Below are 57,671 nucleotides of genomic sequence, written 5' to 3'. Positions count from 1 at the left end.
ATTGTATTCTGACATGACTTTTCCCTGCAAAATATAAAAACCGTTTTTCTGAAAGGGGTATTGACGCAGGCTGTCGGGGAAATGGATAGTATCGATAAACCGTCCTTCCCGGTCGAGGAAAGTGCCGAAACACATGGGCTCGCCTTTGGCGGTACGCATGGCTTTCGTAGTAACAAGGTATCCCAACGTGGTGATAACCTGGTGGAGATGTTGGGGAAACTCACGGGCAGGGATATACGCTGATTGATCGTGTGCCAGTACTTCAAAGGGAGAAGCCAGTGGAAACCCCAGCAGGTCTATCTCATCAAAAGCATCTTCATGCTGATGATAAGCCAGTTCCGGCAGCTGGCAATTCACCGGTGCGGCGGAAAATAATGGCAGGTTATGCACACCGGCGGTGCTTTGCCGGGTCAACAGGCTGCTTTTCCATAACAGCTGTTTTTTTGTTTGGCCGGTAAAATGAAAACAGCCGATACGAATCAGTAACTCCAGTTGTTCTGCACCGGGAGCGATCCGGCTACAGAAATCGTCCAGGTGCAGGTAGGGGCCGCACTGCCGGCGTTCCTCCAGGATTCTCTCCGCCAGCGCCTGTTCCAGCCCTTCTACATGGATCAGGCCTACATATACATCCTGCTCTTTGATATTGGTAGGATAGTCGCTGTTATTGATACAGGGGGGATGAATAGTGACCCCGGTTTTTTTCAGCTCCCGGAAATACAATTCCCGGTTGTAGAAACCGCCGAAGTTGTTGATCACCGCTACCATAAATTCCGCCGGGAAATAAGTTTTCAGGTAAAGGCTTTGATAACTTTCTACCGCGAAACTGGCGGAGTGGGCTTTGGAAAAGGAGAAATGGGCAAAGCTGGCAATCTGTCGCCATACTTCTGCCGATACCTCATGCGGACGGCCCAGTTGTGCGCAGTTGGTAAAAAAGCGTTCCTGTATTTTTTCAAAATCTTTTGTCCCCCGGTATTTACCGGCCATAGCGCGCCGCAGGGAATCTGCATCGGCCAGTTCCATGTTGGCATATTCGTGGGCTACCCTGATTACATCTTCCTGATATACCATAATACCAAAGGTGTCTCCCAGTAATTCCCGGATAATAGGATGTAAATAAACAACACTGGCAGGATTACGGTAACTATGGATGTACTGTTTCATCATCCCGGATTGCGCCACGCCCGGCCGGATGATGGAACTGGCGGCTACCAGTGTGTGGTAATTGTCGCATTCCAGTTTTTGCAGCAGCTGCCGCATTGCGGGAGATTCGATATAGAAACAGCCAATAGTATTCACTTTTTTCAGGTTCTCCCTGACTTTCTCATCCACCATAAAGGATTTTACATCATGTATGTCGATGTCTGTCTGTTTGTTTTTGCGGATGATGTCGATTGTATCGCGGATATGTCCCAGGCCACGCTGACTAAGGATATCAAACTTATACAGGCCGATGCGCTCTGCCTGCCACATATCCAGTTGCGCCGTGCTGAAACCTTTGGGCGGCAGATGGGTAGTGCAATACTGATGAATGGGCGCATCACTGATCAGGATGCCGCCGGCATGGATACTGAGGTGATTGGGGAAAGATTTTTCCTGGTCCATCAATTTGCTGAAACGCTGGATCTTGCGCTGGATATCATCTTCATTCAGTTGTATGTTGAAACCATTTTCCAGTATCCGGTCGATTTCTTTTTTAGGAAGACCATAGACTTTGCCCATTTCCCGGATGATGGCATTGGTTTGGAAAGTGGTGACAGTGCCCAGCAGTGCCGTGTGGCTGTCACCGTATTTATCGAATACATACCGGATGATTGCGTCCCGGTCGCGCCATGAAAAATCGATATCAAAATCCGGAGGAGTAGTGCGGTAGGGATTAAGAAAACGTTCAAAGAACAGGTTCAGTTCTATCGGGTCTACATCTGTGATCCTGAGGCAGTAAGCGATGATGGAATTGGCGCCGCTGCCGCGTCCTACATAGAAAAACTGCCGTTCCCGGGCATAACGAATGATATCCCAGGTAATCAGGAAATAGGCTTCAAATTCCAGCTGGGCCACGATCGCCAGTTCTTTTTCGATACGGCGGGCAGCTTCCGGATTGTCTTTTCCATAGCGGTATTCCATGCCTTCATAAGCCAGTTGCCGCAACAGTTGCCGGTCTTCTTCCACGCTACCTGAAAAACATTTCCGGTTACGGGGTGTTTCCAGTTCCATTTCCACTTCGCAGGTTTCCAGGATGCGGAGGGTATTTTCCACGATATGCGGGTATAGTTCAAAGTGTTCCACCATTTTAGCCGGATGGATAAACTGATCGTGGACAGTGCCGGTGGTATGCGGTTCCAGCCGGGAGATCAGGATATTCTGGTCGATGGCGCGCAATACGCGGTGCAGTTCAAAATGCTCCTTGTCCTGGAACGTTACCGGATGCATGATCACCAGTTGATGGCGGATGCTGACAGTATCTACCCGGAAGAGTTTATTAAGATCGCGGGGTTTGACGCCCAGTAGTTCATGGGCTTGCAGGCTGGCCGGAGGAACGGCGCCCCAGGCATAGATAGCCCAGGTACCGGGAAGGGCAGGGGCCCTGTCGGGAAATGGTTGATCGCGGCGCAGTTGATCGGAGAGAAAACGGTTGATATGGTACCAGCCTTCCTGGTTGCGGGCCAGCAGCAGGTATTTTAAATCTGACTGGTTACGGCATTCCACGCCCAGTACCGGTTTTATGAGATGTTTCCGGCATAGTTCCACAAATTGCCAGGCATCGGAAGTGATGTTGATATTGGTGAGGGCCAGTGTGGTGATGCCCAGCTGTGCGGCTTTCTGTACCAGCATTTCGGCTGGCATGGTGCCATAGCGCAGGCTGAAGAATGTTTTGCAGTTCAGGTACATGTTATCCTTTGTAATACGGCATGATATCTTTTTTCGGTGCGGACTGTTTGCGTTTGTCCGGCGGCACTACGTTGGTGCCTTTCAGGAGGGTGTCCCATCCGAAGCGGTTTTTGATCTGATCGATGGCCTGGTAGAGGGCAATCATTTCCTGGCTGTCATCGAACAGGCTGATCTGGTGGTTGCCTTGTACGAGATGGCTGAAACGCACGCCTATCAGGCGTACCAGCAGGCGGCGGTCGTACAGTTTTTTGAACAGGTCTTTTACTTTTTCCAGCAGTACATGATCGGAGCAGCTATAGGGGATCGTCATTTGTTTGGTGACCGTTTCAAAGTCGGAATACCGGATTTTAACGGTGATGCAGCCTGTCAGCTTATTTTGTTGCCGTAGTTCAAACGCGATTTTTTCGGTCATCCGTACCAGTTCCGCGTGCAGGAATGCCAGGTCGATGGTGTCTGCCGGGAAGGTACTTTCTGTGGAGATGGATTTTTGTTCATAGTAGGGTACTACCGGGGAGTCGTCGATGCCGTTGGCTTTCCGCCAGAGGGAGATACCGTTTTTTCCCATCCAGGCTTCCAGCAGGGAAGGGGGGACTTCGCTGAGTGTTTTCACGGTTTCCACCCCGCGGCGCCGTAGTTGGGCCGCTGTTTCCTTGCCTACCATCGGTATTTTCTCAACCGGCATCGGGGCGAGGAAATTTTTTTCATCTCCGAACAGAATTTCCAGTTGACCGTTGGGTTTCGCTTCATCGGTAGCTACTTTGGAGACGAGTTTGTTGGAGGCCAGTCCGAACGATATCGGCAGACCGGATTCTTTGATGATGGCTTTGCGTAGTTCTGTGGTCCATTTGAGGGAACCAAAGAATTTATCCATGCCGGAGAGGTCGAGGTAAAACTCATCGATAGAGGATTTCTCATACAGCGGGGCTTTATCAGCGATGATGCTGGTTACTTCCCGGGATTTTTCGCTGTAGCGGTCCATATCGCCGCTGCGGACGATAGCATGGGGGCATAGGCGCAGGGCGGTTTTCATAGGCATAGCGGAGTGGATGCCGAAGCGTCGTGCTTCGTAGCTGCAGGCGGCTACCACGGCGCGGTCGCTGCTGCCGCCTATCAGTAAGGGTTTGCCTTTCAGCTGGCTATCCTGCAGGCATTCCACGGACACAAAAAAACAATCCAGGTCAAAATGAGCGATAGCCCGCTGTTGTAACGTAATCATGCTGCGCTGTTTTAAAGTGTAGTGGATGACGGGCGAAAGCATATACCGCTCCCGGAAGCGTCCACTGCGTTCCGGAAGCGATAATCGGATGGCAGGCCGGGCGAAGGGTCGGCACGGATAGTGATCAGCAGGGCCTGCCAGCCGTCATCACTCGATCTGTTGCAAAAGTACTAAATTATTTAGTTTTGCTAAAATTATTAGTATTTATTTCTGCAAATATTTTATTCCCGGGTTCAATTTTCCTAACTTTGATACAACATATCTGAGGAGCCATCTGTAATATAAGAGAATGGAAATGAGAGAATAAGGAAAGAGTGAATGTTCATCTTTTAAACCATCTTCTCATGAAACAGGTACAAGCGTCGAAGGAGTTTTTAATCCTGGTGTTGTTACTCTTGCCCATGGCTTATCTGGCCATTATCTGGAACTCCCTGCCGACTGTTATCCCTACCGATCAGGACGTATCAGACCAGACAGGAAGCAGAAGTGCGTTTTTGTTGCTGATGATTTTCCTGTTTGTGACCAATGCGTTGATTTATGCCTTGTTCCGTTTTGTTCCCAAGGCGGAGGAGGGGCCTACTGTGGTAGGCGGGGACCAGAAGGAGTTTTACCGGAGCCGTTTCATTATACATATTTACCTGGCGTTGTTTACCTGTCTCATTATTTTTATGGTAAGCCTGGGGCAGCCGTTTGCGATGGAGCGCTGGGCTTTCGTGGGAGTGGGCTTGCTGATTGCCGGGATAGGCCTATATTTGTGGAAGCTGCAGCTGGAGCCTAATCACTATGTGGGCGTGCGTACACCCTGGACCCTGCAGAGTAAGGAGATTTGGAGAGAAACCCACCGGATGGCGGGTACCCTTTGGGTGAGCGCCGGCGTGGTGATGATCATCGCAGGTTTTTTCCTGTCGCTCGTTACCGGGGTGTTCCTGATCTTTTTCGCTTCCATGGTACTGGCAGCGTTGCCTTACATTTATTCGTTCCGGTTATACAACAAGGACAAAGGGTAAGTTTATTCATAGTGGTCAATCATAGAAAAAGAAAAAAGGCGACCTGATGGCCGCCTTTTTTCATGTAATGCATTTTGCTCTTAGTACCAGTTTGCACCCAGCGCCTGACGGAAAGGCCATGGAATAAGAGCCAGTATCAGGATAAATGCGATCCCGTAGAATATCAGGGCCAGCTTGTGTTTCTGGGCATCGGAAGTTGCTTTTTTAACTTTGGATTTGCCGATATGCACCAGGGCAATGGCAATCACAGCCATCAGGGTATGTTCTACCGTAAAAAAGCGGAGCGCAGAATTTTTCATGGCAGCACCCATATCAGCCAGTCCGGCTTTTGCTTTCTCACTGAAAACGAAATATAACAGCAGTCCAACCAGCAACTGAATATCACAGAAGATCATGAAAAACAGTCCTGCTTTATTGTCTGCTGCGGTAAACGGTGTTTTTCCGGACACGCCTTTAAACGCCCGGATAACAGCCCAAAGCCCGGCTAATACGATTGCCCATCTCAGAAGGGAATGTAGATGTACCATAACAAGTTGATTTTACCGGGCAAAAATAAGCGAAGCGTCTTGAATATATTTGGGATTTTATAAAATTATTTGCTAATTTTGTTAGCAAGGTACTAAATTATTTAGGTTATGTCCGTAGTATGCCAGAATTTAAAATATCTGCGTAAGCAAAAAGGCTGGACGCAACAGGAGTTTGCAGACAAGCTGGGGATTAAACGTTCCCTGCTGGGAGCTTATGAGGAAGAGCGTGCGGAACCTCGTACGGAAGTACTGGAACAGGTCAGTGACATGTTCCGGGTTTCTATAGATGACCTCCTTCGCCGCGACCTGGGTTCCCAGAAAGACAATTTCCTGGAGAAACGCCGTCAGCAGAAACTGGGCAATGCCCGCCAGGCTATCCAGTTTGTGCCGGTGAAAGCCGCTGCCGGTTACCTGGCCGGTTATAATGACGACGAGTTTATCGAGGAACTGAATACGTTTACCCTGCCTATGCTGGGCGCCGGCGATTACCGGGCTTTTGAAATAGCAGGGGATTCCATGTTGCCCGTTCCTTCCGGCTCCGTAATCGTATGCCATAAGGTAGATGGCTGGGAAGAGATCAAAAACAATGAAACCTATATTGTGGTGACTTCCAGGGAAGGTATTGTTTTCAAAAGAGTGCTGAAAAGCAATCGCTCCAAATCCAGGATTACCCTGTTGTCTGATAACCCCCAGTTTGAACCCTACCCGGTAGAAATGGAGGAGGTACTGGAACTGTGGCAGTCCGATGCCGTTATCAGCAAATCCAGCCAGCAAAGCCGCATGAGTGTGAACCATCTGGCGGATATGGTGAGCCACCTGCAAGACCAGGTGAGCCTGCTGAAGAAAAAAATCAAGGATTAATACAGGGGAGTTTGATACAGCGGGGTGAGCTACGCCATGAGCCGCAGTATTGCTTATTCCTGAAGTTTATCATTTCTGATCCGCGAACTACGCCTTGAGCCGCAGCATGGGCTGCGAAATAAAGGTGGTGGATTATTGGCTATATCTGGTAGCTGACGATGGTGGCCGGCTGCCTGGGGGACCTGACTATATGCCTGCTGTAGCTGCTGCCGGACCGCTATGATTTATAACGGCTGCCGCCGTTATGCGGGAAGATAATCTATCTTCGGTGTCCTTAAACCCTATCTGGCACCGGAAAGAAAAAACAAAACCAATTACAGGATGGTTTTTTGTTTTTATGAAATGTTATCTTATCTTTGCATTCCTAAAAAATAAAAAATAAGAGGCAAAAATTATGTTGATCATTGATTCTAAAGATTGCGAAAACATAGACAAGGCGCTTAAAAAATATAAAAAGAAATTTGAGAAGGCACGTATCCTGCTGCAACTCAGATCACGCCAGTCTTTTACCAAACCATCCGTAAAACGCCGTACACAGGTGTTGAAAGCTGTTTATAAACAACAGCTGGCCAGTGGTAAATTAGATGCTTAATTTGTTGTAGCCGTCACAGGCTAACGCAATTCAAAATATTTGATGATTGTAAGGTTATTTAATAACTTTACAGTCATCAATCTTTTTGCGTTGAACGAAGTACTATATTCCTTAGCCGAGCGATTTCTCTCCTACATTCAGCTCGAAAAGCGATACTCAGAGCACACCTGCACCGCTTATCGCAACGATCTCCTTCAATTTTTTGACTATACTACGGCTGCCTACGGCGCAGTGACCGTGGCAGACATTACGCATGTAATGGTGCGCAGCTGGCTGGCAGGCCTGATGGAAAACGCCATGACCGCCAAAAGCGTCAACCGTAAGATCTCCACCCTGAAATCCTTTTTTAAATTCTGTATACGTCAGGACCTGTTAAAACAGACGCCTATGACCAAAGTCGTAGCGCCTAAGATCAGTCGCCGCCTGCCGGGATTTATTGACGAAAAAGGCATGAAAGCCCTGGAAGATAACCGAAGTCCGGTATCTGTTACCACCCCCTTTATTTTTACGGATGATTTTGAGGGAGAAACCCACCGGTTGATCTTTGAGATCTTTTACCAGACAGGTATCCGTTTGTCGGAACTGATTTCCTTACAGGAATTCCGGGTAGATAAGGGTAATCTGTCTATCAAAGTAATGGGTAAAGGAGGGAAGGAGCGTATTATACCTATCAGTCCCCGGTTGTGTGAACAGATCTCAGCCTATATGGCACAGAAGCGCCGGGAGCTGGAAGAATTTGAAACAGGGGTATTGCTGGTGCATCCGCATAGCGGTCAGCGCTTATATCCCAAATATGTATACCTGATGATACGCAAGTATCTGACGGAGCATGAAATTACTACCTACAAGAAAAAAAGCCCGCACCTGCTGCGGCATACTTTCGCTACACATTTAACCAATAACGGGGCCGACCTGAAGGCGGTGAAGGACTTGTTAGGCCATGCCAGTCTTGCTTCTACGCAGGTTTATACCCATACTACGATTGAGCAGTTAAAGAAGGTGTACCAACAGGCGCATCCCAAGGCTTAGCGCATTATTTTTTCATTTTAACAAAATATTACGCGGCGGAATAGCATTGCATTACAAAAGTGAGTATATTTAATATAGAAGTTCTTTCACAACCAAGAGAATGCCTATGACCATGGTTTACGCAATAGAACCTAGATTGTTAAATATTTAAAAAATTAGTGCTATGAACGTTCAAATTCAAACTGTGCATTTTGATGCTGATTCAAAACTGATTGATCACGTGAATAAGAAATTGCAGAAACTGAACACTTTTTACGACCGGATTATCAGTGTGGATGTGTTTTTAAAATTGGATAATTTAGCGCATCAGGTTAAAGATAAAATTGCCGAAATAAGAGTACGAATACCCCGCCAGGATCTCTTTGTAAAGCATGAATCGAAATCCTTTGAAGAGTCCTTTGATCTTGCCTTTGATTCCTTAGTCAACCAGGTTAAACGCCAGAAGGAAAAGAAATTTCAATAATTTTTTAAAATAATTTTGGAAATATTAATCTCTTTGCTACCTTTGCCATCCCGATTCAAAAAGAGGGTCGGTAAAGGTAGCAAAGTTCTTTATGGTAGGGCGTTTACAGGGAGACAGATAAATTTTTAAATATCTGTAACAAACTGAAAAAAAGATTTTGAGATTTGAAAAAATCGATTAATTTTGCGCTCTCTTTCAACGAGTTACTTTTTTGAAAGAATGTTTTTTGAAAGATGCCAGCATAGCTCAGTTGGCCAGAGCTACTGATTTGTAATCAGTGGGTCGGGGGTTCGAATCCCTCTGCTGGCTCATCAAATTTTGATATTTAGCTATTTTAAAATTTTTAAATTTCAAAATAGCCAAATATCGAAATTTCAAAAAGGGCAGGTTCCAGAGCGGCCAAATGGGGCGGACTGTAAATCCGCTGTCTTTCGACTTCATAGGTTCGAATCCTATCCTGCCCACCAAAACGGCTTGTTCCGCTTTTGCGCCTAGCAGAGGCGGAACAATGTTGTTTGAGTGGAAGGTGAGAAAAATTCTCGGTGGTTGATCGGCAAATGTTTTCCCGGTGCCTGTGATACAACAGCCTTTATGTTCTTTAATTTATTCAGGATAGTTTATTCAGCGTTATTACCTTGCTGTATGGAACCATCCGGTATGCGGGAGTAGCTCAGTTGGTAGAGCGACAGCCTTCCAAGCTGTAGGTCGCGGGTTCGAACCTCGTCTCCCGCTCGCATATAATTTCAAGCTGTTGTAGCTCAGGGGTAGAGCACTTCCTTGGTAAGGAAGAGGTCGAGAGTTCAATTCTCTTCAACAGCTCTTTTGAATTTTAGAAGAGAAGCATCGCGCGGTTGCAGTGAAATCACTTCGCCACCCAATACACTCCATAAAATTCGGATTTCGGATTCGAATTTGTAATTCTCACTCCGAAATAAACTTAGCGTTGTAGCTCAATGGAAGAGCATCCCACATTTTTTATTTTTACCGGGAAGGACATGAGTTCAATTCTCATCAGCGGTACAAGTTTGTAAAAAGCCGTTTTTTTAAAACAACTATCAATACAATCTTTACAAACCATCTAAAAAGAAAATACAATGGCAAAAGAAACCTTTAAGCGGGATAAACCCCACGTAAACATTGGTACCATCGGCCACGTGGACCACGGTAAAACTACCTTGACTGCTGCCATTACCACAATTTTGGCAAACAAGGGTCTGGCAGAGAAAAGAGGCTATGATGAGATCGATGCTGCTCCTGAAGAAAAAGAAAGAGGTATCACTATCAATACAGCTCACGTTGAGTATCAGACAGCTAACCGTCACTATGCTCACGTTGACTGCCCTGGTCACGCTGACTATGTGAAAAACATGATCACCGGTGCTGCCCAGATGGACGGTGCTATCCTGGTGGTTGCCGCTACAGACGGTCCTATGCCACAAACAAGAGAGCACATCCTGCTGGCTCGCCAGGTAGGTGTACCTCGTATCGTAGTTTTCATGAACAAAGTTGACCTGGTTGACGATCCTGAGCTGCTGGAACTGGTAGAAATCGAGATCCGTGACCTGCTGTCTTCCAACGGTTTCGACGGTGACAACGTTCCTGTTATCCAGGGTTCTGCTACCGGCGCACTGGCTGGCGACGCTAAATGGGTTGGCGCTATCGACCAACTGATGGAAGCGGTTGACTCTTACATTCCGCTGCCTCCTCGTCCGGTTGATCAGGACTTCCTGATGTCTGTAGAAGACGTATTCTCTATCACCGGTCGTGGTACCGTTGCTACAGGTCGTATCGAACGCGGTCGTATCAAAGTTGGTGAGAACGTTGAAATCGTAGGTCTGCAGGAAGAACCCCTGAAATCTACTTGTACAGGTGTTGAAATGTTCAAAAAACTCCTGGACGAAGGTGAAGCTGGTGACAACGCTGGTCTGTTGCTGCGTGGTATTGAGAAAAACCAGATCCGTCGTGGTATGGTTATCTGCAAACCAGGTTCCATCACTCCGCACACTGAATTCAAATGCGAAGTTTACGTACTGAGCAAAGAAGAAGGTGGCCGTCACACTCCGTTCTTCAACAAATACCGTCCTCAGTTCTACTTCCGTACAACTGACGTAACCGGTGAAGTTGAACTGCCTGCAGGTGTTGAAATGGTAATGCCTGGTGATAACGTGACACTGACTGTAAAACTGATCCAGCCTATCGCTATGGATAAAGGTCTGAAATTCGCTATCCGCGAAGGTGGCCGTACAGTAGGTGCCGGTCAGGTTACTGAAATTCTGAAATAAGTATTTCCAAAATACTAAAAGCCATTAGCTTCGGCTATTAAATGTCAGGATTTATTATTATATTTGCTGACTGCTGAAAGCTCAAAGCTAATGGCTTATACACGGGTATGGTGCAACGGTAGCATACGGGTCTCCAAAACCTTTGATCTGGGTTCGAATCCTAGTACCCGTGCCAAGGTTAATTAAATGGTTGAATTGTTATTATTGAAATAATAGAACAATTCAACCATTTTTAGGCTTTAAACAATTGACCATAAATTATTAACTTTACAGAATGAATAAGATCAGAAACTACTTCCGCGAGTCTTATCATGAGTTGGTTTACAAAGTGTCCTGGCCTACCTGGCAGGAACTGCAGTCCTCCACCATGGTCGTGCTGATAGCAACCATCTTTGTTACAGCAATGGTTTGGGGAATGGATGCCGCTTCCAATTTTGTGTTGGCACACTATTACGAAATATTCAAAAAATAAATAAATGGATGCAACCAATATTCCTGCGCAGGAAACAAAGTGGTATGTACTCCGCGTTGTTAGTGGCAAGGAAAAAAAAGTGAAGGAGTACCTGGATATTGAAGTGCGCCGATCTGATTGGGGTAACGTTATCACGCAGGTATTTCTCCCGGTGGAGAAAGTATATAAAGTGCAGGCCGGTAAAAAAGTAATGCGTGAGAAAAACTTCTATCCCGGTTATGTGATGATTGAAGCCATTGATGGTAAAATGACCGATGAAGTGATTCAAGCCATCCGTAACGTATCCGGCGTTATTCACTTCCTGGGCAAGGAAAAACCCATTGCACTCCGTAAAGCTGAAGTCAACAAAATGCTGGGTAAAGTAGACGAACTGAGCGATCAGGGACTCACCATGAGCGAACCTTTCATCGTTGGCGAAACCATCAAGATCATCGACGGCCCGTTCAACGATTTCAACGGCGTCATCGAAGAAGTGATCGAAGACAAAAAGAAACTGAAAGTAACCGTGAAAATCTTTGGCCGCGCCACCCCTGTAGAACTGAACTTCATGCAGGTGGAAAAATTAGCATAGTTACTGCACAAATAACTTTATTGAAAAAGCGTTCCGGACCCGGAGCGCTTTTTTAATTTAGCCATTTTGTTATTTGTTTATTCAGGGAGATGCTTTTTGTACAGTATTTATACTGTATAACAGTGTTACCCAAGAATACGTCACCTGTAGTATAAAGCCTACTATACCGAAACCCAATATCAAAATAATAAAATGAAAAGATTCCTTTTGGGTATTGCTGGCGCCCTGATAATACAGGCCGCCTCCGCTCAGCAACCCGCTAAGAAACCTGCTGCTGTACCTGTTACCCAACCGGCCTATGTCTCCATTCCTGATTCTGTAACCGGTAGTTCCGCTTCCATGGCCGCCTGGCTGGTGGCCCACTGCGAAAACAAAACTGCCATCCTGCGTGCACTGTACGCCTGGATGCCTACCCATATTAATTATGATGTGGTGAACACCTTTCAGCCCGGATATTATAAAGATACCGCTGACGCCATCAACAAAACCCTGCAAACCAGGGTAGCCGTGTGTGAAGGATATGCCTCATTATATATGGATGTTGCCCGTCGTGCGGGTATCCCGGCTGTACTGGTGTCCGGTTATCCGCTTATCAACGGCAGGCCGGATAATGCCAGTCACGCCTGGGTGGCCGTTCAACTGGACAATGAATGGAAGATGATTGATCCTACCTGGGGGGCCGGTTCTGTCAGCAATAATAAATACACGCCCCGGCTTACCTGGCGGCATTTCCTCGCCGAGCCGCATGAATACCTGAAAACACATGTGCCGTTTGATCCCTTATTCCAGTTCTCCGAGTACCCGTTGCGCCACGACGAAATCCGTGATGGCAGGTGGGGTGGGGGCACCGACCAACCGGTGTTTGTATTCCGGGATACCCTGGCAGCCTTTAATAAGATGTCAACCCTGGCCAAAGCAGAGAATATGGCGGCGAGGATCGCCCGTTTCGGGGTCACCAACCAGTTGACTTCCATTGAACTGACGTATCTGGTGAACCTGGTGACGGTAGAGCGGCAGAATGCCGGTATTATGGAGCAAAACCGGGTAGCCGACCAGATCAATGAGTGCAGTCGGTTGTATAACCGGTTGACCAACACCTTCAATGACTATGTGAATTTCCGCAACAAGCAGTTTGCACCTGCCAAGCCTGACCAGGAGATCCGGGAATGGGTAGATAAAATGGCGCAACAGTCGGACGATGTAGAGAAAAAGGCGAGAAAATTGTCGGTTACCGATCCGGCCAACCGCCGGGTATTACAGGAGGTGCTGGAGGCAAATACGCAATTGAAGCGGCGTATTGCGGATGAGCAGGCTTTCGTATCCAAATATATTAAGACCGGGAAGATGTTCCGGAAGTCTTTGTTTTATAAAGTGGCGTTTTAGCTGTATTTTTGCATTTCCCCGGATAATAAGGTTTTTTAGCGGGAATGCAATGGATTTGTAAAAAAAAGGCTTCTGTTAGCAAAAAGGATGCCCAAATTCAAATACTTTTTGGCATTTTCATATTATTATTTACCTTTGCATCCCCTTTAAAAGGTTATTTCAGTTCCTTTTAGTTTTGGGAGTTCTCTGTACAGCAGAGAGCGTTTTAACCAAATTAAACACAAAAGTAATGGCAAAAGAGATCGCAACGTACGTGAAATTGCAGGTTAAAGGCGGCCAGGCCAACCCTGCACCTCCGATTGGTCCTGCACTGGGTTCCAAAGGTGTGAACATCATGGAGTTCTGCAAACAGTTCAATGCCCGTACCCAGGATAAAATGGGTAAAGTATTGCCTGTAACGCTGACTGTTTACACTGACAAATCATTTGACTTTGTAATTAAAACGCCTCCGGCACCGGTACAGCTGCTGGAAGCTGCTAAAATTCAAGGTGGTTCTAAAGAGCCTAACCGTAACAAGGTGGGTAAAGTGACCTGGGCACAGGTTGAAGCAATTGCACAGGACAAAATGGCTGACCTGAACTGCTTCAAACTGGACAGCGCTATGAAAATGGTAGCTGGTACTGCTCGTAGCATGGGTATTACTGTTGAAGGTAAAGCTCCCTGGGAAAACTAATTGGTTCACCCTGTTAAGGCAGGAACTTTAAATCATTTTGACAATGGCAACTAAAAAAAGAAAAGTAGCGCAGGCTAAGGTAGATAAAAACAAGGCGTATACGCTGAAAGAAGCATCTGCTTTGGTGAAAGATATCAACTGTACTAAATTCGACAGTTCTGTCGATTTACATATCCGCTTAGGCGTTGATCCTAAGAAAGCAGACCAGGCTATCCGTGGTTCCGTAACGCTTCCCCACGGTACTGGTAAAACAAAGAGAGTTTTAGTGCTCTGCACACCTGACAAAGAAGCTGCCGCTAAAGAAGCTGGTGCTGATTTCGTTGGTTTGGATGAGTTTATCACCAAGATTGAAGGTGGTTGGACTGACATCGATGTAATCGTTGCTACTCCTGCTGTAATGCCTAAAATCGGTAAACTGGGTAAAATCCTGGGTCCCCGTAACCTGATGCCAAACCCGAAAACCGGTACTGTTACCAACGACGTAGCTGCTGCTGTGAACGAGGTGAAAGGCGGTAAAATTACCTTTAAGGTAGATAAAGCTGGTATCATCCACGCTTCTATCGGCCGTGTATCTTTTGCAACTGATAAAATTGAGCAGAACTCTCAGGAGCTGATCAATGCTATCATCAAGCTGAAACCAGCTACTGCGAAAGGCACTTACCTGAAAGGTCTGTCCATGGCCAGCACAATGAGCCCTGGTATTGCCATCGACACTAAATCTGTTCAAAACTAATTGATCACGCGTGTGTAGCCTATCTGTAAGGAGAGGCTTGCTACAAACGGTAAAATATGAATAAAGATCAAAAAAATGAGGTGATCGAACTGCTGAAAAGTAAGTTCTCTCAATATAGCAACTTCTACATCACTAACACCGAATCATTAACGGTAGCGCAGGTAAACGACCTGAGGAAGACTTGCTTTAACAAGCAGGTGGAAATGAAGGTGGCTAAAAACACCCTGATCCGTAAAGCACTGGAATCTCTGGATAGCGAGAAATACGCTGGTATCTTTGATTCCCTGCACGGTGTAACTGCCCTGATGTTCTCTGACAGCCCGAAAGAGCCGGCTCTGATCATCTCCAGCTTCCGTAAAGCGAACAACAAACTGGAAAAACCAGTACTGAAAGCGGCTTTCGTTGCTGACGAAATCTTCGTAGGCGACAACCAGCTGACTGCCCTCACCAACATCAAGACCAAAAACGAGCTCATCGGTGAAGTTATCGGTCTGTTGCAATCTCCTGCAAAACGCGTTATCGCTGCTTTGCTGGAAAAAGGCAAAAAAGAAGGTGCAGTGGAAGAAGCTCCGGCTGCAGAATAACCTGGAATTTAGTTATTTGAATATTTAAATATTTAAATGACAAAATTTCACCATAAACAATGGCTTCCAAGTCACAATATAATTAACAATCTTTACAAAACATTACATTAAAACATTATAAAATGGCAGACGTAAAAGCATTAGCCGAACAATTAGTAGGTTTAACTGTTAAGGAAGTACAAGAACTCGCAGACGTACTGAAAAATGAGTACGGCATTGAACCAGCAGCTGCTGCAGTAGTAGTTGCAGCTGGCGCAGGCGACGGCGGTGCTGCTGCAGAAGAAAAAACTGCATTCAACGTAGTACTGAAATCTGCAGGTGCATCCAAACTGAACGTTGTTAAGGTTGTAAAAGACCTGACCGGTCTGGGTCTGAAAGAAGCGAAAGAACTGGTTGACGGCGCTCCTAAATCTGTGAAAGAAGGCGTTAGCAAAGCAGAAGCAGAAGATCTGAAAGCTAAGCTGACTGAAGCAGGTGCTGAAGTTGAAATTCAGTAATTCTTTGCTTAGTATACATCTTTTAAAGGTCAAAAGTGCCCCTGGCACTTTTGGCCTTCTTCCCTTTGGGAAAGTGTCTTTTTCAGAGAGTCAAAACGGGGAAATCACCCAAGGTGACTTTGACCATGTGTAGAAGGCATATCTTACAATTAGGATGGATATTGGCAAAGAAATCTTAATTTCCCTAATTCTTACAAGTCATATAACTGCTAACTTCGAATATGTCTCTAAAAAAAGCCCAAACAAGCGAAAGAGTAAATTTTGGAAAGATCAAACAAGTTACTGAGACACCGGATCTGTTGGCTATCCAAATCCAATCTTTCAAGGATTTCTTCCAATTAGAAACCACACCAGACAAACGAAATAACGAAGGCCTTTTTAAAGTATTTAAAGAGAACTTCCCGATTACAGATACCCGCAATATCTTCAATCTGGAGTTCCTTGATTATTTCGTAGATCCTCCGCGCTATACCATTGAGGAGTGTATTGAACGTGGGCTTACCTATTCTGTACCGTTGAAGGCGAAACTGCGTCTCAGCTGTAATGATGAGGAGCATGTGGATTTCCAGACAATTGTGCAGGACGTGTTCTTAGGTAACATTCCCTACATGACCCCAAGAGGTACTTTCGTTATTAATGGCGCTGAGCGCGTAGTTGTTTCCCAACTGCACCGCTCTCCTGGTGTATTCTTTGGTCAATCTGTTCACCCGAACGGTACCAAGATCTACTCTGCAAGAGTGATCCCGTTCAAAGGGGCCTGGATGGAGTTTGCGACGGACATCAACAACGTGATGTACGCTTACATTGACCGTAAGAAGAAATTCCCTGTTACCACCCTGCTGCGTGCTATCGGTTATGAAACCGATAAGGACATCCTGCAGCTGTTTGGTATGGCTGATGAAGTAAAAGCAGACAAGAAAAGTCTTGATAAATATGCCGGCAAAAAGCTGGCTGCCCGTGTTTTAAGAAGCTGGGTGGAAGACTTTGTGGATGAGGACACCGGTGAAGTGGTAAGTATCGAGCGTAATGAAATCATGCTCGAGCGTGATAGCATTCTGGATGAAGCGAATATCGAGACCATCGTAGATATGGGCCTGAAAAGCGTGTTCGTACAGAAAGAAGAGGTGAGCGGCGATTTCTCCATCATCTACAACACATTAAATAAGGATACATCCAACTCCGAGCTGGAAGCCGTTCAGCACATCTACCGCCAACTGCGCGGTGCCGATGCGCCGGATGATGAAACGGCAAGGGGCATCATCGATAAATTATTCTTCTCCGACAAACGTTATGACCTCGGAGATGTAGGCCGTTACAAAATCAACCGGAAACTGGGTCTGTCTACTCCGCTCGACATGAAAGTGTTGACAAAGGACGACATCATTTCCATCATCAAATACCTGGTACAACTCACCAACGGTAAAGCAGAGATCGACGATATCGATCACCTGAGCAACCGCCGTGTACGTACCGTGGGCGAACAGCTGTATGCTCAGTTCGGCGTAGGTCTGGCCCGTATGGCCCGTACTATCCGCGAACGTATGAACGTACGTGACAACGAGGTGTTTACGCCGGTAGACCTGATCAATGCGAGGACCCTGTCTTCTGTGATCAACTCCTTCTTCGGTACTTCCCAGCTGTCACAGTTCCTCGACCAAACCAACCCCCTGTCAGAGATCACGCATAAACGCCGTATCTCCGCACTCGGTCCCGGTGGTTTGAGCCGTGAAAGAGCAGGCTTTGAGGTGCGTGACGTTCACTATAGCCACTATGGCCGTCTGTGTACGATCGAAACACCGGAAGGTCCAAACATCGGTCTGATTTCTACCCTTTGCGTTCACGCGAAGGTGAATGAAATGGGCTTCATCGAAACACCGTACCGTAAAGTAAATGCCGGTAAGGTAGATATGGTGAAAGTAGAGTTCCTGAGCGCTGAAGAAGAAGATACCGTGAAGATCGCACAGGCCAACGCTCCGCTCGATGATAAAGGCAACTTCATCAACGATAAAGTAAAATCCCGCGAAACCGGCGACTTCCCGATCCTGGACAGACAGGAAGTGGAGTTCATGGACGTAGCGCCTAACCAGATCGTAGGTCTGAGTGCTTCTTTGATTCCGTTCCTCGAACATGATGACGCCAACCGTGCGTTGATGGGATCAAACATGCAACGTCAGGCGGTGCCATTGCTGAACCCGGAAGTGCCCATCGTAGGTACGGGCCTGGAAGCAAAGGCTGCACGCGACTCCCGTCTGCAAATCACTTCAGAAGGAAAGGGCGTGATCGAATTCGTAGATGCCAAAGAAATCCATGTTCGTTACGAGCGTGACGAGCTGCAGAAACTGGTGAGCTTCGAAGACGACCTGGTAGTATATAACCTGACCAAATTCGTTAAAACCAACCAGAGCACCTGTATCAACCTCAGACCTTGCGTGAAGAAAGGTCAGCGCGTGGAACTGGGCGACTTCCTCACCGAAGGTTACGCTACCCGCGGTGGTGAACTGGCACTGGGCCGTAACATGAAAGTGGCCTTCATGCCATGGAAAGGTTACAACTTTGAGGATGCGATCGTAATATCTGAACGTGTAGCACGGGAAGACCTCTTTACCTCCATCCACATCGACGAATACGAACTGGAAGTACGTGATACCAAATTGGGTGAGGAAGAACTGACACCAGATATCCCGAACGTGAGCGAAGAGGCTACCAAAGACCTCGACCAGAACGGTATTATCCGTGTGGGCGCCCACATTAAAGAAGGTGATATCCTGATCGGTAAAATCACTCCACGTGGTGAATCTGATCCTTCTCCGGAAGAAAAACTCCTCAGAGCGATCTTCGGTGACAAGGCTTCCGATGCGAAAGACGCCTCCCTGAAAGCACCTCCGTCTACAGAAGGCGTGGTGATTGACAAGAAGCTGTTCAGCCGCGCTAAAAAAGATAAAAACTCCAAGACCCGTGAAAAAGCGGCGATCGAAAAACTGGAGAAAATACACCAGAAAAATACAGAGGACCTGCTGGAAGTGCTGATGAGCAAACTGCTGGTATTGCTGAAAGACAAAGTGTCTCAGGGCATTACCAACACTTACGGTGAAGTACTGATCTCCAAAGGTTCCAAGTTCTCTCAGAAGAACCTGGTGAATATTGATTTCATGAACGTGAACCCGCTGGGTTGGACTACCGACGAGGTAACCAACGACCAGATCAATACCCTGCTGCACAACTACAACATCAAGTACAACGAAGAGCTGGGCCGTTACAAACGTGAGAAATTCAACATCTCCATTGGTGACGAACTGCCTGCCGGCGTACTGAAACTGGCGAAGGTATACCTGGCCAGCAAACGTAAACTGAAAGTAGGGGATAAGATGGCGGGCCGCCACGGTAACAAGGGTATCGTAGCAAGGATTGTGCGTGACGAAGACATGCCGTTCCTGGCCGATGGTACACCACTGGACATCGTACTGAACCCGTTGGGCGTACCTTCCCGTATGAACCTCGGACAGATTTACGAAACCGTTCTGGGCTGGGCCGGTCTGAAACTGGGTATGCGTTTCGCTACTCCGATCTTTGACGGTGCTACTACTGAAGAAATAGCCAATTATATCAACGAGGCAGGACTGCCGAGCTTTGGCCACACTTACCTGTATGATGGTGAGACCGGCGATCGTTTCCACCAGAAAGCTACCGTGGGTGTGATCTACATGCTCAAACTGAGCCACATGGTGGACGACAAAATGCACGCCCGTTCTATCGGACCGTACAGCCTCATCACGCAACAGCCGCTGGGTGGTAAAGCCCAGTTCGGTGGTCAGCGTTTTGGTGAGATGGAGGTGTGGGCACTGGAAGCTTACGGTGCAGCCAACATTCTGCAGGAACTGCTTACTATCAAATCCGATGATATCGTTGGCCGTGCCAAAGCATATGAATCCATCGTTAAAGGTGACAACATCCCGAAAGCCGGTGTGCCTGAATCCTTCAACGTATTGATCCATGAATTGCGTGGTCTGGGTCTGGATCTGAAATTTGACTAAGAGCTTTTAGCTACCAGCCATTGGCCCTCCGGGCTGATGGCTGATAGCTTGGATATTTCGCAGGAATAAATTTTTTGTCGCTGGGTTTAACACCAACGGCTAACAGCTAAAAGCTAATAACAGATGGCTATCAAGAAAGAAAATCGTCCTAAATCAAATTTTAACAGCATTACCATCAGTCTGGCTTCTCCGGATGTTATTCTGGAGCGTTCATACGGTGAGGTGCTGAAACCTGAAACCATCAACTACCGTACTTACAAGCCGGAACGTGATGGTTTATTCTGCGAAAGAATATTCGGGCCTGTAAAGGATTACGAATGCTATTGCGGAAAATATAAGCGTATCCGTTATAAGGGTATTGTGTGCGACCGTTGTGGTGTGGAAGTAACGGAGAAAAAAGTACGTCGTGAAAGAATGGGTCACATCCGTCTGGTAGTGCCTGTTGTACATATATGGTATTTCAAATCCCTTCCTAACAAGATCGGCTACCTGCTGGGCATGTCCTCCAAAAAGCTGGAAACCATCGTTTACTACGAAAGATACGTGGTAATCCAGGCGGGTGCGAAACAGGAAAAAGGTATGAACTACGGTGACCTGCTCACAGAAGAAGAATACCTGGATATTCTGGATACCCTGCCTAAAGACAATCAGCTGTTGCCGGATGAAGATCCCAACAAGTTCATTGCCAAGATGGGGGCTGAAGCGGTGGAAATGATGCTGGCCCGTATTGATCTGGACAGCCTTTCTTACCAGCTGCGTAACCAGGCTGCTACTGAAACTTCCCAGCAACGTAAAGCGGAAGCGCTGAAACGTCTGAGCGTAGTGGAAGCTTTCCGTGAAGCCAATACCCGTGTAGAAAACCGTCCTGAATGGATGGTGATGCAATATATCCCTGTTGTACCGCCTGAACTGCGTCCGTTAGTGCCGCTGGATGGTGGCCGTTTTGCGTCTTCCGACCTGAACGACCTGTATCGCAGGGTGATCATTCGTAACAACCGTCTGAAACGTCTGATCGAAATTAAAGCGCCTGAAGTCATCCTGCGTAACGAAAAACGTATGCTGCAGGAAGCGGTGGATTCCCTGTTCGACAACTCCCGTAAATCCAATGCGGTTAAAGCGGAAGGTGGTCGTGCATTGAAATCTCTCTCCGACGTACTGAAAGGTAAACAAGGTCGTTTCCGTCAGAACCTCCTCGGTAAACGTGTGGACTACTCCGGTCGTTCCGTTATCGTGGTAGGCCCTGAGCTGAAACTGCACGAGTGCGGCCTGCCGAAAGACATGGCTGCCGAGCTGTTCAAACCATTTATTATCCGTAAACTGATCGAAAGAGGCATCGTGAAAACCGTGAAATCAGCGAAAAAGCTGGTAGACCGGAAAGAAGCGGTGGTTTGGGATATCCTGGAAAACGTGCTGAAAGGTCACCCGGTATTGTTAAACCGTGCTCCGACCCTGCACCGTCTGTCTATTCAGGCATTCCAGCCTAAACTGGTGGAAGGTAAAGCGATCCAGCTGCACCCGCTCGTGTGTTCTGCGTTCAACGCCGACTTCGATGGTGACCAGATGGCGGTACACGTGCCGTTGAGCAACGCTGCTATTCTGGAAGCCCAACTGCTGATGCTGTCTTCCCACAACATCCTCAACCCGCAGAACGGTACGCCGATCACCCTGCCTTCCCAGGACATGGTTCTCGGTCTGTATTACATCACCAAGGGTAAGAAAACCCAGGGCGATGTGGTGGTAAGAGGTGAGGGCAAGGCTTTCTACTCTGCTGAAGAAGTAATCATTGCACTGAACGAAGACAGGATCGACCTGCACGCTCACATCCGTGTAAAAACCACGGTGAGAACGGCTGAAGGCAACCTGGAAAACAAACTGATAGAAACGACTGTAGGTCGCGTACTGTTCAACCAGTTTGTACCGAAAGAAGCAGGTTATGTAAATGCCCTGTTGACGAAGAAATCACTGCGTGAGATCATCGGTGACATCATCAAATACACAGATATTCCAAAAACGGCCAAATTCCTGGACGACATCAAACAATTAGGTTTCCGCATGGCGTTCCGCGGTGGTCTGTCATTTAACATCAATGACCTGATCATTCCGGAAGTTAAGCAGGAGATGATTGATGCGGCTGCCGGTGAGGTGGACGAGGTTTGGGACAACTATAACATGGGTCTGATCACCAACAACGAACGTTACAACCAGATTATCGATATCTGGTCCCGCGTGGATACGAAGGTGACAGAAACGCTGATCCGTGAGCTGGCAACAGACAAACAGGGCTTCAACTCTGTGTACATGATGCTTGATTCCGGTGCGCGTGGTTCCAAACAGCAGATCAAACAGCTGGCGGGTATCAGGGGGCTGATGGCCAAGCCGCGTAAGAGTGGTTCTACCGGTTCTGAGATTATCGAAAACCCGGTATTGTCCAACTTTAAAGATGGTCTGAACGTATTGGAATACTTCATCTCTACCCACGGTGCCCGTAAGGGTCTTGCGGATACGGCGTTGAAAACGGCGGATGCGGGTTACCTGACCCGTCGTCTGGTAGACGTTGCGCAGGACGTGGTAATCAACGAAGAAGACTGTGGTACCCTGCGTGGTATTGCTACTTCAGCGCTGAAAGACAACGAAGAGGTGATCGAAACACTGTACGACCGTATCCTGGGCCGTACTTCCCTGCACGACGTGTTTGATCCTCACACAGAGGAGCTGCTGGTAGGTGCCGGTGAAGAAATTACCGAGGATATTGCTCATAAAATTGAATCCAGCGCGATCGAAACCGTAGAAATCCGTTCCGTACTGACTTGCGAAAGCCGTCGGGGTGTGTGCGTAAGATGCTATGGTAAGAACCTGGCTACCGGTTACACCGCACAGCGTGGTGATGCGGTAGGTATCATCGCTGCACAGTCCATCGGTGAGCCTGGTACACAGTTGACCCTGCGTACCTTCCACGTGGGTGGTGTCGCTGGTTCTACTTCCGTTGAATCCGGCCTGCAGGCTAAATTTGACGGTACTATCCAGTTCGATGGCTTACGTACTACCACCTACGAAAACAACGAAGGTGAAAAAGTACAGGTGGTTATCGGCCGTACCGGTGAGTTGCGTATCATGGACGTGAAAAATGACCGTCTGCTGGTAACGAACAACATTCCTTACGGTTCTACCCTGCTGGTGAAAGATGGACAGAAAGTGGTTAAAGGTGACCAGATTTGTACCTGGGATCCGTTCAACGCCGTTATCGTGTCTGAAATTCCGGGTAGCATTCGTTTCGATAGCATCATTGAAGGTATTACCTATCGTGAAGAAGCGGACGAACAAACCGGTCACCGCGAGAAAGTGGTTATCGAAACCAAGGATAAGAACAAGATCCCGTCTATTTATGTAGATGGTAACAAAGAAGTGAAATCTTACAACTTACCGGTTGGTTCCCACATTGTGATCTCCGAAGGGGATCAGGTGAGAGCTGGTCAGGTAATCGTAAAAATACCGCGTATTATCGGTAAACTGCGAGACATCACCGGTGGTCTGCCACGTGTAACCGAGCTGTTTGAAGCACGTAACCCGAGCAACCCTGCCATCGTTTCTGAAATCGACGGTGTGGTAGCCTTTGGTAACATCAAACGCGGTAACCGTGAGATCATCATCGAAAGCCGTGAAGGTCAGATCAAGAAATACCTGGTGCCTTTGACCCGTCACATCCTGGTTCAGGACGGTGACTTCGTGAAGGCCGGTACTTCCCTGTCTGACGGTTCTACTACTCCTGCAGACATCCTGGCTATTAAAGGTCCGTTTGCCGTACAGGAATACCTGGTAAATGAAATCCAGGAAGTATACCGTTTACAGGGTGTAAAGATCAACGACAAACACATCGAGGTGATTGTACGTCAGATGATGCGCAAGGTAAACATCGAAGATCCCGGAGATACCCGCTTCCTGGAAGGCGATACCGAAGACCGGTTCGACTTCTTTGAAGAGAACGATATGATCTTTGATAAGAAAGTGGTAACAGAAGCTGGTGAGTCCACCACCCTGAGAGCTGGTCAGATCGTGACTCTGCGTCAGGTACGTGAAGAAAACTCCCTGCTGCGCCGCGCCGATAAGAAACTGGTAGAATACCGTGATGCACAACCGGCTACATCCAGCCCGCTGCTCCAGGGTATTACCAAAGCGTCTCTCGGTACCCGTAGCTGGATCTCCGCCGCTTCCTTCCAGGAAACTACGAAAGTACTGTCTCAGGCAGCGATCAACGGTAAGATCGATGACATGACCGGTCTGAAAGAAAACATCGTTACAGGTCACCTGATCCCGGCTGGTACCGGTCTGCGTGAGTTTGAAAACATGATCGTAGGTTCTAAAGAAGAATACGACATCCTGGCATCTTCTAAAGAAGTGTTCCAGTTTGACGAAGAAGAATAGCTGTGATGGTCATGATTATTGCTGATTACGCTGATGGAGCGAAGATGGGCAATGTTTGACCGGCAGTTGAAATAAAAAGAGGAAGCCCTCATTGATGCAAATCGATGAGGGCTTCCTCTTTTTATTTAATAATAAACGGTGGGAGGAAGATGCGTTGATCATCTACCTAAACAATAACAGCAGTAGATCAGTTCATGCAGGTCATCTGCATTATAAACAACAAACGGAATCAGGCAGATCAGTTTATGTAGATCATCTACACAGTCAACAACAGGCGGAATCAGCGTCATCAGCAATAATCATGTCTATCACCGTTCTTTTTTCGTTACTTTACATCCGGTTTTATAAACGATCCGGAAATTCATGAAAAAACTGCTTTTTGTAGTAATGGGATGGCTGATAGTGATGACAGCCTGTAAGAAGGACAGCGACTCTGCCATTCCTGTGACCAGTTCCAACTTTATGTTTTTTAACGGCATACCGGATGCTGTATATGACGTTTTGCTGGACTCCATCAAAATAGCTCAAGGGGTGAAATTTGGCACCAATACACCTTACGCCACCCTGCGGGCGCAGATGTATACTATTTACCTGATAGAAGCGCACAGGCCGAAGGATACCATCCGTGCGGGCCAGATTAACCTGCGTAATAAACGTTCTTTCTCCGCCTATGTTGGAGTGGATTCGGCCAACAAAGTAAATGTCATTCGTACGCTGGAAGATGATCTGACACCGCCGCCGCCGGATTACATGAAGTTCCGGGTAGTGAGTTTCAGCCAGTCGTTCCGGGCCAACGGACAATCCCTGGCAATAGATTTGTTTTCCCGGTCTTCACCGTATTTCCGGGGAATTGGCTTTGCACAGGTAACACCGGTAGCCACTTTAATCGGGGACAGTACCTATAATTTTAATTTCCGGCGTAATGATGATACCACGGTTATTACCAGTACGCTTGACTTTAAGTCGCAACCAGGGAAGATCTACACGCTGGTGACAGTTGGAAATGCTTTGAGTTCCACGACTTTCAAGACCTTTACCATCACACATAATCAATAATAAAGGGTTATAACGTACGGGGCTATGCTAAAAAGCTTCGTTAAAAATGGGAATCCGGATTTGAAAATCCGGTAAAAGCCTTATTTTAGCCCTTCAATTTTTAAACCTAAATTCTAAGGAGTAAATCTATCTATTAACATGCGCATTTGTAAACAATTCGTGTCAAAAGGATTATTAGCGGCATTAGCAGCCGGTTTATTTATGGCCTGCAACGGCAACAAAGCTGGCAACAATGCGCCTGCAAGTACTCCCGCAGCGGGAACGAACGCTCCGGCAGCGAGTTTCAAAATTGCTTACGTAGATCTGGACTCCCTGGAAGCACATTTTGAGTATTTCAAACAAAAAAAATCTGAACTGGAGCAGAAACAGCAGGGTATGGAAAACCAGCTGAAAGCTAAAGGAAGAGCTTTACAGTCTGAATACCAGGACCTGCAGCGCAGAGCCTCCACGCTGACCCAGGAGCAGGGCGAAGCAGCCCAGCGCAGCCTGATGGCCAAACAACAGCAACTGGAACAGGAAGCACAGAATATGCGTGTAGACTATGCACAGAGCGAAACCAAGTTTAACGAAGAACTGCAGAAAAGACTGGACGATTTCCTGAAGACTTACAATGCTGACAAACGGTTTGCCTTTATTTTCTCTTACCGTGCCGGTCAGAGCAATATTCTGTATACCGACCCCAGCTATGATGTAACTGCTGATGTGATCAAAGGCATGAATGAAAAAGGCATCGGAGCACCTGCTGCCAAATAACGAAAATAACCGACAAACATTAAAAAATTTGTCTACCTTATAGTCCCGGTTTCGTAGGAGCCGGGACTTTTTAATTTCTACCGTTATATGGACATCAACCAAAACAACAATTCCTTTAAGCCCACGCTTGGCTTGCTAGACGCTACTATGATTGTATCCGGTTCCATGATAGGCTCCGGAATTTTTATTGTTACCGCTGAAATAGCCCGCAGTGTAGGCGGCGCCGGATGGGTGACCGCCATGTGGGTATTGGCAGGGTTGGTAACACTGATAGCCGCGCTGAGCTACGGCGAACTATCCGGCATGTTTCCCAAAGCCGGTGGACAGTATGTATACCTGCGCGAAGCCTACAATCCTTTCATCGCCTTTTTATTTGGCTGGACGCAGTTCGGCGTTATTCAGACCGGTACGATAGCCGCTGTGGCGGTGGCTTTCGCCAAGTTTACCGCTTATCTCATTCCATCTTTCAGTGAGAAAAATATTCTACTGTCGTTTAATGCCGGGTTAAAGCCGGTGTTCCAGATATCCGCCGCGCAGCTGGTAGCGATCGTTTCCATTGTGCTGCTCACGTTTATCAATACACGGGGCGTTAAGCACGGGAAGGTGATCCAGACAGTATTTACCCTTGCCAAACTGTTATCCCTGTTTGGTTTGATCGTTTTTGGCTTCCTGCTGGGCGCCAAAGCAGAGATCTGGAATGCCAACTGGCAGGACCCCTGGAATCATTTTTCGCTGGAAGCCGTGAATGGCGAAACCATGGTAAAATCTTTGTCGGGCCTGGCATTTTTCGGCGCTATAGCCGTATCCATGAAAGGATCTTTGTTTTCCAGTGACGCCTGGAATAATGTCACCTTCATTGCCGCCGAGATTAAGAATCCGGCTAAAAACATAGGCCGGTCGCTGTTTCTGGGCACGCTGATCGTTACCATCATTTACGTGAGCTGCAATTTGATGTACCTGGCGGTGTTGCCGTTGCATGACATCGCTTTTGCCGCCAATGACAGAGTAGGGGTAGCAGCCGCAGAGGCCATTTTTGGTGGTATTGGCTCCGGTATTATCGCAGTGATGATCATGATTTCCACCTTTGGTTGCAATAACGGGTTGATTTTGTCAGGCGCCCGTATTTATTACACCATGGCACAGGACGGGCTGTTTTTCCGTAAAGCTGGGCAGCTGAATAAAAACAGCGTACCTGCGAGGGGGTTATGGATACAATGTATCTGGGCATCGTTGCTGTGTTTAACCGGCCGTTATAACGACCTGCTGGCATTGGTGATATTTGGGGTGTTGATTTTTTATGTACTGACGATCCTGGGTATTTTTATCCTGCGGAAGAAGCGTCCTGAGCTGGAAAGACCTTATAAAGCTTTTGGGTACCCGGTGTTACCGTTGATCTATGTGATCGTGGCACTTTCCCTGGCTACACTGCTGTTAATTTTCGAAACCAGTTATACTTTGCCTGGTTTAGGTATCATTTTATTAGGTATTCCGCTCTATTTTTTAGCGATGAGAAGCAAGGGAACGCAGGCCCAGAGCTAAAGAGGACAATAAAAGAAGAAATTTAACACGAACGTTGTATGAAATTTCGGGGTCACTGCGGTTTGAATAGCAGTGACCCCTCTTAATTTGCATAAGACAAACGAACGGACTGTGTGGTTGGACCCTACTGAATTGCATAAAACCCTATTGCGTAGAGCTAAAAGTAAGCTGGCATTGCCACATCACAACGGAGTAAACGCTGCATGCAGCATCAGTTTAACAGAAGCTATGAAATGTATGCCCTGGAGTATTTGTTAGGTCAGTTGTATGTTAGTGTATGTATTTTATGGACCCTCAAAAAAAGTAAGCCATCGGAGTATTATATATATTTCTACATCTAAAAAAATTACCAGAAAAATATTTATTGCCAACAATGATGTTCTATGGACATCATCATCGTAGAGTATGAAAAATATCAGGCGATAAGAAGGTATCTCAACCCCAAGATAACCATTAAAAGCCTACACGATTTGCATTCTCGAACATTCACATGACAATCTTTTACAACAAGCGTATGGTTTCTACCATGCGCTTCTTTATTTGGGTATTTGATTATTTTGATATTTAATTATTAAGGAAAATGAGCTGTTTAAAATAATCAAATGATTAAATAATCAAATGATGGTTATTTTTGCAGCATGTTTACAACCACGTCCAACAGCATATTTGACCGGAGTATAGCCGATTATCACCGGTACAACGATGTACATCAGGCCATCGAAAACCCTTACGAAAAGAGCAGCATTGAGCATTTGCTTTATATGAAAAACTGGATTGACACGGTGCAGTGGCACCTGGAGGATATTATCCGCAATCCGCAGATAGATCCTGTAGAAGCGCTGCATATCAAACGATGGATTGACCGTTCCAACCAGGAACGTACCGATGTGGTCGAGTATATTGACAGTTATTTCCTGGACAAATACAAGAATGTGAATCCTGCGGCTGATGCAGAGATCAACACCGAAAGTCCGGCCTGGGCTATAGACCGTTTGTCTATCCTGGCGCTGAAGATATATCACATGCGTGAAGAAGCTACCCGTGCTGATGCTACACCGGAGCACCGGGAAGCTTGTCAGCGTAAGCTGGATATTCTGCTGGAGCAGCGTACTGACCTGAGTACTGCTATCGAAACGCTGCTGACGGACATTGCTGCGGGCAGGAAATACATGAAAGTGTATAAGCAGATGAAGATGTACAATGATCCATCATTGAACCCTGTGTTATACAAGGGGGAAAAGTAAAATTGTTTCCTTGGCAATTACCACTACTATACTGGTCACGCGTTTGTCCGCACTCGGCGACGTGGCGATGACCATACCGGTCATGAAGCAGGTGCTGGATGAAAATCCGGAAGTGCAGATTGTTTTTGTGACCAACAAAAACTGGGGCGCACTGTGTGCCGGCATTCCACGGCTGGTATTTTTTCCGGCCGATGTAAAGGGCGAGCACAAAGGCGTACCTGGTTTATATCGTTTATTCCGCAGTATCAGCCGTCAATACCGGATTAGCGCCGTAGCGGACCTGCACAATGTGCTGCGTTCGCGGATTGTGCGTACCTTTTTCCGGTTGACTGGCAAGCCTGTTGCCGTTATTGACAAGGGGCGGGCCGGTAAAAAGGCCCTTACCCGGAAAGAAAACAAGGTGCTGGCGCCGCAAACCAGTACCATAGAGCGTTACGCGCTTGTTTTCCGGCAGCTGGGACTGCGCTGCACCATGGGACGGCAGCCTGTATTTGCCCCGCAGCCGCTTCCGGAGCGGGTATCTGCTATTACCGGCGTCAAAGCTGCCCAACGGTGGATAGGATTGGCCCCCTTTGCCACCTACCGGGAGAAGATGTATCCATTAGCCAAAATGGAGGCCGTGCTGGCCGATTTAGTGAAAGAGGCTACTTACAGGGTGTTATTATTTGGCGGCGGCAAAAATGAGGTCGCCCTGCTCCAGGAGCTGGCTGCCCGTTATCCGCAGGCAGTGGTGGTGGCCGGCCGTTTTTCCCTGGAAGAAGAACTGGCGCTGATCAGTCAGCTGGACCTGATGATCAGCATGGATTCCGCCAATATGCACCTGGCCTCCCTGTACGGGGTACCGGTGGTTTCCGTATGGGGCGCCACCCATCCGTACGCCGGTTTTATGGGATATGGGCAATCGGAAGATAATGTTGTTCAGATCACGGACCTGAGCTGCCGGCCTTGCTCTGTTTTTGGTAATAAACCCTGTTTCCGGGGGGACCATGCCTGCATGGAATGGATCAAACCGGCACAGATAGTAGAAAAAGTAATACGTGCCATAGGCTGAAAGGCGCTGTTGGAAAGGGATTGAAGGGATATTTTAAAAATATTGCAAGTTTTTTTTGCAGAAATAAAAAAAGTTATACTTTTGCCATCCCAAACAACAAGGTGATTGCCCAATAGTATAAAGGTAGTACGACAGATTTTGGTTCTGTTTGTCTTGGTTCGAATCCAGGTTGGGCAACAAAAGCAGCTCATTTGATTATATCAAATGAGCTGTTTTCTTTTAGAGAGGTCGCAAAAGTATTCTTTCCTATATTCGCTTCATGCTCCGCTGTTAACTTCGCTCATCAGCGAAATCAGCATTAATCATGTATATCACAGTTACAGTTATATGAATTTCTACACACGCAAATGGGTAAAACCGGAAGATCTGAATGCCCATGGTACTTTATTTGGCGGCAGTTTGCTGCGTTGGATCGATGAAGAAGCGGCCATTTATTCCATTATTCAGTTGGGGACCAATCGTTGTGTGACCAAATACATGTCGGAAATCAATTTTATCAATTCTGCCCGGCAGGGGGATATTGTGGAATTGGGTATTAAGGCGGTGCATTTTGGGCGGACGTCTTTGACGCTGACCTGTGAGGTGCGGAATAAGATTACGCAGAAGAGCATTTTGACCATCGACAAGATTGTATTTGTGAGCGTAGATGAGAAAGGAACTCCGACGCCACATGGCAAAACGAAAATCACTTATACCGACGAGCGGTTACGTGAAGACGAGGAATAAGTAATGTTTTCATACATTAAAAATGCAGCAGCGGATGGACCACTGCTGCATTATCTTTTTAATACCGCCGGTAAAAAAGAGTGGGAAAACTAAAATGGATCAGGCCGGTTAATTATGCGTTTGTAGAGTTCAGCGTTCAGCCAGGAGGTTTTTCAATCAATATCCTTTTATGATCACTGTAAATGAACCCGATGATGCAAAAATACAGACCAGTGGCGGATCTCCGGTATTTTGGGCATCTACATGGCTACTACAGACTACATTTTTATCTATCTACAAAACCTCTACAAGTTGTATTTTTGGCGGATGAACCATATCCTAAAAATGAGGGTAATAATAGTGTTTGTGGCCCTGTTCACCCTACTGATGGCCAGTAGTTATGCACAGTCGGCGCAGGATTCCCTGAAGCGGGTGCTTCAGCAACCCGGATTAACACCGGAAGAACAGGTGATGACCCGGATCAGAATGGGCCGGGCGCTGGTAGATGGTAATAAGAAAGAAGCGATTGCCAGTACCCAGACCGCGCTGGAGATGAGCCGGAGTCTGAAAGACCGCAAGTATGAAGCATTAGCGCATTCCGCGCTGGTATCACTGGAGTATACTGCCGAAGATACCGCGGTGGCCATTCATCACCTGGACAGTGCCTTCCTGTTTGCCCGTGAATCGGGTGATCCGCTGACCATTGCCAGTGTATGGTACCGCAAAGGATGGCTGGAAAACCGTACCGGCAAACCGCATGAAGCCGTCAAGAGTTTCCAGGAATCGTTGAAACTGGGAAAGGGGTTGCCGGGCAACATCTACGAAACCAATGTGTATTATAACCTGGCCTCCATTTATGCCGACTGGAACGATACCGAAACCCAGTTCCGCTACGCGAAAGCTTGTCTGGCTTCCGCGTTGTCCCGTTCCGATCCTGATGATATCTGCAATGGTTACCAGGCGATGGCCACGAGTTTTGAATACCAGTTTAATGGTGACACCAGCAAACGTGCATTGCTGGATTCTTCCCTTTATTATAACCGTAAGGCCATTGCTATATACGAATCCAATGCACAGCGTATCAATTTCCATAGTGTAGTGGCCTTGCTGGCATTGAATACCGCCAACCTGTACGATCAGTATTTTCCACGCAATTACCGGGACAGTGCCCAGCATTACCTGGATATTGCGTTACGGATAGGTAAGGAAACCAATCAACAGGAAGTAGTTGCCAGCAGCTACGGCATGATGAGCGGTTTCGCCATGAATGACGGTAACTATAACCGTGCTTCCGAGTTGTTGCTGGCAGGACTGCTGGCGTTGAAAGCCTATCCGGCCCCGGATAACCGGTTGATGGCGCACCTGATGGAAGCCTTGTCTGATGTGGCAGAGAAAAAAGGGGATTTACCCAAAGCATTGGAATATGCCCGGGAATACAGCCACTATTACGCCAAAGCCTTTGACGCCGACCGTATGGCTATTGCCAAAAAGCTGGAGGCCCAGTACCAGGCCCGTCAGCGGGAGCAGGAGCTGGTGTCGTTACAGGAAAAAGCTGCCTTTAACCGTAAACTGAATATTGTCTACATCGGGTTGATTATCGCCTGTCTGGTAGCGTTGTTGTACCTGTTCCGTTCCTATCACTTCCGGCTGCAGGCCACCATTCAGCAACAAAAGTTGCTGGAGCAGGAAAAACAGGACGGTAAGTTGCTGATACGGCTGAAGGAAGAAGAAGCCATGCGTTTGCAGCTGGAGAAACAGGAAGCAGAGCTGCAAGCCCGTTTACAGACCGAAGAAGCAGCCAGGCTTCAGGCGGAGCAACTGCTGATCCAGGCACAGAAAGAGCAATTACAACAAGACCTGCTGGCCGGTACCTTACAGGTAGAGCAGAAAAACGAGTTGTTGGAAACGTTGCAGGAAAAACTCAAGGATAAAGCGGTACAACCGGACCTGGCCAAACAGATTACCCGGATGATTGAGAGTCATAAGCGGATGGATAAAAACTTTGAGACCACTCGTACAGAGTTTGAAAATATTCACCCCGAATTTTTCCGGAAGTTGCAGGAAAAAGCCAATAATGGCCTTACCAAGCTGGATTTAAAACATTGTTCCTATATATCCATCGGTTTATCTACCAAAGAAATTGCTTCTCACCTGGGTGTGGCGCCTAAAAGTATTCTGATGTCGCGGTACCGCATTAAACAAAAACTGGGACTGGGCAAAGAAGAAGGATTGGATGCCTACCTGATGGCCTGGAGAGAAAATAACCCGCTGAGTGAAGACGCAGCGGGTTAAAGAGATGGGGCTGGATGAGCGGGGCCTGGATGAAATTTTGAGGTTTGGATGAAACGGGGTCTGGATGAACCTTTGGGGTCTGGACGAAATATTGGGATTTGGATGAATTTTTGGGATCTGGATGAAATATTGGGGTTTGGATGAAATGTTTTTGGGGTGGATGAAAATGTTTGGGGTTAAAAAAAGTTGGGGTTTGGATGAAAGTTCGGGCAAGTTTACTGTTGCAGGAAAACAAACCGGTTTTCGAAAAATTTCCCGATCACTGGAATCGGTTTCTGCACACCGCTGTTGGCATTGATGATTCCAAATACCATAAATACCAGTGGCACCAGGCCCAGTACAGAAAAGATGGTGGACAGCGCAGGGATGATACTTAACAGGATGCCGGCTGCAATAGACCAGATCAGTCCTGCTACTGCCAGGCCCAGTGCCTGTTCCATGTGGTAGTTAACAAAAGCATCTTTGTTTTCCTTGCTCTTTACATAAGCGATAATCCATCCGATGATCGTGATGTAAGCGATAATAGCCCATTGTTTTGTCTTCATAAGTCGCGCTGTTGTTGATGGTTAAAAAATGATAAAAGGATAAAGTAGAATCCATCACAAAAGTAGGAGGGCGCCAAAACAATTCGGCTTTTGTAGATACTACAGTGGGTCTACAGGGGTGTAACAGGGGTATCTACAAAAGATCTACAAGTGATGTAAGTTGTTTGTAATCAATTTTTTATAAGTTTTAGTTTCAGTGTATAGATCCCCAATTTGACAATTGTGTACAATTGGGAACCGGTAATTTACCTACAGCTGTAAGGGTATATTGGTACAGAAAATCCGGTGAAACTAATCCTGCTTTCTTCAGGGAGGCGCAGTTTCAGCGCCGTATGTACCCAGTTTCCGGATAGGCATCGCTATATGGTTTCCGCCGTACCTGATGCGTTAATAGTCCGGGTGTTTCATCCGGTGAGTACTGTGCGAGTGGCATGGCAATCACGACACATAGTGTGGCTTATGCACCCTGGATGGGGATGGTCGGGGGGGGTATTGTTATAGTACGGGTGTGGCTGAGGGCCGCTCTCCGTGCGAGGGCATGTAGAAGGCCATGCATGGCACAATGATTGTGCCCCTGCCAGTATGAAAAAATCCATTTTTTCCACCCTGATGCGGGCCGTTGGCCTGGGAATCGTGTCCGGCATGCGTAGTTCCATGGGACCGGCTTTTGCAAGTCAATATGCTAATCGTTATCCTTCCCGGCAATTGAAAGGGACGCCGCTGGCATTTATGCAGCGGGAAGGCGTGATGCGCAGTCTTCAGACCATGGCTGCCGGGGAAATGGTGGTGGATAAAGTACACGGCATACCCGACCGTATTGTGCCGGGATCGCTGGCAGGGCGGGCGGCTGCCGGAGGGCTGGCCGGGGCAACCTTGTATCAGTCTGCCGGTGACAAAGCCTGGCGCGGCGCCCTGGTAGGGGCAGTAGCAGCGGTGGCAGCTTCCTATGTTTTCTTTTACCTGCGCCGCCATGCCGGTAAAAAGTTCCGCATGAAAGATGGTTTTACCGGTGGCGTGGAAGATATACTAGCCGTGGGAATAGGCGCCGGCGCTACCGCCGGGAAATGATATTTTCGTATAGGCAATAAAGTTGTATGTTATTTCAGGCAGATAGGAATCAGCCCTGCTACCCCTACGGTAGCAGGGCTTTTTGATTTAAATGTATATATTTGGAGCATTCCTGGCGTATACTAATTTGAACCAACTGAACCCATCGGAAAACTGCTCCTGGGAGCAACTGCAACGCGATCCGGCTGCTTTTGAGCGATTCTTTAAAAGCACTGCGGCTGCTTTGTGTGCCTATGCCCTGCGCATTGTAAAGGACAAACAGGCGGCAGAAGATATTGTACAGGATTTTTTTTCGCGGTTATGGCAGAAGCGCCAACAAATCAGCATGGGGGTACCACCCCAACGTTATGCCTACCGGGCTGTCCACAATACCTGCCTGAATTATTTAAGAGATAATACCCTCATATCAAACGATGCTTTACCCGAGAACATACCCGCAGAAGACGATGTGCTGGAACAGGAGCTTCGTTTACAGGACCGTGTACAGCAGTTGGAGCGGGTGATTGCCGGTTTACCGGCACAATGCAGGATTGTATTTGAAAAAGTGTGCCTGGAACAGAAAAAGTATAAAGCTGTAGCAGAAGAGCTGGGGATATCGGTATTTACCGTGAGGAACCAGGTAGCCAAGGCCTATGATATATTACGGAATAATATTCTTTTGGAGTTGACAGGCTTGCTGTTGCTGGATTTGCTGAGCCGGTTCTGAAAAAAATTAAAAAAACTTCTTTTCAAGCATAGTACATTTTCAGCCTATGCGTGTCATCACTATAACAGCCCTTTATTCATGGAACAGTCAGACATACATATATTATCCGGGATACTAAGCGGGGAACTTCAACAGGAAGATCCGGCGGTGCAGTCCTGGCTGCAGGAAGATCCTGCAAGGGCTGTGCTGTTACAGGAACCGGAAGAGTTACGCCGTGTGGTGGAAGCCTGGCGTATGCAACAATCTTTTGATACCGGCCGTATGTGGAGCCGCATCACGGCACCCGCTACACCGGCGGTAGTCCGCCGTCATCCGGGGCGTATTATCCGGAGAGCTGCGGCGGCCATACTGTTGCTGTTAGCCGCTGCCTGGTGGTTCCTGCGGCCTCAACACCCGGCAGGGGTATCTCCCGAAACACTCATAGCCGCCAAACAAAAGCCAGCCGGTAATTTTGCCGTATTGCAGGCAGGAGAGGAGACTGTATCGTTACAGGGAAAAGACAGCAGCTTTGTATTGGGCGGCAACCGGGTGGATGTACATAATGGTAACATGCAGGTAGCTACAGGGAAGTCCGTGAACTATACTTTGCGTACGCCGCGTGGCGCCAACTACCAGGTACAGCTGCCTGATGGCTCCAAAGCCTGGCTGAATGCGCAATCCAGCATTATATACCCTTCCGTTTTTGAAGGCAGCGAGCGGGTAGTAAAAGTAACCGGGGAAGTTTATTTTGAAGTAGCTGCCCAGGCCAGGCAACCATTTATGGTACATGCCGGTACCCAGCAGATCACCGTACTGGGTACTTCTTTTTGTATCCGTTCCTATGAAGGGGACCGGCAGGCGTTTACCACGCTGGTGAGCGGAAAAGTGAAAGTACAGGCAGGCGGTAAAGATCAGCTGTTGCAGCCCGGTGAACAGGCCATAGTATCCGGAAACCAGTTACAGGTTGCATCCGTAGATACCGGCGATTTTACTTCGTGGAAAGACGGCTGGATACGGTTTCGCAACAAACCGCTGCATGACATCCTGCAAACTATTTCCCGGTGGTATGATGTAGACATACAGGCAAATGAACAACAAATAGTCGCACAATATTTTACTTGTTATATTAATAAAGAACAGGGACTGGGAGAATGCATCCAGTCATTGAACAACAGCACCAACCAATTTTCGTTTTCGTTGCAAGGATCAACCATAACAGTAACAAAAAAATAGTCCGGGAGTACTTAGAACTCAGCCGATTTTTTATTAACCAAAATTAATAGTGATGAAACTAAAGGGGATACCTATGCCTTTTCGCAAGGGCTGGTCACTGCATTTTCGTGCCGTACTGCTATGTTCCTGCCTGACTGTTTTCACAGGGGCGATAACAGTCAGTGCCCAATCGTCCAAAGCTCCCATCACCTTGTCTGTGAAAGACCGGAGTGTAAAAGCGGTATTACAGGAAATACAGCGTAAGACTACCTACGAGTTTTTTTACAGTGATACAGAAGTGGATCTGAACCGGCATATTTCTGTAAATCTGCAGGGGGCGTCTTTACAGGAGGCGTTGCAGGTAGTATTGGGAAAACAATACAACTGGCGGATAGAAGGGAAAAATGTGTATATCAAAGCGTTGCAGCCTGCCAAAGGTAGCCACAATGCAACAGTACAGGAACAACAGACTGATAAACAGCTGGTGAGCGGTACTGTTAACACCGCATCCGGCGTGCCGCTGGTAGGTGTAACTATCAGGGTGAAGGGTGCTACCACCGGGGTGGTGACCGATGCCAACGGTCATTTTCAGTTGTATGCCGGCAAAGGGCAGCAGCTGGAATTTTCCTATATAGGTTATGACAGTCAGCGAATTAAAACCGATACCGTACAGGGACCGTTGCAGGTAGCGCTATCAGAAACGCCCCGTTCCCTGAACCAGGTAGTAGTAACCGGTTACAGCAATAAACGGATGGGTGAGCTGACAGGTGCAGTATCCCAGGTGAAATCCGAAGAATTACAAACGACTACCACACAGTCTATATTCGACAACCTGCAGGGTAAAGTGGCGGGGATGAATGTATCTATCGGTGGTGGTAATAGTGGTGGAAACTCACAGGCTACCATTGTTATCCGTGGCCGCGGTTCTATGGGCAATAACACCACACAGCCTTTGGTGGTTATTGATGGTATTATACAGGATTATGCTGCGACGACTGATCCCTTTAGTAATATTTCTCCATCAGATATCGCTTCTGTAACTGTATTGAGAGATGCTGCCTCCGCAGCGCTTTACGGCGCCAGGGCAGCCAACGGAGTACTGGTGATTACCACCAAACGCGGTGCTGCGGGCCGTACCAAAGTAGGCGCGAATGTTACCTATGGTGCTAACAAAGCTTCGCTCGGAAAATTCCGGATGATGGATAGTCAACAGCGTTTCGACCTGCAACAACAAATCTACCGTAATCAATACCTGGATGCCAATCCCGGCGCCACCGATGCTGCAGTGAATGATTATGTGCATAAGATGGTGCCGGACAGTGTCCTGAAATATAATACCAATTGGAACGATCTGATGTTGCGGACAGGCCAGACACAGGATTATAACGTATGGATGGCCGGCGGGGAGCAGCGTATTAAATACTATGCCTCCGGGGATTATTTCCGGGAGATAGCGCCATTGGTTACAGATAATTACCGGCGATACAATTTCCGTTTCAATGTGGACTTTCAGGCTACAGAGCGGATGTTTATCTCTTCTTCCGCCAATATTTCCTATTCCAGTTTGACGAATGGTGGTTTTTATACACCCTATAGTTCCGCCTTCAGTATGATGCCCTGGGATAGCCCCTACAATGCTGACGGTTCTAAAAGGATCGGCGGGCCGAAGGAAAAGGGATGGTATAGCGGCAGTAATTTTAATCCGCTGTATGGTAAAGATTATGATGATGGAACCATGAAATCGACCTCCGGAGGTTTTGACCTGAATCTGCGTTACCGGCTTACGGACTGGCTTACTTTTAATACGCGGAACCGCTACAGCTTCATCAATGGTGAAAGGCAGTTTTATATAGATCCCAGGGACCCTACCAGTTCTTATTATGCCCGCGGCGGATTATTGTCAATGGCGCCAGCGAACAACAGTAATATCATCACCACAGAAATGTTACAGGTAGATAAGGCATTCAACCGGCATCATATTGCCGGTCTGGCTGCATTTGAATACAACACAGTGACGCAAAAAAACACCTCCGTTTCTGTATATGGCTTAAAGCCTGGTATACGGTCTATCAACGCGGGTGATCCTACTACCATGAATTTCAGGAATACTTTTGCTCAAACCGCTTATCTCTCCCTGTTCTCCGAATTGAACTATAGCTATGATGACAAATATTTCGCTACTGCCAGTTTCAGGAGAGATGGTTCTTCCAAGTTTGGTCAAAACAATAAGTATGGTAATTTTTATGCTTTTAGTGCAGCATGGCAACTGAATAAGGAACGTTTTCTTCTTAATGCCAAAAATCTTGACTTGCTGAAACTCCGCTTCAGTTATGGCGTTTCCGGGAATGATCTGCCGCTGAGCGCCTATCAATATCTTTCTCTTTATGGTTTTGTTCCGGCCAGCGATCAGTATGACCGCCAGAGTGGTACTATTCAGGATGTACAGGGGAATCCAGATTTGCATTGGGAAATGCAGTATACTACCAACGTGGGGATCGATGCCGGTTTTTGGGACCGGTTAAACCTTTCTGTAGAGCTGTATAACAAAGTGAATAAAGGATTGTTGTTGCTCATTACACCGCCGGCTACCAATGGAGGTAATACCTATTACCAGAACATGGGCCGTATCCGTAACCAGGGCATTGAAGTAACGATAAATACCCGGCAGTTGAAAAATACGGCTGTAAAATGGTCTACCGACCTCACGTTTGCCTATAACAATAACAAAGTGCTGGAGCTACAACCGGGCACTAACCTGGTATACAATGGTCAATATAGTGGTACCGCCAGGATTGTCGGCAGCCCGATGAACAGCTATTACATGCCGGTATATGCAGGTGTGGACCCTGTCACCGGCGCATCACGTTTTGAAGTATTGGAGAAAGATGCCAATGGCAACTACACCGGCAAAGTAAACTATACGGACAACCCGGGTAACGCCACTTTACAGGTATTGGGCAATACCAACCCCAAATATATTGCCGGTATGACGAATAACGTCAGCTATAAAAACTTTAGCCTGAGCGTAATGCTCACGTATTTCGGAGGATTAAAAATGCTGAACCGTACCCGTGCTAATCTGGACCTGGACGGTTCTAATGTACAGGCCAATAATGCTGCGCCTGCATCCGGACAGATAAGATGGCAGCATCCGGGAGATAATGCTGATTTGCCAAAGGCAGGTACTAAGATAGATTCCTATTTCCCAACATCCAGGTATGTAGAGGATGGCAGTTTCCTACGGTTAAAAAATGTGCGGCTGGGTTATTCCTTCTCTGACAAGCTGGTAAAGAAATTAGGCGTGGGTAAAGTAAATGTATTTGTTTCCGGAGATAATATGGTTACCTGGACGAAGTTCACCGGCATGGACCCGGAAAATACCTATGCTGAGGAAAACGCAGGTAAAGTACCGTTTACCAAAAGATTCTTAGGAGGAATACAGGTAACATTCTAATCAAAAAAAGTAAAATCAATGGCTATGAATATAAAACGATTGGGCATTATCGGTGTAACATCACTGATGCTGATCTGTTCCTGCAAAAGTGCGTTGGACCTCAAGCCTAAAACAGAACTCGACGCGGGGACCGCGCTGGATGGTTACGAAAATCAAAAGGCTGCTTTATACGGGGCCTACTCGCTGGTCAACGACTTTAAAATGCTTCCCCGGTATATGAACCTGGTGGAGCTCAGTACAGATAATGTGGAGGTGCTGAAGGCGGGGAATAATACTGCCACTGCGGGGATAGAATGTTATTCCTTTAAAAGGACGGCTTCCATGATGGATATTGATGCGTGGAAGGCTATCTATAAAGCTGTTTATCATTTCAACATGGTGATCAATGCTATACCAGACAATGCAGCAGCCAACCAGTTACAGTTAAAAGCGGAAGCGCTTTTTTTCCGTGGTTGGTTGCATATGTTGCTGGTACAAGCTTTTGGAAAACCATATGTACAAAATGCAGGGGCTAATCCAGGCGTCCCTTATGTCACCTCCACCGATGCTACGTTATTGCCTTTTCGGAATACAGTGAAGGAAGTGTACAATTTGGCTGCGGCAGATTATGAAAAAGCAGCCGGGATGTTTACAGAGAACAAGTCCAATGCCTATGCCGGTAAAATGGCCTGCTGGGCGGCGCTGGCCGATCTGTATCTGAATGCCGGTGATAATGCGAAAGCCATCAGTTACGCGGAGAAAGTTATCAACAGTAATCAATATTCCCTGGTGACAGGTAGCAACTATCTCTCTTATTTTAGTACAGACCACAGTGGTGCTGCAGATAAAGAAACTATCCTTACCATTAAAAGTGTGGATGGGCAGGGTAAAGGGTTTTATGGACTGGGGTATAGCTACACTGAAACCAAATATGCCGCTGTTTCCACGCCTTTACTGAATCTGCTCGCTGAAGCAGCTGGGGATGTGAGACTGGCATTTTACAGCAAGCTATCCACCACCAACGGCGACCGGTATTTCACCAATAAATTTGTGCAGAACAACAATACCACCGTTAGTTCACCGGTCATCTACCGCCTGGCTGACATGTATTTGATACGGGCCGAAGCGAATGCAGCTGCTAATCCACAGGCAGCCCTCGACGATGTGAACCTGTTGCGTAAGCGTGCAGGCATTACCGGTAGTGGCCTGTATCAGTTGTCAGACCTTCATGGGAGAGCCAATGTGTTACAGGCAGTGCTGGATGAGGCCAGAATTGAATTTGCCTTTGAAAACGGGCGGCGGCGGACAGCCTTGTTGCGTAACGGTTTGCCGGTAATAAGGGATTATGCAGGCAGCACGGTACCCGGCAGTCATATTAACGTTCCTGCAACCGACAACAGCTCCATTTATCCGCTGCCGGCAACAGAGGTGGTCGTTAATCCCAATCTTACTCAAAATCCATTTTAATCCATCATATGAAAAAGATTACCAGCTCCATCATCGGGTGTATCACCCTTGTTACTGTCGCCAGTGCACAGGACAAAAAGCCTTTTGTGCTGAATGGCAAGCTCACCGGCCATTCCGACAATAAACTATATGTGATGTATGAAGACGTTGCCGGCGGCAGAATGGTAGATTCCATCGACGCAAAAGACGGCAGTTTCACCTGGAAAGGGGAGATCAGTTCTCTTGCCGTAGCATATATCCGTAACGGACTAAGAGATAATAATCCTGCTACAATCGTCTTACAGCCCGGCACACAGCAGATAACAGGCTCCCGGCTTCAGCTGAACCTCGCCAAGGTAACCGGTAACCCTCTTAATAAAGAGCTACAGGAACTGACGCGTGAAAAAATGTTGATACAACAAAAGTATAGGTCCAGGCTGGATTCCCTGCAAAATGAAAAGGACCACGACAAAGCCGCGGAGATACGGGAGCGTCTTGCACCGTTTTTTGAAGAAAACCAGCAGGCAGATTACCGGTATTTCAAACGGTATCCCACTTCGGTGGTGACGGCCTACCAGCTGCGTTTTCATACGGCAAACCTGTCGTTGAATGCGCTGCAGGATTATTACAATAAATTAGGCGCCTCCACACAAAATACCACTTTCGGTAAATATATTGCCCACGAAGTCGCCATGCTCCGTAGCGGCTCCCCCGGATCCACAGCGGCAGCTTTTACCGCAAAGGATATCAATGGTAATCCTTTGTCACTGAGCGATTATAAAGGTAAATATGTGCTGATCGATTTTTGGGCCAGCTGGTGTGTTCCGTGCCGCAAAGGCAATCCACATCTCCGGGAGTTGTACGCCAAATATCAACCTAAGGGCTGGGATATCATCGGTGTTGCAGATGATGACAGAAACGAAAATGCCTGGAAAGCCGCAGTAGCCAAAGATGAGCTACCATGGAAACATGTGCGCAGAGGCGCGGATATGTCCAGGTTGCAGGATAACCCGAATGATATTTCACTTAAATACGGTATCCATTCCCTGCCCACAAAAATCCTGATTAATCCCGAAGGTGTGATCATCGGGCGTTATGGCAGCGAAGGTGATGAACTGGATAAAAAACTCAAAGAGATCTACGGAGAATAAACAAGAACCAACTGTTAAAAAAAAGCTGACCGGCGCGTCCGGTCAGCTTTTTTTTAAGATTTTTTTTTGGTGTCTTGTTTTTTATAAAAAAATTTCTACTTTTGCGACCCGTTGATGATTGCCCAATAGTATAAAGGTAGTACGACAGATTTTGGTTCTGTTTGTCTTGGTTCGAATCCAGGTTGGGCAACAGGAACTGTGATGGACATGATTAGTGATGATTCGCTGATTAGCGGAAATAAAGAGGTCGCAGCCATCATTAGAGAATTAGTTTAAAAGCTCATTTGATTCCATGATCAAATGAGCTTTTTTCTTTTATAAACGTTTAGAGATGATCATATGTTTTCGTGTGGGGGCAGGTGGGTAAACCGTCTTTCCTTTTACGATAACAGGAATATATTTTTTTTTCGGCCATTTTCAAGCCCTAATCTTCGATATACTGACCCGCCAATACCGGGGATCACCTCTCCGGTATTATCTACCTCCGTATCTTTCGCAAAATAAAAGAATTCAAATTTATTGCTTACTCCCCTGTAGACTTAATTGGTGTTAACTAACAAAAGTGAAAAAAATGGTGATAAAGAATTTCTCTATCACCAAACAACGATATATTTTTTATTGAATTACCCCAACGGATTCAACATCTTTATCCTCGGCAAATGTTTTCGGATCATATCCACCAATTCCTTTCGTGTAAAAGGTTTTAGCAGGAAATCCGTCGCTCCTGCGGCTATAAATTCTTCCTGTTCCTGGACAAAGGTTTCGCCGGAAGCCACGATGACGGGAATATCGCTGGGTATCTGGCTATCCGCGCGAAGTGTCCGTAGAAACTTTTTCCCATCCATTACCGGCATTTTACCATCTGTGATGATCAGGTCTGGAATCATCATTTTCAGCATTTCCAGGGCTTCGGCGCCGTTTTCCGCGAAGTAGGGCGTGGCGCCCATGCTTTTAATGGCAGCGCGGAAGGAAGCCTGGTTCAGTTTATCATCTTCCAATACCAGCACGGTATAATCCTGGTACATTTCGTTGGTGGGTTCGGGTGAGTTAACGGTAACGGCACTACGACCTTCCTTCAACGGAATACTGAGCCTGAAAGTGGTAGTGGCGCCGGAAGCACCGGCAGTGATGGTGCCACCAATTTTTTCCACCAGTTGTTTGGTGATAGCCAATCCCAGTCCCGTGCTTTCTCCCATATATTCCTTGTTGGCATGTGATACAAAAGGAAGAAAAATATCATTCAGCTGGTTGGGTTTAAGGGTGCTGATGTTGTGCGTTTCCATGTGGATATAATCGCCCGCCTTCCCTACATTAAACCGGACCACTGAATTTTGTGAAGCATATTTCAGGGCGTTGGAAGCCAGGTTATTGATGATTTTACTGAGGATGGTGCTGTCGGAGAGAATATATACCGGCAGCTGGGCATCGTAGTGGAGGATGATATTGATTTTCCGGGAAGCAGCGATAGGGCGTTGCATCAGGATACATTCGTTGATGCATTCCCGTAGGCTGAAGCTTTCACTTTTGGCTTCGTTAAAAAGGTTTTCTTCTATTTTAGCGAGATCGAGCTGGTTGTTGATAATTTCCCTGATGAGGAGAGAGGCCACCTGCAGGTGCTCCGTTTCCTTACGGATAGCGGCAGACAGCGCACTGTCATTCAGGTGTGCTACTTTTTCGCTGAGGCCTTCGGCGATACCCATGATAGAAGTCAGCGGTGTCCTGATTTCGTGGTTTGTTTCCCGCAAGTACCTGGTTTTAGCTTCGGAAGCCTTTTTTACTTCAGCCATCATGTTGCGTACCTGTTTGATGTAGAAATAAAGCATGATACCATTCAGGGCGGTACCCGTGAGTACCACGATGAGCCGGATGGCCAGCATGCTGTTATTGCTGAGTGGTATGGGCCTGATCCAGTGATAGTAATAGTTGACTTCCAGCAGTACCACCATGGCGCCTACGAAGGTCCAGAAGAGGTTGCGTATTTTGCGGCGGGGCATCAGCAGGTCGGAGGCTCCCATGAGGAAGGCCGCCAGCAGGTGTATTTCAGATACCGGTCCCAGTGCGATGCCGTAAAAAAAGAGTGCGGCGTCCAATACGATGAAAAATATGAGGACTACGTTGTCTATGCCTATACGCCGATGCATCAACGGCAGACAAAAAAAGAGGATGCCGACAAAAAGCTCCAGGTAGAACGCCGGTGTGAAATCCATCAGGTAAAATACGGTCATCCCCAGGGTTAATGACAGGAACGCCAGTACAATACAAATCGTATTAAAGAAAGACACGGGTTTATCAGAATAGCTACCGTTTTTCATAGTCGTTTTTCATTATTCAGGGGATGCATGGATAATGACCCCGAAAATAGTGCTATTTTTGTTTAGATGCCTATATTATACACCGCGTGAATGTTTGTTTTTTGACATGATTTCAGAGACTACCATCAGTTATAGTTACCCAACACCGTCGGCGCTGATTGCCGGCAGTGAGCCCCGGCTATTGCTGGCCGGCTACAGCGAGATAGCAAAGCATCCCGCCCCCGCTTTTTTCCAGGGACACCTGACGCAGCCCTACACCACTGCCCGTTGCCTCATCGCCTTGTCCAATGTGGTAAGGGCTTCGTTTACCCTAGCACCGGCCCAGGCGGGCATGATGAAAGACCCGATTGTGACCGCTGGTGCCGAAAAATTGCGATTTGAAGGTTTTTCCCAGTGTGCCGGCGTATATGCGCGGGTAGATGTGCTGCCGGGAGGCCATAGTGGCACTTTCCCTGCCAATGGGACGGTCAATGTGGATTTTAATCAGCCGATGATCAATGCCCTGCATGCTATCAGCAGTAATGATACCATGCAGCTGACCGTGAATGCCGGGGAAATCAACCTGCAAAGCCAGCCGGAAGAAAGTATTACCGAAAAGAAAGTACCCCTGCCGGTGAAATGGATCAAGGGACTGACCACCGTGCAGCTTTTCCTGGCAGCATCGGAGCGGGTGCATACCTTCAATAAAATACAGCTGCGACAGCTGTTTCAGGGTATTCCTGCCGGCGCTGTAAAAGCGGATTATTACCTGACCGTGCGGGGCAATAAACCGGTGTTCTCCCCGGTAAAAGCCCCTAAAGCAATTTGTGTAGGCGGTATCCACCGGTTACGCCTATTGGAACCCTTGTTACCACTGGCAGATGAGTTGCAGGTGTTTGTTCATCCGGATATGCAGAGCACTACCTGGCAGTTGTATTTCGGTCATGTGCGATTCAGTCTCAGTCTGTCGCGTGAAGCCTGGCGTGGTTTTTCCGGGGAAGGCGCCGCACTGGATGCGTTGATCGCCGATGTGCCGGACCAGCTGATAGACGCCATGGATAAATACAGTCATGTGAACCAGGAATTTAACCCCACCTTACTGGCCGTAGAAGAACAAGCCGGTTTTGAGCAGATAGATCAGCTGACAGCCCGCCTTGCCGCCATGGGACTGTTGGGTTTTGACCTGGATGATAATCTCTATTTCTACCGTCGCCTGCCTTTTAAACTGAACCGGATCATGAGCCTGAATCCGCGCATGAAAGACGCGGAGCAGTTACTGGCAGAAGACAAAGTGGCCATCATCTCCCGGCAGCCCGATAAAGTGGAAGCACGGGTGGCCGGCAGCGGCGTTACCCATACAGTGGTGATAGCCGGAGAAGACGCCCGTTGCACCTGTACCTGGTTTGCCAAACACCAGGGAGACCGTGGCCCCTGCAAACATATTCTTGCTGTACGTAAAAAAATAAATTGATTTTAACCCAAACAAGATTGTATGACACACCTGGAAGAACTGGAACAATTGTTAACCACCGAACGGGAACCGGATATGATCCCTTTCCTGCAACGTTTGACCCCTGAAGAACGAAAAAAACTAACGCCGGGACTGAGTAAAGTAGTCACCTATTATTCAGAATTTATAGAGGTGGAGAAAAATGCCTGGGGCACCAGGTCTACCATGACGCAGTCCAAGATGCTGGCCGCCGCCGCTTTTGTTTGTTTCGAAAAAAATGCTTTTCAGCGAAGCAATTTTCATTTCACGCTTTTCCGGGAGGCGTTACTTGACGATATTCTTCCCTGGTATATGCCCTCCTGGTTTGATGAATGGATGCAGGATATGGTTGAAAAAGGCAGGCTTCCCGGTGATGTGGACTATTGGATGATGATGGACCTCCATCAGCGCGGGCTGTTGACGCTGACACCTGCATTGGTGGTGAGCCGGCTTCCGCAGGCAATCTATGGAAACCACCGGTTGTACGATCCCACAGCTATGTTTAAATATCCGCTTACCTTGTCAGAGCATTTCTGGTACCTGTTTGAATATCCATCCAGTATTAATTTCGCTGATAACTGGAGCAACAATGTAAAAACCGGCGAAGGACCCACGAACTGGAATGGCTTTATACAGCAGTATACCAGTGATGGTACGATTGACCGGATGCGGGTGCTGGGAGAATGCCTGAAAGCAGTAAACAGAAATTTTAACAAACTACAGGTAGGCTGGATGGTAGATTTGCTGACGGCGCTTAAGCCTACCCAGGCTGAGTTGGTACAGCTGCAACCATTGCTGTTGCAGGCATTGAGCTCACCACAGACCAAAGCGGTGAATACAGCTTTGACTTACCTGAAAGAGCTTTCCGCCGAAAAAGATTTTAATCATCAGGCGTTGCTCGATTATCTGCCGCAGGTGATTGCTGCCGATAAAAAAAATATCATTACCACTACGTTGCAAATACTGGAGAAAGCAGGTAAACAACATCCGGAAATTAAACAGCGGGCCTGCCTGGAGCTGTGTGGTGTTTTTCTTTCCAAAGATGAAGACCTGCAAGCTAAAACAGCGAAGCTGATATTGCAGTGGGCCGATAAAAATGATGTTGTTCTCCGGGAGCAACTTTCCCAATATGGCAGCAGTATGCTGGCCAATACACGCAATATATTACAGGACCTGCTGGTTGCAGGAGCCGGCGATATCCCGGCTGTGATGGAATCTGTGGCGGTGGAGCAGCAGCCTTTAATCGGAGAACATAACCGTATTGCCACCGAAGACCTGGTATTCTTCGCCAGCCAGGTGTTTGAAAACAATGCCAGCTGGCATTTTGACCAGTTGCCTGCTATGTTGTTGGCAGCACAGGATACCATGACGACAGATATCCTGTTGCAGCTGGAACCGGCTTTACAACGGGCGGCTACTATTTTCAAACGTCCGCCGGGAACCGCCGGCCTGTTGGATTTAACCCTGGCTGTATTTTTCCTCAATTACGGCAAATGGATGGCAGATAACGATGCCGCCTATATGGCAAAACTGAATGAGGTAAAACAATCCCAGCATTGGTGGCGTACCCGTCATGAGATGCCGGTGCTGGAACACTGGAAAACTTCCCGTACAGAGGAGGCGGTATATGCGCCCCATCGTAAGTTGCTGATACTGGCTTTAAAGAAGATACGCGAAAAAGATACGTTGCCTTTATTATCTACGCCCACGCATGAACCGGCATGGATAGATCCCGTGGTGCTGGTGCAGCGCATGGCCCTGTACCAGGCAGCCGGTGTGATACCGGATATGCTGGATCTTCAGGTCGCTATTGCGCGTTGTGCGTTGCAGGACACAGCCGCCGCGTTGTCGTTGGCGCAACAGTCGCTGACCGGAGAATACCAGCAGCTGCTGATGTTCCTGCTCGATGCGGACGCCTTGCCGCAGGCGAAGACAATCACCATGGAAGCCGCCTGGATGCAGGCAGGACTTACCAAATCGCCTAAAACAACCTATGAAGCGTTTGCTGATTTTTCGTATAACCGCTTGCCGATAGTACTGCTGAATGGTGATTTTGAATGGAAAACGGCAGCGGTACCTTACCTGGCTTATGGTAACTATGATCCCGAAAAGAAGGAATATAACCGGTATATGGATGAGGAGCTGTCAATGGAAATTACCTTTCCTGAAGCAGAGATCCTGAAAGGACCTTCACCGTTGCTGCAGGAATACCTGAATGGGGTAGGGAAATACCTGTCCATTTCGATTTCGGACGTTGCGCGGTTATTGTTGCTGACCCCCAATCATCCGGATGTATTGCTGGCGAGGATACTGAAATCCTGTCAACGTTCTTCCGGGTATTATGAGGTGAATGAAACCGGTATTGTCTTAAATACTGTACAAACGCTGCATAGCCTGGACATTCCGCCTTCTGAAATGATGTATCTCTCCATTGCGTTGTCTATGTTACATGCTGATAAAACCGTAAAAGGGTATGCGGCGGAATACTGGAGCAGCCGTGTTCCTGACCGTATCAGCAGTGAGAAGCTGGGACAGACCATCGGTTTACAACAGCGGGTAGCTTGGGCGCCGATGAAACGTTTTACAGACCTGATGGCTACCCAAACGCAGATCAGCCGGCAGCATAATGAAGCATTGGAAACATTGCTGACCGCCTGTCTGTCTGTCTTCACCGAAAAGCCGGTAAAAGACCTGAAAAAACTGCTGGAGGTATACGGGGAAGTATTGGCGCTGAATGACAGCAGTATCCGTCATCCGATGGTGATACAGTTGTTGCAGGCCTGGCAGGGTACCAGTACATTGAAGAAAACGGCGCAGCAGTTGTTGAAGCGGGCAGCGCTGGCATAGCCCGTTTTTTCTGCGTATTTTTGAAAAAACAGCCGATGTCTTCCCAAAAACTGATCGTTATCGTACCGATGGAAGGTACCGCCCTGCTGGATATTGCAGGCCCCTGCGATGTATTTTCGCGGGCCGATAAAATATTGCGCAGTGATCCGGAGTGGCAGGGAGCCGGCTATGAAATACTATTGGCATCGCCGGTAGCGGCGCATCACCTGAAAACGCAGAGCGGTGTAGAGGTGGTATGTCCCGTTACCGTGGAGGAGCTGGATCGTCCTATTGATACTTTACTGATTGCTGGTTTGGGCACTGAATTTCTCGCCAATAACCTGCATGGTTTTTACGAATGGCTACGTAATGTATATCCCCGGCTGCGCCGCATCGGTTCCGTGTGTATCGGCGCCTATGCGCTGGCGCGGGCGGGGATTCTCAGTGGCCGCAAGGCTACTACGCATTGGCAGTACAGCCAGGATTTCCAGGAAAAACATCCCGATGTGCAGGTGGATACCAATCCTTTTTATACCTGTGACGGCAACGTATATACGTCCGGCGGACTCGCTTCCGGTATCGACCTGGCCCTTGCCCTGCTGGAAGAGGATTATGGCCGGGAATTGGCCGCGCAGGTGGCCAAAAAGATGGTGATCTACCTCCGGCGGCCCGGTTACCAGTCGCAGTTCGGCGAACTGCTGGATTACCGGCATTTAACCAATACGCTGGCAGGTAAGCTGCATCCCTGGATGATACAGGTGTTACACGAGGACCTGAGTGTAGAACGGCTGGCCGCCCAGGTGAATATGAGTCCCCGGAATTTTGCCCGCGTTTTTCTCCGGGAGACCGGACTTACCCCCGCCAAATTTGTAGAGCGTTTAAGGGTGGAAACAGCCCGGAAATACCTGGAAGATAGTGACCTCAGTATAGAACAGATTGCTGAAAAATGCGGGCTGGGCGGTATGGTGTCCATGCGGCGTGTGTTTCTGCGGCATCTGTCCGTTTCCCCCAGCGATTACCGCCGGACCTTCCGCACCGCCTTACATGGTTGAGTTGGCAGAAATTGTATATTTTTCGTCATTTGAGACAGATGAACGGTTGGGTACTTTTGTACTGTAACCAAAATTATTCAAGCGATGAAAATAGCTATCAACGGATTCGGCCGCATAGGAAGAATGACCCTCAGAGCTTTACAGCATAAAGACAATGTAGAAGTAGTAGCCATCAATGACCTGATGGGAGCGGATATACTCGCCCATCTTTTCAAATACGACACGGCCCATGGAAAATTCCCCGGTACTGTCACCCATACGCCTCAACAGCTGATCGTGAATGGTAAAGTCATACAGCTGACCAGCGAAAAAGACCCGGCCCATCTGCCCTGGGCGCAACTGGGTGTTGATATTGTGATAGAATCTACCGGCCGTTTTACCCATAAAGACCAGGCCCAGGCGCATATCCGCGCAGGCGCCAAACGGGTATTGATCACAGCGCCGGCATCCGGCGGGGTAAAAACCATTGTAGCGGGGGTGAATGAAGATATTATTGATGTAACGGACGAGATCCTGTCCACCGCTTCCTGTACCACCAACTGTATTGCGCCGCCCTTGTTCCTGCTGGATAAGGTGTTCGGCATTGAGTCCGGTTATATGAGCACCATTCATGCATTTACCATGGACCAGATGTTGCAGGACGGTCCGCATAAGGATTTCAGAAGAGCCAGGGCAGCCACCCAGTCTATTATACCCACCACTACGGGAGCCGCCAAAGCTATCGGGGATGTATTACCGGCCCTGAAAGGTAAGCTGGACGGCTTTTCCTACCGGGTGCCTGTTATCGATGGTTCCATTGCAGAATTGTCCCTGGAGCTGAAACAGCCGGCTACTGCGGCAGAGATCAACGCACTGTTTAAACAGCAGGCTGCAACGGATCTGAAAGGTATCCTGGAATATACGGAGGAGCCTTTTGTATCGGCGGATATAGTGGGTAACACACATTCTTCCATTGTGGACGGTACCATGACGCGCGTTATTGGTAAGCTGGCCAAAGTAGTGGCCTGGTATGACAATGAAGCGGGTATTTCCAACCGGATAGCGGAGTTGGTAGCTTCTGAGATATACGCTACTGCCGACGCACAGCGATAGTAAAAAAATCACTGGCTATAAAAAAAGCACCCTTTACGAGGGTGCTTTTTTATGATTATTTTTTCTCTTCGTGATATTCCTGTTCCGTATTGATAGACCAGATATTGTCTTTGGTGACAATACCGGCAGCGATGTTATCCACAGCCACCATAGCGGTGAGCATGGAGTGGTCGGAGTTATTGTATTTATGCATACCGTTACGGCCAACGAGGAAGAGGTTGCCAAAAGAGTCGAGGTAGTGTCGTACTTCATCGAACCGGGTATAGGTACCGAAATAGGCCGGGTAGGTTTTCTCCATGCGTAACACGGTAGCGTCGAGTACATCTTCTTTTCTGGCCAGACCTATTTTGCAGAGTTCGTGTATCGCTGTTTCCCGGATTTGTTCATTTGTTTGTTCCCAGAAGTCATCGCCTTTGTTACAGAAATATTCCATTCCCACCCAGGTGGTATCGGGGTCTTTCACCATGTAAGGGCTCCAGTTGTTGAACAGTTGGAGGCGGCCTACTTTCACATCTTTTTCCTGTATGTAGATCCAGGTATCTTTGAGTGTGATAGGCTGATGGGTACGTGTTTTAGCATCTTCGAAGCTCAGGTTCTTCAGCAGGATACCGATGGTGATGAAGTCGCGGTATTGCAGGCCGGAGGCTACTTCGCGGACATTCGCCGGAACATCCGCCCGGAGGCCGGCCACCAGTTCCTGTACCGGCATGGTAGAGAAGAAGTAGTCGCCTTCGAGGATGGTTTTTTCGCCGGTGGTTCTGTCCAGTGCTTCAATGCCGGTGATCCGGTTACCTTCAGTAAGAATACCTACCACATCGTGTTGCATGAGAATGGTCGCCCCCTGGGAGGTTACCTGCCGGGCCACTTCTTCCCACAGCTGGCCGGGGCCATGTTTGGGATAGAGGAACTGTTCGATGAGGCTGGTTTCCACATTTTTTTGTTTGATATCTTTCGGCTTGCTGGCATTCCAGGCCGCTTTCGCCGCATGTGCGATAGCTTTACCGATGGAGATGCCTTTGATGCGTTGTGCGCCCCATTCTGCAGAAATTTCATGACAGGGAACACCCCATACTTTCTCGGTATAGTGTTTAAAAAAGAGGTTGTAGAGTGTAGTGCCGAACCGGTTGATCATAAAATCTTCCAGTGTATTCTCCGGTTTCCTGGGGAAAAGCTGGGCCTGTAGGTAAGAGATCATGATCCTGATAGTGGTGATGATACCCAGTTTACGCAGGGTATCGATCGATAGTTGAACCGGGTAGGTAAAGAATTTTTTGAGGAAATAGATACGGGAGAGGCGTTTTCTGACCAGCATAATCAGGTCGGGGTTTTCCGCTACGAGGGTATCTGATTCCGTATTTTTTTGTGGTGCTTTTATCTCTTTTGTTTTTTGCTGATAGCTGATGGTGAATATTTCAGCCGCTTCTTTATCGAGAGGCATGACGGTCATCCACCAATCCATCACGCGGTCGGATTTTGAGAAAAACCGGTGACCGCCGATATCGATACGGTTACCTTTATAGTTAACCGTTTTGGAAATGCCGCCAATATCTGTGCTTTTTTCCAGGATGATGGGCATTATATCTGTGCGTTGGAGCAGTTCATAGGCCGCAGTAAGGCCGGCAGGCCCTGCACCGATGATGATGGCTTTCTTTTGCATGAGATAACATCGATTGTGAGTGAATAGTTATTTGAGGGGGGTAGTAAGTAGAGCGTCTGGTTTTATACCAGCGTGGTGTGGGGTATCAGAAAACCCGGGGGAGCTCCCCGGACATGCAAACGAATAGTAGTAGAAACGTTAGCTGGCATACTATAATGGTTTGTCACAGACCAGCCCGTTGAGTGGGTGGTCCGGCTTTGAGGGTTTATTACAGGGGCGCGCAGCAGCGTTCAATTTCGCCGCGTATACAATTATAAACTACAATACTGAAGTGCTATTTCATTGACGGGAATGGTTGTTAGAATTTCCATTTGTAGAAGTAGACCGGAGCGTTTTCACCTTCACTGATGGTTACGTAACCATCATTACCGGGCGTGATGGTAATACCTTCTCCCTGTTTTTCTATCACATAGGGGAGTTGTTGTGCAGGTCGTGCCATGGCTTGTTCCACGGTTTCGTTGGCATTGCGGTGCCAATAGTAAATATCGGTGAGTGTTTTGATCACAATATGGTGGCCGTCTTTGGAGATATCGCCGGAAGTGACCCAGGTATAGGGAAGTGTAATGAGTTTCTCCAATTGAACTTTATCCCCATCTTTAAAAAGCAGGTTGTTTGTTTTATAGAGACTGACTTTTCTTTCTCTTTTACTGATGATATAAATTTTTTTGCCGATGGGATCGATGAGCAGGGATTCTGCATCGCGGGGACTATTGGGATATTGCAGTGTGAGTACGTCCGGACGGATGTGCAGTGTTTTTCCGGGAACCGTAGCAGGCTCCTCAAAACGATAGATACGGATATGTTTGCGCACGCCTTTATTATCGCCGATATCGCCCACATATACATAGTGTTTACCTTTTACGGGGCCCATTCCAACCGCAATATCTTCCATATCGCGGTTGGATACATCGTCCAGTTTTACGGTGCAGACCAGGTTGGCCTGATGGTCCAGCAGAAAGGCTTCCGCTTTGTTACCGCTGTCGTTGTGTGTCCAGTAATAACCGGGTAAGGTACTACTGGATGCGATGCCGGATGCTTCCGTAATTTTATCGGAAGACAGTTCACCTAATACAACAGGTTTAACAGTCGTGTTATCTTTTACCGCTTGTGCGGAAGTAGTGGTACATATACCGGCAAGCAGCAGGGCCGTCAACAGAACAGGTAATCGCATAGGGCAATTTACTAAAAAAATGATGTCGTTTTTCTAATCCTTTTTTAATGAAGATTTGTAGAAAGCGGGGGTACCTTCGGGCCACATATGAATATGAAATACCTGCAATACTGTTTGCTCCTCCTGGGAACCCTGATCGCCTTACCGGCTCTTGCCCAATCGGATTATATCAACCTGGGCAACAAACAATACCAGCTGCTGGACCGGCTGGATATCCTCACCCGGAACGATACCCTGTTAGGGTTCACGACGGTGAAACCGTATGACCGCCGTAAAGTAACGGAGCGGGTGTTGTACCTGGACTCGCTGGACAAAGCCGGTGCTTTACCTTTCCCGTTAACCGCCACCGACCGGTATAATATGCGTCATCTGGTAATGGATAACTGGGAATGGGCGCCTGCCTATGAAGATTCGTTTAAAGTGAAGCCGGTATTGAAACATTTTTATACCACGCCGGCTTCCTTGTATACCGTTCATACCAGCAATTTTAAATTATCTGTGAATCCATTGCTGAACCTGCAATACGGCGGTTCCAATGATGGCACCGGCAGCATTTTTGTCAACAGCCGAGGGTTGGTGCTGAGAGGGAATATTGCCGGTAAGTTGGGGTTCTACACGATCTTAACAGATAACCAGGAGCGGGACCCGGCTTATGTACGTGATTTTGTTAATCATCATGAAGCTGTACCTGGCGCCGGGTATTATAAATATTACAACCACAATGGCTACGATTATTTCGATGCCCGTGGTGGTATCTCACTGAATGCGGCCAAATATTTCGATATCCAGTTCGCCTATGACAAATTGTTTATCGGCAACGGTTTTCGTAGTCTTTTCCTCAGTGATTTCAGTAGTAACTACTTATATCTGCGTATCAGTACCCGTATCTGGAAATTTGATTATGAAAATATTTTTGCCCAGACCATTGCACCGTTTCCGCTTTACAACGACCGGCAGATGCGGCCCCGCAACTACATGATGATGCACCACCTGAGCCTGCAGGTTACCAAATGGCTGAACCTGGGTTTCTATGAAAACGTTATGGAAGACGGTAAAAACGGGCTGCAGTTGAGTTACCTCAACCCGGTTATCTTCTACAGATCCGTAGAACAACAACTGGGTGCCGCCGGTAAAGCCAATGTTGGCTTCGATTTTAAAGCGAATATTGCCCGGTCGGTGCAGTTGTACGGTCAGTTGTTGATTAATGAGTTTGTAACGAAAGAAGTGTTGCACTATAGCAGGGGTAATTTTGCCAACAAACAAGGGGTACAGCTGGGCGCCAAATATATCAATGCTTTCCAGGTTCGGAACCTGGACATACAGGCAGAAGCCAATTATATACGGCCCTATACCTATACCAATTTTGACAGTACGACCAACCTTGTTCACTATAATCAGCCGTTGGCGCATCCGTTGGGCGCCAATCTGAAAGAGTTTATCGGTATTGCCCGTTATCAGCCATTGCCCCGCCTGTATCTTACCGGTAAGCTGATGTATCATTTGCAGGGCCTCGATTCAGCCGGTGTTAACTTCGGCAGCGATGTTTTCCGTAGTTATAACACCCGACCACGGGATTATGGTTTCCATATCGGCAGCGGTATACCGGTGAAAAGTACTACAGCCGCCCTGAGTGCTTCCTGGGAGCTTTTTGAGAATATGTTCATCGATCTGAATGCTACCTATCGTACGTATAATGTGCAGGACCAGCCTAAATCCAATACCTTTTTCTATACTGTCGGTTTCCGTGTGAATATGCAGGCCAGGGAGTTCAATTTCTAGGTTCCCGGAAAAAAATTTGGGATTTAATGGAAATGTTATACCTTCGCGTTCCTGAATTGACGATGCCCGATAGTATAACGGTAGTACGACAGACTCTGACTCTGTTTGTCTTGGTTCGAATCCAGGTCGGGCAACAAAGCTGAAATTCTTCTTAGGTAAGGATTTCAGCTTTTTTTATGGGTTGATTTTTATCGTGAAATAATCGTGTTACCTCCAGGGCACTCCTACATCACTCCAGGAAAGGTTTCTCTTTTTGAATAAAAATGCGCTATTTTCAGTTGCCGATAGTTAGGATAAAAACATTGATTGAACCCGCTATGTTTCACTCAAAATCCACGTATGGATACAAGAAGCATCCTTTTCTCCCTGATCATTTTATGCATTGGTTGCAATAGACCTGTTGCCGACAAACAAATAGACATCATCGGACATGTCAAACATATCCCTCATGGGAAAGTGTATCTGACAAGTGCTTTTCACTGGGATGTTTTTCAGGATTCAGCAGTGGTTAGGAACGATTCATTTCATTTCAGGATAAAAGTACCTGCTTCTTTTGAACCATATTACGCCGGTATCAGCTACATTGATACGACCGGGAGAATCAGGGGTTTTCAATTCATAGACCCGGTACAAACTACCGAAAAACAGATCCATTCGCAGAACGCATTTGTGCTGGAGCCAGGCGTTACCACTATTACCGGAGAACTGGTCTGCCAGGGAGAGGGAGATAGCTACTATTGCAAAGGCCTGGAAATAAAATCTGGCAAAGAAACGGCATTGATGTATCAACTACAGACTACCAGTTTTGGGGCACTTGGCCGTCGGGATTCATCCAACCGGGTTGCCCTCATTAAAAAATACAGCCGTATTATCAGGGAGAACTCTACAGCCTATACATTGTTGCAAGGGATATATGAGGCCCGGGAACAATACACCAACAAGGAGCTGGAAGACCTGATCGTTTTGTTTGATAAAAATGTACAGCAAGCGGAAACAGCCCGTAAGTTGAAAAGTTTTATGGATACCAGGGCCAACTTCCGGAAGGACAAATCCGCTCTCGCAGCGACAGATACAGCCGGCAATACAAAAAACTGGATATCCCCCGCTGCCCGGTTTAACCTGCTGGTTTTTTGGGCAAGCTGGTGTGGCCCTTGCAGAAGTGAAATTCCTTCCCTGAAAAAAATCCGCGCAAGATTCAGCGATCAGGATGTTCACATGGTCAATATCTCCATTGATAAAAGCCGCGCTGCCTGGATAGATGCGCTTCAGTTTGAAGCGATGCCCTGGGAGCAGGTGAAGGTTGACAGTGCGGAGATTGCCCGCGTGAAAGCCGGTTTTAACTTTTCTGCTATCCCGTTGACGGTATTGACAGACCATACCGGCAAAGAGCTCAGGCGATACGCCGGTTTTGGTGAGAACACGGAAAAGGAACTGGTAGCGCTGCTGGAGCAACTATTGAAATGATGATATCTTTTGAAGCATTATGCAAACTCCAATTTTGATAATTCCATTCCCACTTCTTTAATTCCATCCAGGATTTTGTGTGCTTGTTTGGTGGATGGTTTTTTGATACCATTGGCATATTGTGAAAGTAATGATGGATTCATACCAATTCTTTCAGCAAGCCCTTTGACACTAATGACATTATAATACTCGAAAAATTGTTGCATATCCAGTCGAATTACAATATTCTCTTTGGTGGCCGGTTTGAGGTCAACAAGTTCCCTGTAGAGATTTGTTGCTTCCAGTATATTTTTGTTTAACTCCCGCATGTTTTTACCAGTAGTAGACACCGGTAATTTTGACATTTCCCGGGCATAAGCAGAATAGCCGGTACTGGTTCTTTCTACGATGAATATATACTTTGTCATGGCTAGATCTGATTTCGTTAAGTGTTCTGTGTGATCT

At 47.4% G+C, this 57,671-nt stretch carries 42 protein-coding genes and 9 tRNA genes (1 of these 51 running past the window's edge); 43 read left to right on the top strand and 8 right to left on the bottom strand.

Translation table 11 applies throughout. The features are described 5' to 3' along the window. Window positions 1–2,886, bottom strand: the 5' portion of a protein-coding gene (locus tag ICL07_RS29595; RefSeq protein WP_188091687.1) for a DNA polymerase III subunit alpha. 66 nt of this gene lie to the left of the window's left edge; 2,886 of the gene's 2,952 nt are visible here — the first part of the coding sequence; it begins with the start codon at window positions 2,884–2,886; its stop codon lies off the left edge, out of view. 1 nt (window position 2,887) lies between these two features. After that, window positions 2,888–4,102, bottom strand: coding sequence for a DNA polymerase IV (gene dinB / locus ICL07_RS29590; RefSeq protein WP_188091686.1), 1,215 nt, complete (start codon window positions 4,100–4,102; stop codon window positions 2,888–2,890). A 344-nt stretch (window positions 4,103–4,446) separates the two neighbouring features. Between dinB and ICL07_RS29585 the strand changes: the two genes are divergently transcribed. Beyond that, window positions 4,447–5,109 carry an SdpI family protein gene (locus tag ICL07_RS29585; RefSeq protein ID WP_188091685.1) on the top strand — a complete coding sequence of 221 codons (663 nt, stop codon included), beginning with the start codon at window positions 4,447–4,449 and terminating at the stop codon, window positions 5,107–5,109. A gap of 80 nt (window positions 5,110–5,189) precedes the next feature. Here ICL07_RS29585 and ICL07_RS29580 read toward each other — a convergent pair whose 3' ends face one another. Continuing rightward, window positions 5,190–5,636 (bottom strand): hypothetical protein, encoded by a 447-nt coding sequence (locus tag ICL07_RS29580; protein ID WP_188091684.1) that lies wholly within the window; start codon window positions 5,634–5,636, stop codon window positions 5,190–5,192. Window positions 5,637–5,744: 108 nt separating this feature from the next. Here ICL07_RS29580 and ICL07_RS29575 point away from each other — a divergent pair, with 108 nt between their 5' ends. From ICL07_RS29575 to ICL07_RS29440, 28 genes are all read left to right on the top strand, one after another. Continuing rightward, the gene (locus ICL07_RS29575; protein ID WP_188091683.1) at window positions 5,745–6,497 is read left to right on the top strand and encodes an XRE family transcriptional regulator; all 753 of its coding nucleotides are present in this window, start codon (window positions 5,745–5,747) and stop codon (window positions 6,495–6,497) included. Window positions 6,498–6,891: 394 nt separating this feature from the next. Continuing rightward, window positions 6,892–7,089, top strand: coding sequence for a 30S ribosomal protein S21 (gene rpsU, locus ICL07_RS29570; RefSeq protein ID WP_188091682.1), 198 nt, complete (start codon window positions 6,892–6,894; stop codon window positions 7,087–7,089). Between the two features lie 90 nt (window positions 7,090–7,179). Continuing rightward, entirely contained in the window at window positions 7,180–8,118 is a 939-nt protein-coding gene (locus ICL07_RS29565) for a tyrosine-type recombinase/integrase (RefSeq protein ID WP_246485205.1), read from the top strand. 163 nt (window positions 8,119–8,281) lie between these two features. Then, window positions 8,282–8,581: a ribosome hibernation-promoting factor, HPF/YfiA family gene (gene hpf / locus ICL07_RS29560; protein ID WP_188091680.1), complete on the top strand. Its 300-nt coding sequence runs from the start codon at window positions 8,282–8,284 to the stop codon at window positions 8,579–8,581. Between the two features lie 235 nt (window positions 8,582–8,816). Further along, a tRNA-Thr gene (locus ICL07_RS29555) sits at window positions 8,817–8,890 on the top strand. A 72-nt stretch (window positions 8,891–8,962) separates the two neighbouring features. Beyond that, window positions 8,963–9,048: transfer RNA gene (locus tag ICL07_RS29550), tRNA-Tyr, on the top strand. Between the two features lie 192 nt (window positions 9,049–9,240). After that, window positions 9,241–9,313 (top strand) — tRNA-Gly (locus ICL07_RS29545). Window positions 9,314–9,328: 15 nt separating this feature from the next. Further along, window positions 9,329–9,400, top strand: a tRNA-Thr gene (locus ICL07_RS29540). A 120-nt stretch (window positions 9,401–9,520) separates the two neighbouring features. Beyond that, window positions 9,521–9,601: transfer RNA gene (locus ICL07_RS29535), tRNA-OTHER, on the top strand. Between the two features lie 74 nt (window positions 9,602–9,675). Then, window positions 9,676–10,863 carry an elongation factor Tu gene (gene tuf, locus ICL07_RS29530; protein ID WP_188091679.1) on the top strand — a complete coding sequence of 396 codons (1,188 nt, stop codon included), beginning with the start codon at window positions 9,676–9,678 and terminating at the stop codon, window positions 10,861–10,863. Between the two features lie 101 nt (window positions 10,864–10,964). Continuing rightward, a tRNA-Trp gene (locus ICL07_RS29525) sits at window positions 10,965–11,038 on the top strand. A 99-nt stretch (window positions 11,039–11,137) separates the two neighbouring features. Then, window positions 11,138–11,335 (top strand): preprotein translocase subunit SecE, encoded by a 198-nt coding sequence (secE, locus tag ICL07_RS29520; RefSeq protein ID WP_188091678.1) that lies wholly within the window; start codon window positions 11,138–11,140, stop codon window positions 11,333–11,335. A 4-nt stretch (window positions 11,336–11,339) separates the two neighbouring features. Beyond that, window positions 11,340–11,906, top strand: a complete 567-nt coding sequence (nusG, locus tag ICL07_RS29515) for a transcription termination/antitermination protein NusG (RefSeq protein ID WP_078667076.1) — start codon at window positions 11,340–11,342, stop codon at window positions 11,904–11,906. A 192-nt stretch (window positions 11,907–12,098) separates the two neighbouring features. Then, window positions 12,099–13,289: a transglutaminase domain-containing protein gene (locus tag ICL07_RS29510; protein ID WP_188091677.1), complete on the top strand. Its 1,191-nt coding sequence runs from the start codon at window positions 12,099–12,101 to the stop codon at window positions 13,287–13,289. Window positions 13,290–13,518: 229 nt separating this feature from the next. Next, window positions 13,519–13,962, top strand: a complete 444-nt coding sequence (gene rplK / locus ICL07_RS29505) for a 50S ribosomal protein L11 (protein WP_188091676.1) — start codon at window positions 13,519–13,521, stop codon at window positions 13,960–13,962. A gap of 43 nt (window positions 13,963–14,005) precedes the next feature. Continuing rightward, window positions 14,006–14,695 (top strand): 50S ribosomal protein L1, encoded by a 690-nt coding sequence (gene rplA / locus ICL07_RS29500; RefSeq protein WP_188091675.1) that lies wholly within the window; start codon window positions 14,006–14,008, stop codon window positions 14,693–14,695. A gap of 56 nt (window positions 14,696–14,751) precedes the next feature. Beyond that, on the top strand, window positions 14,752–15,279 hold the full coding sequence (gene rplJ / locus ICL07_RS29495) for a 50S ribosomal protein L10 (protein WP_188091674.1): 528 nt from the start codon (window positions 14,752–14,754) through the stop codon (window positions 15,277–15,279). A gap of 122 nt (window positions 15,280–15,401) precedes the next feature. After that, window positions 15,402–15,776, top strand: a complete 375-nt coding sequence (gene rplL / locus ICL07_RS29490) for a 50S ribosomal protein L7/L12 (RefSeq protein ID WP_188091673.1) — start codon at window positions 15,402–15,404, stop codon at window positions 15,774–15,776. A 221-nt stretch (window positions 15,777–15,997) separates the two neighbouring features. Continuing rightward, the gene (gene rpoB, locus ICL07_RS29485) at window positions 15,998–19,807 is read left to right on the top strand and encodes a DNA-directed RNA polymerase subunit beta (protein WP_188091672.1); all 3,810 of its coding nucleotides are present in this window, start codon (window positions 15,998–16,000) and stop codon (window positions 19,805–19,807) included. Between the two features lie 123 nt (window positions 19,808–19,930). After that, on the top strand, window positions 19,931–24,226 hold the full coding sequence (rpoC, locus tag ICL07_RS29480) for a DNA-directed RNA polymerase subunit beta' (RefSeq protein WP_188091671.1): 4,296 nt from the start codon (window positions 19,931–19,933) through the stop codon (window positions 24,224–24,226). A gap of 363 nt (window positions 24,227–24,589) precedes the next feature. Continuing rightward, window positions 24,590–25,282, top strand: coding sequence for a DUF4397 domain-containing protein (locus tag ICL07_RS29475; RefSeq protein WP_188091670.1), 693 nt, complete (start codon window positions 24,590–24,592; stop codon window positions 25,280–25,282). 138 nt (window positions 25,283–25,420) lie between these two features. Then, on the top strand, window positions 25,421–26,035 hold the full coding sequence (locus tag ICL07_RS29470) for an OmpH/Skp family outer membrane protein (protein ID WP_188091669.1): 615 nt from the start codon (window positions 25,421–25,423) through the stop codon (window positions 26,033–26,035). Between the two features lie 87 nt (window positions 26,036–26,122). Then, window positions 26,123–27,574: an APC family permease gene (locus tag ICL07_RS29465; RefSeq protein WP_188091668.1), complete on the top strand. Its 1,452-nt coding sequence runs from the start codon at window positions 26,123–26,125 to the stop codon at window positions 27,572–27,574. A gap of 638 nt (window positions 27,575–28,212) precedes the next feature. Further along, window positions 28,213–28,818, top strand: a complete 606-nt coding sequence (locus ICL07_RS29460; protein WP_188091667.1) for a DUF4254 domain-containing protein — start codon at window positions 28,213–28,215, stop codon at window positions 28,816–28,818. 10 nt (window positions 28,819–28,828) lie between these two features. Further along, complete coding sequence (locus ICL07_RS29455; RefSeq protein WP_223152143.1) at window positions 28,829–29,869, top strand: glycosyltransferase family 9 protein; 1,041 nt, start codon at window positions 28,829–28,831, stop codon at window positions 29,867–29,869. Between the two features lie 106 nt (window positions 29,870–29,975). After that, a tRNA-Gln gene (locus ICL07_RS29450) sits at window positions 29,976–30,046 on the top strand. A 150-nt stretch (window positions 30,047–30,196) separates the two neighbouring features. Next, complete coding sequence (locus ICL07_RS29445; protein WP_188091666.1) at window positions 30,197–30,595, top strand: acyl-CoA thioesterase; 399 nt, start codon at window positions 30,197–30,199, stop codon at window positions 30,593–30,595. A 324-nt stretch (window positions 30,596–30,919) separates the two neighbouring features. Beyond that, window positions 30,920–32,866: a helix-turn-helix transcriptional regulator gene (locus tag ICL07_RS29440; protein ID WP_188091665.1), complete on the top strand. Its 1,947-nt coding sequence runs from the start codon at window positions 30,920–30,922 to the stop codon at window positions 32,864–32,866. Window positions 32,867–33,081: 215 nt separating this feature from the next. Here ICL07_RS29440 and ICL07_RS29435 read toward each other — a convergent pair whose 3' ends face one another. Then, window positions 33,082–33,411, bottom strand: coding sequence for a magnetosome magnetite crystal formation protein family (locus ICL07_RS29435; RefSeq protein WP_188091664.1), 330 nt, complete (start codon window positions 33,409–33,411; stop codon window positions 33,082–33,084). A gap of 582 nt (window positions 33,412–33,993) precedes the next feature. Here ICL07_RS29435 and ICL07_RS29430 point away from each other — a divergent pair. The 7 genes from ICL07_RS29430 (at window position 33,994) to ICL07_RS29400 (ending at window position 42,596) form a co-directional block, all read left to right on the top strand. Further along, on the top strand, window positions 33,994–34,479 hold the full coding sequence (locus ICL07_RS29430; protein WP_188091663.1) for a DUF4126 domain-containing protein: 486 nt from the start codon (window positions 33,994–33,996) through the stop codon (window positions 34,477–34,479). Between the two features lie 127 nt (window positions 34,480–34,606). Further along, a complete protein-coding gene (locus ICL07_RS29425) occupies window positions 34,607–35,185 on the top strand; it encodes an RNA polymerase sigma-70 factor (RefSeq protein WP_188091662.1) in 579 nt (192 codons plus the stop codon). A 78-nt stretch (window positions 35,186–35,263) separates the two neighbouring features. Then, entirely contained in the window at window positions 35,264–36,397 is a 1,134-nt protein-coding gene (locus ICL07_RS29420; RefSeq protein WP_188091661.1) for a FecR family protein, read from the top strand. A gap of 73 nt (window positions 36,398–36,470) precedes the next feature. Continuing rightward, complete coding sequence (locus ICL07_RS29415) at window positions 36,471–39,830, top strand: SusC/RagA family TonB-linked outer membrane protein (protein WP_188091660.1); 3,360 nt, start codon at window positions 36,471–36,473, stop codon at window positions 39,828–39,830. A 24-nt stretch (window positions 39,831–39,854) separates the two neighbouring features. Next, on the top strand, window positions 39,855–41,276 hold the full coding sequence (locus tag ICL07_RS29410) for a RagB/SusD family nutrient uptake outer membrane protein (protein WP_188091659.1): 1,422 nt from the start codon (window positions 39,855–39,857) through the stop codon (window positions 41,274–41,276). 8 nt (window positions 41,277–41,284) lie between these two features. After that, window positions 41,285–42,406, top strand: coding sequence for a TlpA disulfide reductase family protein (locus tag ICL07_RS29405; protein WP_188091658.1), 1,122 nt, complete (start codon window positions 41,285–41,287; stop codon window positions 42,404–42,406). 119 nt (window positions 42,407–42,525) lie between these two features. Further along, a tRNA-Gln gene (locus tag ICL07_RS29400) sits at window positions 42,526–42,596 on the top strand. A gap of 433 nt (window positions 42,597–43,029) precedes the next feature. Here ICL07_RS29400 and ICL07_RS29395 read toward each other — a convergent pair. Further along, window positions 43,030–44,718: a response regulator gene (locus ICL07_RS29395; RefSeq protein ID WP_188091657.1), complete on the bottom strand. Its 1,689-nt coding sequence runs from the start codon at window positions 44,716–44,718 to the stop codon at window positions 43,030–43,032. Window positions 44,719–44,824: 106 nt separating this feature from the next. Between ICL07_RS29395 and ICL07_RS29390 the strand changes: the two genes are divergently transcribed. The 4 genes from ICL07_RS29390 (at window position 44,825) to gap (ending at window position 51,156) form a co-directional block, all read left to right on the top strand. Then, window positions 44,825–46,168, top strand: coding sequence for an SWIM zinc finger family protein (locus tag ICL07_RS29390; RefSeq protein ID WP_188091656.1), 1,344 nt, complete (start codon window positions 44,825–44,827; stop codon window positions 46,166–46,168). Window positions 46,169–46,189: 21 nt separating this feature from the next. Further along, a complete protein-coding gene (locus ICL07_RS29385) occupies window positions 46,190–49,033 on the top strand; it encodes a DUF6493 family protein (RefSeq protein ID WP_188091655.1) in 2,844 nt (947 codons plus the stop codon). Between the two features lie 35 nt (window positions 49,034–49,068). Then, window positions 49,069–50,064, top strand: a complete 996-nt coding sequence (locus ICL07_RS29380) for a GlxA family transcriptional regulator (RefSeq protein WP_188091654.1) — start codon at window positions 49,069–49,071, stop codon at window positions 50,062–50,064. 84 nt (window positions 50,065–50,148) lie between these two features. Continuing rightward, window positions 50,149–51,156, top strand: coding sequence for a type I glyceraldehyde-3-phosphate dehydrogenase (gap, locus tag ICL07_RS29375; protein WP_188091653.1), 1,008 nt, complete (start codon window positions 50,149–50,151; stop codon window positions 51,154–51,156). 55 nt (window positions 51,157–51,211) lie between these two features. On the opposite strand, the gene ICL07_RS29370 is transcribed toward gap, so the two are convergent. Beyond that, the gene (locus ICL07_RS29370; protein ID WP_188091652.1) at window positions 51,212–52,813 is read right to left on the bottom strand and encodes an NAD(P)/FAD-dependent oxidoreductase; all 1,602 of its coding nucleotides are present in this window, start codon (window positions 52,811–52,813) and stop codon (window positions 51,212–51,214) included. 298 nt (window positions 52,814–53,111) lie between these two features. Continuing rightward, window positions 53,112–53,984: a hypothetical protein gene (locus ICL07_RS29365; protein ID WP_188091651.1), complete on the bottom strand. Its 873-nt coding sequence runs from the start codon at window positions 53,982–53,984 to the stop codon at window positions 53,112–53,114. 87 nt (window positions 53,985–54,071) lie between these two features. On the opposite strand from ICL07_RS29365, the gene ICL07_RS29360 reads away from it, so the two are divergent. The 3 genes from ICL07_RS29360 (at window position 54,072) to ICL07_RS29350 (ending at window position 57,227) form a co-directional block, all read left to right on the top strand. Beyond that, entirely contained in the window at window positions 54,072–55,763 is a 1,692-nt protein-coding gene (locus ICL07_RS29360) for a hypothetical protein (protein ID WP_188091650.1), read from the top strand. A 63-nt stretch (window positions 55,764–55,826) separates the two neighbouring features. After that, window positions 55,827–55,897 (top strand) — tRNA-Gln (locus ICL07_RS29355). 205 nt (window positions 55,898–56,102) lie between these two features. Next, complete coding sequence (locus tag ICL07_RS29350) at window positions 56,103–57,227, top strand: TlpA family protein disulfide reductase (protein ID WP_188091649.1); 1,125 nt, start codon at window positions 56,103–56,105, stop codon at window positions 57,225–57,227. Between the two features lie 17 nt (window positions 57,228–57,244). On the opposite strand, the gene ICL07_RS29345 is transcribed toward ICL07_RS29350, so the two are convergent. Further along, on the bottom strand, window positions 57,245–57,671 hold a 427-nt coding region (locus ICL07_RS29345), incomplete at its 5' end, for a helix-turn-helix domain-containing protein (RefSeq protein ID WP_223152142.1).

Source organism: Chitinophaga qingshengii (assembly GCF_014529935.1).
GTDB lineage: Bacteria > Bacteroidota > Bacteroidia > Chitinophagales > Chitinophagaceae > Chitinophaga > Chitinophaga qingshengii.
Note: the sequence above shows the minus strand (reverse complement) of the source record. Positions and strands in the feature narration are given on the sequence as shown.

Excerpts from the sequence above, each read along its gene's own strand:
- ICL07_RS29420 (WP_188091661.1), top strand. The coding sequence starts at position 35,264 with ATGGAACAGTCAGACATACATATATTATCCGGGATACTAAGCGGGGAA.
- ICL07_RS29445 (WP_188091666.1), top strand. The coding sequence starts at position 30,197 with ATGAATTTCTACACACGCAAATGGGTAAAACCGGAAGATCTGAATGCC.
- ICL07_RS29510 (WP_188091677.1), top strand. The coding sequence starts at position 12,099 with ATGAAAAGATTCCTTTTGGGTATTGCTGGCGCCCTGATAATACAGGCC.
- ICL07_RS29405 (WP_188091658.1), top strand. The coding sequence starts at position 41,285 with ATGAAAAAGATTACCAGCTCCATCATCGGGTGTATCACCCTTGTTACT.
- tuf (WP_188091679.1), top strand. The coding sequence starts at position 9,676 with ATGGCAAAAGAAACCTTTAAGCGGGATAAACCCCACGTAAACATTGGT.
- ICL07_RS29575 (WP_188091683.1), top strand. The coding sequence starts at position 5,745 with ATGTCCGTAGTATGCCAGAATTTAAAATATCTGCGTAAGCAAAAAGGC.
- ICL07_RS29350 (WP_188091649.1), top strand. The coding sequence starts at position 56,103 with ATGGATACAAGAAGCATCCTTTTCTCCCTGATCATTTTATGCATTGGT.
- secE (WP_188091678.1), top strand. The coding sequence starts at position 11,138 with ATGAATAAGATCAGAAACTACTTCCGCGAGTCTTATCATGAGTTGGTT.
- ICL07_RS29380 (WP_188091654.1), top strand. The coding sequence starts at position 49,069 with ATGTCTTCCCAAAAACTGATCGTTATCGTACCGATGGAAGGTACCGCC.
- rplL (WP_188091673.1), top strand. The coding sequence starts at position 15,402 with ATGGCAGACGTAAAAGCATTAGCCGAACAATTAGTAGGTTTAACTGTT.
- ICL07_RS29415 (WP_188091660.1), top strand. The coding sequence starts at position 36,471 with ATGCCTTTTCGCAAGGGCTGGTCACTGCATTTTCGTGCCGTACTGCTA.
- ICL07_RS29460 (WP_188091667.1), top strand. The coding sequence starts at position 28,213 with ATGTTTACAACCACGTCCAACAGCATATTTGACCGGAGTATAGCCGAT.
- nusG (WP_078667076.1), top strand. The coding sequence starts at position 11,340 with ATGGATGCAACCAATATTCCTGCGCAGGAAACAAAGTGGTATGTACTC.
- ICL07_RS29395 (WP_188091657.1), bottom strand. The coding sequence starts at position 44,718 with ATGAAAAACGGTAGCTATTCTGATAAACCCGTGTCTTTCTTTAATACG.
- ICL07_RS29435 (WP_188091664.1), bottom strand. The coding sequence starts at position 33,411 with ATGAAGACAAAACAATGGGCTATTATCGCTTACATCACGATCATCGGA.
- ICL07_RS29430 (WP_188091663.1), top strand. The coding sequence starts at position 33,994 with ATGAAAAAATCCATTTTTTCCACCCTGATGCGGGCCGTTGGCCTGGGA.
- rpsU (WP_188091682.1), top strand. The coding sequence starts at position 6,892 with ATGTTGATCATTGATTCTAAAGATTGCGAAAACATAGACAAGGCGCTT.
- rplK (WP_188091676.1), top strand. The coding sequence starts at position 13,519 with ATGGCAAAAGAGATCGCAACGTACGTGAAATTGCAGGTTAAAGGCGGC.
- ICL07_RS29475 (WP_188091670.1), top strand. The coding sequence starts at position 24,590 with ATGAAAAAACTGCTTTTTGTAGTAATGGGATGGCTGATAGTGATGACA.
- ICL07_RS29465 (WP_188091668.1), top strand. The coding sequence starts at position 26,123 with ATGGACATCAACCAAAACAACAATTCCTTTAAGCCCACGCTTGGCTTG.
- rpoC (WP_188091671.1), top strand. The coding sequence starts at position 19,931 with ATGGCTATCAAGAAAGAAAATCGTCCTAAATCAAATTTTAACAGCATT.
- ICL07_RS29360 (WP_188091650.1), top strand. The coding sequence starts at position 54,072 with ATGAATATGAAATACCTGCAATACTGTTTGCTCCTCCTGGGAACCCTG.
- rplJ (WP_188091674.1), top strand. The coding sequence starts at position 14,752 with ATGAATAAAGATCAAAAAAATGAGGTGATCGAACTGCTGAAAAGTAAG.
- rpoB (WP_188091672.1), top strand. The coding sequence starts at position 15,998 with ATGTCTCTAAAAAAAGCCCAAACAAGCGAAAGAGTAAATTTTGGAAAG.
- ICL07_RS29470 (WP_188091669.1), top strand. The coding sequence starts at position 25,421 with ATGCGCATTTGTAAACAATTCGTGTCAAAAGGATTATTAGCGGCATTA.
- ICL07_RS29365 (WP_188091651.1), bottom strand. The coding sequence starts at position 53,984 with ATGCGATTACCTGTTCTGTTGACGGCCCTGCTGCTTGCCGGTATATGT.
- gap (WP_188091653.1), top strand. The coding sequence starts at position 50,149 with ATGAAAATAGCTATCAACGGATTCGGCCGCATAGGAAGAATGACCCTC.
- rplA (WP_188091675.1), top strand. The coding sequence starts at position 14,006 with ATGGCAACTAAAAAAAGAAAAGTAGCGCAGGCTAAGGTAGATAAAAAC.
- ICL07_RS29385 (WP_188091655.1), top strand. The coding sequence starts at position 46,190 with ATGACACACCTGGAAGAACTGGAACAATTGTTAACCACCGAACGGGAA.
- dinB (WP_188091686.1), bottom strand. The coding sequence starts at position 4,102 with ATGATTACGTTACAACAGCGGGCTATCGCTCATTTTGACCTGGATTGT.
- hpf (WP_188091680.1), top strand. The coding sequence starts at position 8,282 with ATGAACGTTCAAATTCAAACTGTGCATTTTGATGCTGATTCAAAACTG.
- ICL07_RS29585 (WP_188091685.1), top strand. The coding sequence starts at position 4,447 with ATGAAACAGGTACAAGCGTCGAAGGAGTTTTTAATCCTGGTGTTGTTA.
- ICL07_RS29390 (WP_188091656.1), top strand. The coding sequence starts at position 44,825 with ATGATTTCAGAGACTACCATCAGTTATAGTTACCCAACACCGTCGGCG.
- ICL07_RS29580 (WP_188091684.1), bottom strand. The coding sequence starts at position 5,636 with ATGGTACATCTACATTCCCTTCTGAGATGGGCAATCGTATTAGCCGGG.
- ICL07_RS29440 (WP_188091665.1), top strand. The coding sequence starts at position 30,920 with ATGAGGGTAATAATAGTGTTTGTGGCCCTGTTCACCCTACTGATGGCC.
- ICL07_RS29370 (WP_188091652.1), bottom strand. The coding sequence starts at position 52,813 with ATGCAAAAGAAAGCCATCATCATCGGTGCAGGGCCTGCCGGCCTTACT.
- ICL07_RS29410 (WP_188091659.1), top strand. The coding sequence starts at position 39,855 with ATGAATATAAAACGATTGGGCATTATCGGTGTAACATCACTGATGCTG.